This window comes from Actinosynnema sp. NPDC059797 (genome assembly GCF_042732085.1).
Lineage (GTDB): Bacteria > Actinomycetota > Actinomycetes > Mycobacteriales > Pseudonocardiaceae > Actinosynnema.
Genome location: NZ_JBHWIE010000036.1, coordinates 1 through 45547, shown reverse-complemented (window position 1 = coordinate 45547; position 45547 = coordinate 1). Strand labels below are relative to the sequence as shown.

At 72.9% G+C, this 45547-nt stretch carries 50 protein-coding genes; 18 read left to right on the top strand and 32 right to left on the bottom strand.

What is annotated here, in order from left to right; all coding sequences use genetic code 11:
- From ACFV4N_RS12910 to ACFV4N_RS12900, 3 genes are all read right to left on the bottom strand, one after another.
- Nucleotides 1-268 (bottom strand): sigma factor (locus tag ACFV4N_RS12910; protein WP_499672688.1); only part of this gene is annotated, 268 nt, incomplete at its 3' end.
- Nucleotides 269-516: 248 nt separating this feature from the next.
- The gene (locus ACFV4N_RS12905) at nucleotides 517-1101 is read right to left on the bottom strand and encodes a sigma-70 family RNA polymerase sigma factor (RefSeq protein WP_499672685.1); all 585 of its coding nucleotides are present in this window, start codon (nucleotides 1099-1101) and stop codon (nucleotides 517-519) included.
- 81 nt (nucleotides 1102-1182) lie between these two features.
- Nucleotides 1183-1905 (bottom strand): class I SAM-dependent methyltransferase, encoded by a 723-nt coding sequence (locus tag ACFV4N_RS12900; RefSeq protein WP_499672684.1) that lies wholly within the window; start codon nucleotides 1903-1905, stop codon nucleotides 1183-1185.
- A gap of 34 nt (nucleotides 1906-1939) precedes the next feature.
- Between ACFV4N_RS12900 and ACFV4N_RS12895 the strand changes: the two genes are divergently transcribed.
- From ACFV4N_RS12895 to ACFV4N_RS12885, 3 genes are read left to right on the top strand one after another with little or no spacing between them, the layout of a single operon-like run.
- The gene (locus ACFV4N_RS12895; RefSeq protein ID WP_499672683.1) at nucleotides 1940-2776 is read left to right on the top strand and encodes a ParA family protein; all 837 of its coding nucleotides are present in this window, start codon (nucleotides 1940-1942) and stop codon (nucleotides 2774-2776) included.
- A gap of 21 nt (nucleotides 2777-2797) precedes the next feature.
- The gene (locus tag ACFV4N_RS12890; RefSeq protein WP_499672682.1) at nucleotides 2798-3595 is read left to right on the top strand and encodes a DNA-formamidopyrimidine glycosylase family protein; all 798 of its coding nucleotides are present in this window, start codon (nucleotides 2798-2800) and stop codon (nucleotides 3593-3595) included.
- A gap of 10 nt (nucleotides 3596-3605) precedes the next feature.
- Nucleotides 3606-4631 (top strand): quinone-dependent dihydroorotate dehydrogenase, encoded by a 1026-nt coding sequence (locus ACFV4N_RS12885; RefSeq protein WP_499672681.1) that lies wholly within the window; start codon nucleotides 3606-3608, stop codon nucleotides 4629-4631.
- 144 nt (nucleotides 4632-4775) lie between these two features.
- Here ACFV4N_RS12885 and ACFV4N_RS12880 read toward each other — a convergent pair whose 3' ends face one another.
- From ACFV4N_RS12880 to rimO, 7 genes are all read right to left on the bottom strand, one after another.
- Nucleotides 4776-6020 (bottom strand): uracil-xanthine permease family protein, encoded by a 1245-nt coding sequence (locus tag ACFV4N_RS12880; RefSeq protein WP_499672680.1) that lies wholly within the window; start codon nucleotides 6018-6020, stop codon nucleotides 4776-4778.
- Nucleotides 6021-6952: 932 nt separating this feature from the next.
- On the bottom strand, nucleotides 6953-7759 hold the full coding sequence (gene pspM / locus ACFV4N_RS12875; RefSeq protein WP_499672679.1) for a phage shock envelope stress response protein PspM: 807 nt from the start codon (nucleotides 7757-7759) through the stop codon (nucleotides 6953-6955).
- A 16-nt stretch (nucleotides 7760-7775) separates the two neighbouring features.
- Nucleotides 7776-8645, bottom strand: a complete 870-nt coding sequence (locus ACFV4N_RS12870; RefSeq protein ID WP_499672678.1) for a PspA/IM30 family protein — start codon at nucleotides 8643-8645, stop codon at nucleotides 7776-7778.
- Nucleotides 8646-8944: 299 nt separating this feature from the next.
- Complete coding sequence (locus ACFV4N_RS12865) at nucleotides 8945-9367, bottom strand: helix-turn-helix domain-containing protein (protein WP_499672677.1); 423 nt, start codon at nucleotides 9365-9367, stop codon at nucleotides 8945-8947.
- 156 nt (nucleotides 9368-9523) lie between these two features.
- On the bottom strand, nucleotides 9524-9997 hold the full coding sequence (locus ACFV4N_RS12860) for a CinA family protein (protein ID WP_499672676.1): 474 nt from the start codon (nucleotides 9995-9997) through the stop codon (nucleotides 9524-9526).
- A 71-nt stretch (nucleotides 9998-10068) separates the two neighbouring features.
- On the bottom strand, nucleotides 10069-10653 hold the full coding sequence (gene pgsA / locus ACFV4N_RS12855) for a CDP-diacylglycerol--glycerol-3-phosphate 3-phosphatidyltransferase (protein WP_499672675.1): 585 nt from the start codon (nucleotides 10651-10653) through the stop codon (nucleotides 10069-10071).
- The gene (rimO, locus tag ACFV4N_RS12850) at nucleotides 10650-12026 is read right to left on the bottom strand and encodes a 30S ribosomal protein S12 methylthiotransferase RimO (protein WP_499672687.1); all 1377 of its coding nucleotides are present in this window, start codon (nucleotides 12024-12026) and stop codon (nucleotides 10650-10652) included. Before rimO ends, pgsA begins: the two co-directional genes overlap by 4 nt.
- 331 nt (nucleotides 12027-12357) lie before the next feature.
- Between rimO and ACFV4N_RS12845 the strand changes: the two genes are divergently transcribed.
- The 7 genes from ACFV4N_RS12845 to ACFV4N_RS12815 all read left to right on the top strand — a co-directional run bounded on the left by ACFV4N_RS12845 (nucleotide 12358) and on the right by ACFV4N_RS12815 (nucleotide 17454).
- Nucleotides 12358-12858 (top strand): amino-acid N-acetyltransferase, encoded by a 501-nt coding sequence (locus tag ACFV4N_RS12845; RefSeq protein ID WP_499672674.1) that lies wholly within the window; start codon nucleotides 12358-12360, stop codon nucleotides 12856-12858.
- Nucleotides 12859-12919: 61 nt separating this feature from the next.
- The gene (locus ACFV4N_RS12840) at nucleotides 12920-13768 is read left to right on the top strand and encodes a MerR family transcriptional regulator (protein ID WP_499672673.1); all 849 of its coding nucleotides are present in this window, start codon (nucleotides 12920-12922) and stop codon (nucleotides 13766-13768) included.
- Nucleotides 13765-14529: a hypothetical protein gene (locus tag ACFV4N_RS12835; RefSeq protein WP_499672672.1), complete on the top strand. Its 765-nt coding sequence runs from the start codon at nucleotides 13765-13767 to the stop codon at nucleotides 14527-14529. The genes ACFV4N_RS12840 and ACFV4N_RS12835 overlap by 4 nt, the downstream gene beginning before the upstream one ends.
- A complete protein-coding gene (locus tag ACFV4N_RS12830) occupies nucleotides 14522-15037 on the top strand; it encodes a hypothetical protein (RefSeq protein WP_499672671.1) in 516 nt (171 codons plus the stop codon). The genes ACFV4N_RS12835 and ACFV4N_RS12830 overlap by 8 nt, the downstream gene beginning before the upstream one ends.
- On the top strand, nucleotides 15034-16200 hold the full coding sequence (locus ACFV4N_RS12825; RefSeq protein WP_499672670.1) for a YcaO-like family protein: 1167 nt from the start codon (nucleotides 15034-15036) through the stop codon (nucleotides 16198-16200). The genes ACFV4N_RS12830 and ACFV4N_RS12825 overlap by 4 nt, the downstream gene beginning before the upstream one ends.
- 65 nt (nucleotides 16201-16265) lie before the next feature.
- Nucleotides 16266-16910 (top strand): nitroreductase family protein, encoded by a 645-nt coding sequence (locus ACFV4N_RS12820; protein WP_499672669.1) that lies wholly within the window; start codon nucleotides 16266-16268, stop codon nucleotides 16908-16910.
- Nucleotides 16911-16992: 82 nt separating this feature from the next.
- Nucleotides 16993-17454, top strand: coding sequence for a phospholipase (locus ACFV4N_RS12815; RefSeq protein WP_499672668.1), 462 nt, complete (start codon nucleotides 16993-16995; stop codon nucleotides 17452-17454).
- A 66-nt stretch (nucleotides 17455-17520) separates the two neighbouring features.
- Here the strand turns inward: ACFV4N_RS12815 and ACFV4N_RS12810 are convergent, their stop codons facing one another.
- On the bottom strand, nucleotides 17521-20067 hold the full coding sequence (locus tag ACFV4N_RS12810) for a DNA translocase FtsK (RefSeq protein WP_499672667.1): 2547 nt from the start codon (nucleotides 20065-20067) through the stop codon (nucleotides 17521-17523).
- A 131-nt stretch (nucleotides 20068-20198) separates the two neighbouring features.
- Here ACFV4N_RS12810 and ACFV4N_RS12805 point away from each other — a divergent pair, with 131 nt between their 5' ends.
- Complete coding sequence (locus ACFV4N_RS12805) at nucleotides 20199-20969, top strand: lysophospholipid acyltransferase family protein (protein ID WP_499672666.1); 771 nt, start codon at nucleotides 20199-20201, stop codon at nucleotides 20967-20969.
- Nucleotides 20966-21979, top strand: coding sequence for an EamA family transporter (locus tag ACFV4N_RS12800; RefSeq protein WP_499672665.1), 1014 nt, complete (start codon nucleotides 20966-20968; stop codon nucleotides 21977-21979). Before ACFV4N_RS12805 ends, ACFV4N_RS12800 begins: the two co-directional genes overlap by 4 nt.
- 82 nt (nucleotides 21980-22061) lie before the next feature.
- Here ACFV4N_RS12800 and ACFV4N_RS12795 read toward each other — a convergent pair whose 3' ends face one another.
- From ACFV4N_RS12795 to ACFV4N_RS12775, 5 genes are all read right to left on the bottom strand, one after another.
- Nucleotides 22062-23288: an MFS transporter gene (locus ACFV4N_RS12795; protein ID WP_499672664.1), complete on the bottom strand. Its 1227-nt coding sequence runs from the start codon at nucleotides 23286-23288 to the stop codon at nucleotides 22062-22064.
- 42 nt (nucleotides 23289-23330) lie between these two features.
- Complete coding sequence (locus ACFV4N_RS12790; RefSeq protein ID WP_499672663.1) at nucleotides 23331-24560, bottom strand: MFS transporter; 1230 nt, start codon at nucleotides 24558-24560, stop codon at nucleotides 23331-23333.
- A gap of 182 nt (nucleotides 24561-24742) precedes the next feature.
- A complete protein-coding gene (locus ACFV4N_RS12785) occupies nucleotides 24743-24901 on the bottom strand; it encodes a DUF397 domain-containing protein (protein WP_499672686.1) in 159 nt (52 codons plus the stop codon).
- Nucleotides 24888-25745 carry a helix-turn-helix domain-containing protein gene (locus ACFV4N_RS12780; RefSeq protein ID WP_499672662.1) on the bottom strand — a complete coding sequence of 286 codons (858 nt, stop codon included), beginning with the start codon at nucleotides 25743-25745 and terminating at the stop codon, nucleotides 24888-24890. Before ACFV4N_RS12780 ends, ACFV4N_RS12785 begins: the two co-directional genes overlap by 14 nt.
- Before the next feature lie 65 nt (nucleotides 25746-25810).
- Complete coding sequence (locus tag ACFV4N_RS12775) at nucleotides 25811-26695, bottom strand: bile acid:sodium symporter family protein (RefSeq protein ID WP_499672661.1); 885 nt, start codon at nucleotides 26693-26695, stop codon at nucleotides 25811-25813.
- A gap of 151 nt (nucleotides 26696-26846) precedes the next feature.
- Here ACFV4N_RS12775 and ACFV4N_RS12770 point away from each other — a divergent pair, with 151 nt between their 5' ends.
- Nucleotides 26847-27059 carry a hypothetical protein gene (locus ACFV4N_RS12770; RefSeq protein WP_499672660.1) on the top strand — a complete coding sequence of 71 codons (213 nt, stop codon included), beginning with the start codon at nucleotides 26847-26849 and terminating at the stop codon, nucleotides 27057-27059.
- A gap of 48 nt (nucleotides 27060-27107) precedes the next feature.
- Here ACFV4N_RS12770 and ACFV4N_RS12765 read toward each other — a convergent pair whose 3' ends face one another.
- From ACFV4N_RS12765 to thyX, 7 genes are all read right to left on the bottom strand, one after another.
- On the bottom strand, nucleotides 27108-27641 hold the full coding sequence (locus ACFV4N_RS12765; protein WP_499672659.1) for a hypothetical protein: 534 nt from the start codon (nucleotides 27639-27641) through the stop codon (nucleotides 27108-27110).
- Nucleotides 27642-28059: 418 nt separating this feature from the next.
- Nucleotides 28060-29742 carry a ribonuclease J gene (locus ACFV4N_RS12760; protein ID WP_499672658.1) on the bottom strand — a complete coding sequence of 561 codons (1683 nt, stop codon included), beginning with the start codon at nucleotides 29740-29742 and terminating at the stop codon, nucleotides 28060-28062.
- Entirely contained in the window at nucleotides 29739-30635 is an 897-nt protein-coding gene (dapA, locus tag ACFV4N_RS12755) for a 4-hydroxy-tetrahydrodipicolinate synthase (RefSeq protein ID WP_499672657.1), read from the bottom strand. The genes ACFV4N_RS12760 and dapA overlap by 4 nt, the downstream gene beginning before the upstream one ends.
- 38 nt (nucleotides 30636-30673) lie before the next feature.
- Nucleotides 30674-31291, bottom strand: coding sequence for a TIGR03085 family metal-binding protein (locus ACFV4N_RS12750; protein ID WP_499672656.1), 618 nt, complete (start codon nucleotides 31289-31291; stop codon nucleotides 30674-30676).
- A 14-nt stretch (nucleotides 31292-31305) separates the two neighbouring features.
- On the bottom strand, nucleotides 31306-32742 hold the full coding sequence (locus ACFV4N_RS12745; protein ID WP_499672655.1) for a serine/threonine-protein kinase: 1437 nt from the start codon (nucleotides 32740-32742) through the stop codon (nucleotides 31306-31308).
- A gap of 70 nt (nucleotides 32743-32812) precedes the next feature.
- The gene (locus ACFV4N_RS12740) at nucleotides 32813-33202 is read right to left on the bottom strand and encodes an ACT domain-containing protein (protein ID WP_499672654.1); all 390 of its coding nucleotides are present in this window, start codon (nucleotides 33200-33202) and stop codon (nucleotides 32813-32815) included.
- Nucleotides 33199-33951, bottom strand: coding sequence for an FAD-dependent thymidylate synthase (thyX, locus tag ACFV4N_RS12735; RefSeq protein ID WP_499672653.1), 753 nt, complete (start codon nucleotides 33949-33951; stop codon nucleotides 33199-33201). The genes ACFV4N_RS12740 and thyX overlap by 4 nt, the downstream gene beginning before the upstream one ends.
- Before the next feature lie 139 nt (nucleotides 33952-34090).
- Between thyX and ACFV4N_RS12730 the strand changes: the two genes are divergently transcribed.
- A complete protein-coding gene (locus tag ACFV4N_RS12730; RefSeq protein WP_499672652.1) occupies nucleotides 34091-34633 on the top strand; it encodes a toxin-antitoxin system HicB family antitoxin in 543 nt (180 codons plus the stop codon).
- 9 nt (nucleotides 34634-34642) lie between these two features.
- The gene (locus ACFV4N_RS12725) at nucleotides 34643-35536 is read left to right on the top strand and encodes a DUF4097 family beta strand repeat-containing protein (RefSeq protein WP_499672651.1); all 894 of its coding nucleotides are present in this window, start codon (nucleotides 34643-34645) and stop codon (nucleotides 35534-35536) included.
- A 132-nt stretch (nucleotides 35537-35668) separates the two neighbouring features.
- Here the strand turns inward: ACFV4N_RS12725 and ACFV4N_RS12720 are convergent, their stop codons facing one another.
- From ACFV4N_RS12720 to ACFV4N_RS12700, 5 genes are all read right to left on the bottom strand, one after another.
- Nucleotides 35669-36223, bottom strand: coding sequence for a hypothetical protein (locus ACFV4N_RS12720; RefSeq protein WP_499672650.1), 555 nt, complete (start codon nucleotides 36221-36223; stop codon nucleotides 35669-35671).
- A 68-nt stretch (nucleotides 36224-36291) separates the two neighbouring features.
- A complete protein-coding gene (locus ACFV4N_RS12715; RefSeq protein ID WP_499672649.1) occupies nucleotides 36292-36876 on the bottom strand; it encodes a TetR/AcrR family transcriptional regulator in 585 nt (194 codons plus the stop codon).
- A 46-nt stretch (nucleotides 36877-36922) separates the two neighbouring features.
- Nucleotides 36923-37921: an aldo/keto reductase gene (locus ACFV4N_RS12710; protein ID WP_499672648.1), complete on the bottom strand. Its 999-nt coding sequence runs from the start codon at nucleotides 37919-37921 to the stop codon at nucleotides 36923-36925.
- Between the two features lie 55 nt (nucleotides 37922-37976).
- Entirely contained in the window at nucleotides 37977-39182 is a 1206-nt protein-coding gene (locus ACFV4N_RS12705) for a winged helix-turn-helix domain-containing protein (RefSeq protein ID WP_499672647.1), read from the bottom strand.
- A 141-nt stretch (nucleotides 39183-39323) separates the two neighbouring features.
- Nucleotides 39324-40250 (bottom strand): EamA family transporter, encoded by a 927-nt coding sequence (locus ACFV4N_RS12700; protein WP_499672646.1) that lies wholly within the window; start codon nucleotides 40248-40250, stop codon nucleotides 39324-39326.
- A gap of 152 nt (nucleotides 40251-40402) precedes the next feature.
- Here ACFV4N_RS12700 and ACFV4N_RS12695 point away from each other — a divergent pair, with 152 nt between their 5' ends.
- From ACFV4N_RS12695 to ACFV4N_RS12685, 3 genes are read left to right on the top strand one after another with little or no spacing between them, the layout of a single operon-like run.
- Nucleotides 40403-41212 (top strand): hypothetical protein, encoded by an 810-nt coding sequence (locus tag ACFV4N_RS12695; protein ID WP_499672645.1) that lies wholly within the window; start codon nucleotides 40403-40405, stop codon nucleotides 41210-41212.
- A gap of 9 nt (nucleotides 41213-41221) precedes the next feature.
- The gene (locus tag ACFV4N_RS12690) at nucleotides 41222-41773 is read left to right on the top strand and encodes a GNAT family N-acetyltransferase (RefSeq protein WP_499672644.1); all 552 of its coding nucleotides are present in this window, start codon (nucleotides 41222-41224) and stop codon (nucleotides 41771-41773) included.
- Between the two features lie 21 nt (nucleotides 41774-41794).
- Entirely contained in the window at nucleotides 41795-42295 is a 501-nt protein-coding gene (locus ACFV4N_RS12685) for a VTT domain-containing protein (protein WP_499672643.1), read from the top strand.
- Here the strand turns inward: ACFV4N_RS12685 and ACFV4N_RS12680 are convergent.
- The 4 genes from ACFV4N_RS12680 to ACFV4N_RS12665 form a co-directional block, all read right to left on the bottom strand.
- Nucleotides 42243-42674 (bottom strand): PRC-barrel domain-containing protein, encoded by a 432-nt coding sequence (locus ACFV4N_RS12680; protein WP_499672642.1) that lies wholly within the window; start codon nucleotides 42672-42674, stop codon nucleotides 42243-42245. The two genes, ACFV4N_RS12685 and ACFV4N_RS12680, sit on opposite strands and share 53 nt — an antisense overlap.
- 241 nt (nucleotides 42675-42915) lie before the next feature.
- Nucleotides 42916-43371: a tetratricopeptide repeat protein gene (locus ACFV4N_RS12675; RefSeq protein ID WP_499672641.1), complete on the bottom strand. Its 456-nt coding sequence runs from the start codon at nucleotides 43369-43371 to the stop codon at nucleotides 42916-42918.
- Nucleotides 43372-43378: 7 nt separating this feature from the next.
- Nucleotides 43379-44170: a 4-hydroxy-tetrahydrodipicolinate reductase gene (gene dapB / locus ACFV4N_RS12670; protein ID WP_499672640.1), complete on the bottom strand. Its 792-nt coding sequence runs from the start codon at nucleotides 44168-44170 to the stop codon at nucleotides 43379-43381.
- Nucleotides 44167-45474 (bottom strand): M16 family metallopeptidase, encoded by a 1308-nt coding sequence (locus tag ACFV4N_RS12665; protein WP_499672639.1) that lies wholly within the window; start codon nucleotides 45472-45474, stop codon nucleotides 44167-44169. Before ACFV4N_RS12665 ends, dapB begins: the two co-directional genes overlap by 4 nt.
- Nucleotides 45475-45547 lie beyond the last annotated feature (73 nt).

Sequence of the window (45547 nt, the reverse complement as noted above, 5' to 3'; positions counted from 1 at the left end):
ACGCCAGGAACGGCCGCCCCTGGTCCTTGTAGGTCGGCAGCGCCTTGAGCACCGCCAGGCACACCTCCTGCGCCACGTCGTCCGCCGACGACCGCGACCGCTCCCCGCGCCCCACGCGGACCCGGCAGTACCGCACGATCGGCGGCCGGATCAGCGCGAGCAGCGCCTCCACCGCCCGCCGGTCACCCCGCACGGCCGGCTCGACGAGCGAGTCCGGTCCCTCCGCGCGCGCCACGGCGACCGGGACGTCCTCGCAGTCCACGGTCATCACCGCCTCCCCGGCTCGGGCGCGCGGCACCCCGCCGCCTCCCGGCTCGACCACGAAATCGACCACCACTGCCATCGCGAGTTCCTCCGCCTCCGCGCGCTGGACCACCCCTTTGGCCACATGCGAACGCGACGCGGCTCCCTCACGTGGATGACGCAGGTATTCGGAAGTTGCTCCGAACGGACGCGTTTAGGATGCGAACAGAGCAGTGGGTTACCACCATTGGATGCGCAGCGTAACCAGACACGCTAGGTGACCGCCATCCACGGCGACCGCTCGACCTCCTTGCGGAGGCGCGTCAGCGCCCGGTGCTGCGCCACCCGGACCGCGCCGGGCGTCGCGCCCACCACGGCGGCGGTCTGCTCCGCCGACAGGCCGACCACCACCCGCAGCAGCAGGATCTCCTGCTGCTTGTCGGGCAGCACGCGCAGCAGCTCGCCGAGCTTGCGCGACAGCTCCTCCCGCAGCGCCCACCGCTCGGGGTCGGCCGAGTCGTCCGGCGCGTCGGGCACCTCGGGCACGGGTTCGGCCCGGTTGCGCAGCGCCGCGCGGTGCGCGTCGGCGACCTTGTGCGCGGCGATGCCGTAGACGAACGCCAGGAACGGCCGGCCGTGGTCGCGGTACGTCGGCAGCGAGGTCAGCACGGCCAGGCACACCTCCTGCGCGACGTCGTCGGCGGAGGTGAACGAGCGCTCCTGGCGGCCCACGCGGGCCCGGCAGTAGCGCACGACCAGCGGTCGGACGATCTCCAGCAGGCGCGCGGCGGCGACCCGGTCGCCCGCGACGGCCTCGCGCACCCGGGCCTCCAGCTCGCCGGGCGGCGGAGCGGTCATCACCGGGCTCCGGGTAAAAGCGGGTCTCCCACGTCAGCGTTCCTCTGCGGTAGGCGGCGGATGCCTACCGTTCTACCGCACTCAGCCGGGCTTGCGGCCCAGGAGGTGCAACCGCGCCGCGACGTCGCGCAGCGGCGGCCTGGTCGCCGCGGCCAGCTCCAGCTCGGCCAGCGCGTCGGCCGCGCCCGGGTTGGCGTCCAGCACCGAGCCCGGCACCAGGTCGGACACCACGCCGTGGCCCTGCACCAGCTCCACCTCCAGGCCCGCGGCCGACACCAGCGCCTCCAGCCCCACCGCGTCGAACCGGCGCAGCAGCGGGTCGCGGGTGCCGGGGAGCTGCCCGGCCTCGTCGTCCAGCAGCTGCCGGGCCTCGACCAGCCGGCCCGCGATGGCCCGGTGCAGCACGGCCGCGAACCTGTTCGCCACCAGCACCGACACCGCGCCGCCCGGAACCGCGGCGGCGGCCAGCGCGCCCAGCGCGGCGGCGGCGTCGTCCACGACCTCCAGCAGCCCGTGCCCCAGCACCAGGTCGGCCGAGGCGTCCTGGTCCAGCACGTCCGTGTCGCCCTGCACGGCGGTGACCCGGTCCAGCACGCCCGCCTCGACGGCCCGGCGGTGCAGCGTCGCCAGCGCGTCGGGGCTCGGGTCGACCACGGTCACCGAGCACCCGGCCACGGCCAGCGGCACGGCCCACACCCCGCTGCCGCCGCCCACGTCGAGCACCCTCGGCGGCTCACCGCCACGGCGGTCCCGCGCGGCGGCCAGCTCGGTGTCGAGCACCCTGTGTACGGCGTCCGGTCGCATGGCACCAGAGCGTAAGGGTCGTAGGCTGCACGTTGTGCATACGGTGGCGGTGCTCAGCCTCAAGGGTGGCGTAGGCAAGACGACGGTCGCGTTGGGTCTCGCGTCGGCCGCGCTGCGGCGCGGGGTCCGGACGCTGGTCATCGACCTGGACCCGCAGTGCAACGCCACCTCCACCCTGGAACCCGACGAGACCCGGGCCAGCGTTTACGACGTGCTCAAGGAGCCGACCGCGGAGGTGCTGCGGACGGCCATCTCGCCCAGCGGGTGGGGCGACGGCGTGGACGTGATGGTGGGCTCCGAAGAAGCCGAGTCGCTGAACCACCCCGACCCGAACGAGGCCCGCCTGGGCCGGCTGCGCGAGGCGTTGCGCCTGCTCAAGGAGGCCGAGGAGCCCTACCAGCTCGTGCTGCTGGACTGCCCGCCGTCGCTGGGCCAGCTCACCAGGTCGGCGCTGGTCGCGGCCGACCGGGCGCTGCTGGTGACGGAACCCACGATGTTCGCGGTGGCGGGCGTGCAGCGGGCGTTCGAGGCGGTGCAGGCCGAGCGCGAGCACAACCCGCAGCTCCAGCCGCTGGGCGTGGTGGTCAACCGGGTCCGGCCGCGGTCGCACGAGCACCAGTTCCGCATCGACGAGCTGCGCGACATCTTCGGCCCCCTCGTGATGCCGGTCGCGATGCCCGACCGGCTGGCCGTGCAGCAGGCGCAGGGCGCGTGCATGCCGATCCACGAGTGGGGTACTCCCGGCGCGCGCGAGGTGGCGCTGGCGTTCAACCTGCTGCTGGCCCGGATCCTGCGGATGAGCCGCAGCCGCCGTCGTCCCTCGCACGAGGACTTCGACGACGACGAGATCCAGGAGGCCGTGGACGCGTGACCAGGGGAAGCGCGGGCGCCGGTGCCCGAGGGTGACACGGTCTTCCTGGCCGGGCGTCGCCTGGACGAGGCGCTGGCCGGGCGGACGCTGCTGCGCGGTGAGCTGCGCCACCCCCGGTGGGCCACCGCGGACCTGGGCGGCCGGGACGTGCTGGGCGTGCGGTCGGTCGGCAAGCACCTGTTCACCCGGTTCTCCGGCGACCTGAGCCTGCACAGCCACTTCCGGATGGACGGCGCCTGGCACCTCTACCGTCCCGGCGACCGCTGGCGGCGGCCCGGCCACCAGGTGCGGGCGGTGCTGGAGGTGCCCGACCGGGTCGCCGTGGGGTTCTCGCTGCACGACCTGGAGCTGCTGCCCACCGACCAGGAGCCCCGCCTCGTCGGCCACCTGGGACCGGACCTGCTGGGCGAGGGCTGGGACGCGGGGCAGGAGGCGGAAGCCGCGCGCAGGCTCGCCGCCGAGCCGGACCGCGAGCTGGGCCAGGCGCTGCTCGACCAGCGCGTGCTGGCCGGCGTGGGCAACCTCTACAAGGCCGAGGTGTGCTTCCTGCTGGGCGTGTCACCGTGGAGCCCGGTGTCCGCCGTGGACGCGGCGGAAGCGGTGCGGCTGTCCCGCAGGCTGCTGCTGGCCAACGCGTGGCGGCCCGAGCAGAGCACGACCGGCGACCTGCGCCGGGGCAGGCAGCACTGGGTGTTCGAGCGGACCGGCAGGCCGTGCTTCCGGTGCGGCACGCGGGTGCGCGGGGGGAGGCAGGGCGAGGGCGTGCTGGAGCGCCCCGCGTACTGGTGCCCGCGCTGCCAGCCGGGACCGATCGCTTAGGGTTGCCGCCGTGGTCTACAAGAGCGTGGTGCGCAAGGCGTTGTTCCAGATGCACGGCGGGGACGCGGAGCGGGTCCACGAGACCACCCTCGGCTTGCTGGAGAAGCTGAGCCCGGCCGCGCGGCTCGTCCCGCGGCGGCCCGCGCTGGAGCGCACCGTGTTCGGCGTGCGGTTCCCCAACCCGGTGGGCCTCGCGGCGGGCCTGGACAAGAACGGCCGGGCGCTGCCCGCGTGGGGCGCGCTGGGGTTCGGGTTCGTCGAGGTGGGCACGGTGACGAGGCACCCGCAGCCGGGCAACCCGAAGCCGCGGCTGTTCCGGCTGCGCGCCAGCGAGGCGATCATCAACCGGATGGGCTTCAACAACGACGGCGCCCAGGCCCTGGCCGACCGGCTGGCGCGGCTGGGTCCGCTGTCCGTGCCGCTGGGCATCAGCCTCGGCAAGTCCAAGGTCACGCCGGTCGAGGAGGCCGTCGGCGACTACCAGGCCTCGCTGCGCGCCCTCTACCGGTTCGGCGACTACTTCGCGGTGAACATCAGCTCGCCGAACACGCCGGGGCTGCGCGGCCTCCAGGACCGGGGCGCGCTGACCGAGCTGCTGTCCGGGCTGAACGGCACCGCGCGCGAGCTGGCCGGCGGCGCCACGCCCAAGCCGATCCTGGTCAAGATCGCCCCGGACCTGACCGACGAGGCGATCGGCGAGCTGCTGGAGGTGTGCGCGGACCACGGCGTGAGCGGGTTGATCGCGACCAACACCACGTTGTCGCGCGACGGGCTCGCGCCGGCCGACCAGGCGCTGGCGGGCGAGGCCGGCGGGTTGAGCGGGAAGCCGCTGGGGGCGCGGGCGCGCGAGGTGGTGCGGTTCGTCAGCAGGCGGACCGACGGGAAGTTGCCGATCATCGGGGTGGGCGGCATCGCGAGCGCCGACGACGCCAAGCGCATGTTGGACGCGGGGGCGAGCCTGGTGCAGGTCTACACCGGGTTCATCTACGAGGGGCCCGGTCTGGTGCGGAGGATCAACCGGTCGCTGGTCCGCTGAGGCGGCTGGTTCGCCGAGGCCGACTGGTCCGCCGAGGCGGCTGGTCCGCCGAGTCGGCCGGCCGGCTGGTTCGGTGAGGCGGCCGGCGGGTTCGCCGAGGTGGCGGCCGACCGCGCGGCCGAGGTGGTGGCCGGGCTTGGTCCGCTAGGCCTCGCGGGCGGCCCGCAGCCAGCGCAGCAGCGGGTGCAGGATCACCACCACCAGCGGACCCCAGACCAGGCCGTTCAGCTCCATGTCGCCCACTTCGAGGGTGAGGTCGCCGACGCCCGCGACCAGGGCCGCACCGCCGACCAGCGCGTTGCCGGGGTTGGTCAGGTCCACCCGGTTCTCCATCCACACCCGCACGCCGACCAGGCTGATCAGGCCGAACAGGACCAGCGTCGCGCCGCCGACCACGCCGGGCGGGACGGTGTCGAGCGCCGCCGCGACCTTGGGCGAGAACGACAGCAGCACGGCGGCCACGCCGGTCACCGCGAACGCGGCCGTGGAGTAGACCTTGGTCACGCCCATCACGCCGATGTTCTCGGAGTAGGTGGTGGTGCCGGAGCCGCCGCCGAAGCCCGCGAACGTGGTGGACAGGCCGTTGGCGATGATCGAGTCGCCCGCGCTGCCGTCGAGGTTGCGGCCGGTCAGCGCGGCGACCGCCTTGACGTGGCCGACGGTCTCCGCGACCAGCACGAGCACCACCGGCAGCACCAGGAGCGTGACGGACGGGCGCAGCTCGGGCTCGTGGAACTCGGGCAGGCCGAACCAGGCCGCCCGCGCGACCCCGGAGGTGTCGACGAGGCCCGAGAACAGGCCGAGCAGCCACCCGGTGAGCACGCCCCCGAGCACGGCGAAGCGGAAGAACGAACCGCGGCCCAGCACCCCGCAGAGCAGGATGATGCCCGCGGTCACGACGGCGAGCAGCGGCTGGACGGCGAACGACTCGGTGGCCCGGCCGGACAGGTCCAACCCGATGATCACCACCACGGCCCCGGTCACGACCGGCGGCATCACCGATTCCAGGAGCCGCACGCCCAGGGCCTTCACGGCGATCCCGATGATGATCACCAGCAGGCCGGCCGCGAGGACGCCGCCGAGCTGCGCGGCGATGCCCTCGTCGCGCGCGGCGGACAGCGGGGCGATGAACGAGAAGGACGGTCCGAGGTAGCTGGGCACCCGGTTGCGGGTGATCACCAGGAACAGCAGGGTGCCGACGCCGGAGAACAGCAGGGTGGTGCTGACCGGGAGGCCGGTGGTGGCGGGGACGTAGATGGTGGCGCCGGCCATGGCGACGAGGTGCTGGGCTCCGAAGCCGATGGTGAGGGGCCAGCTCAGCCGCTCCTGGGGGGCGATGGCGTCACCGTCTGTGGTGCGGCCATCGCCGTGCACGGTCCACAACGCCACGCAATGACCTCCCCGGGCGACCAGGCCGAACCACGCTGTTCGACAAGGGATCCTGCCACGCCATGTAGTGGCTCAGCCTATGTAACGGTCTGATAATCACACGATCGCAGCAGCGTACGCCACCGGCCCGTGCACGTCAGCGGGACTCTGCTACGCAACGTGAGGTAGCCGACGTTCGTGCAGATGGACGTGCAGGTGTGGAGGCATGACTTCGGTTGACCGCAGTGCGGCAGCCCAATCGGACACACCGACCAAGCGACCCGAATCGCACCGAGGAGCCCCTGCCCGACACCGGGACTCACTACTCGGCGCCACCCCAAGCCCCGCCGACCGCCCCACTAACCTCAACGCCCCACAGCACTTGAACTTAGTACTTGAACTAAGTACAGACCTGAGCACCCACACTCAGCACCCAAATCGATCGAGCGAGGCCCAGGCCGGCACTCCAAACCCAGGCTTACACCCCGACGTGCCGCCCCGCCCCACCCGACCCAGCCCACCCGACCCAGCCCACCCGACCCCGCCCGGTCTGACCCGGCCCAGCCCGGTCTGACCCGGCCCCGCTCGGTCTGACCCGGCCCCGCTCGGTCTGACCCGGCCCCGCTCGGTCTAATCCGGTCCCGCTTGGCCTGACTCGGCTTGCCTGACCTCGCTCGGCTTGACCCTGGCCCGGCATGAGCTGACCCGCCCTCCGGCCTGATCCGGCCCGACATGGGCTGACCCGCCCTCCGGCCTGATCCGGCCCGGCATGGGTTGGGATTGGGGTTGGGGCTGGGGCTGGGGCTGGGCTTGGCTTGGAACTCGTGCTTGCGCTTGGAACTCGTGCTTGGGCTTTAACGGAGGCTGAGGCTGGGCTTGAACTTTGTGCAGGTGGCGTGGTTCGGCGCGGGGTTGAACGGGGTTGAACTTGGTGGCTCGAGGTGGACTTGAACTTAGTTCTCGGGGTTGGTGGCCCTCGTCCAGCTCGACAGCTCACGCAGGCCCGCCGCCAGGCCGGCCAGGTGGTCCGTTGCGTCGCCCAGTACCTGGCGCGGGTTGGCGGCGGTGCTCTCGGCCAGCACTCGGCCGGCCGCGGCGACCAAGCCGCAGTAGCCCTCCACGCCCTCGTCCAACTGCTCGCGCAACCTCCGCACACCCTCCACCAGCGGCCCGCGGTCCAGCGGCGGAGCGGTGTCACGCGCCCGTTCCACGGCCTGCAGCTGGTGCGACACCGCGCGGATCGCGGCAGAAGCCTCGGCACCGGTCGCCCGCGCCTGCTCGACCGAGTCGGACGGCACGGACGTCAACGCCGCCGAGTCGAGCTGGTGCAGCAGCTCGCGCAGCGTGTCCTCCGCCTCCTCCAACCGCTCCATCGGCTGCCGGGCGGCGGACGCCCGCGCGGGCAGCGGGGAACGCACCGGCGCGACCGCGAGCTGCTGCCGCGCCCGGTCGATCTCCCGCCTGCGCAGGCCGGTCCGCACGGCCAGCACCGACGTGCCCGCGAAACCGAGGGCCACGCCGATCCCGATCTCCGGGGCCACCGCGCCGACCAGTGCCAGCGTGCCGAGCGCCGCGAGCAGCGCCAGCACGATCAGCCAGAACGTCAGCACGCGGCCCGACCGGCGGTACCGCCGGTCGAGCTTCGCCCGCGGGTCGTTCCACGCGGCGACCCTCCGCCGCACCTGGTCCGCGACTTGCCCCTGCAACTGGCCGCCGACGAACTGGACGATCTCTCCGGCCGCCTTCCGCCGGGGATCCATCGCGGACACCATCCTCTCAGCCCTGGTTGGTCTGGGGGTTCTGCGGGATCTGCTGGGTCTGCTGCACCGGCTGCGCCTGCGACTGCTGCACCCGCTGCTGGATCTCCTGCTGGATGCTCGCGCTCGCCGGCCGGCTGCCGCCGGTCACCTCGCCCGCGACCTTGCCACCCGACAGCGACGCGCGGATCTGGTCCAGCCTCGCCGAGCCCGCCATCTGCGTGGTCGACTGCTGGACCTCCAGCATCCGGCCCTGGACCGAGTTCTGCGCCAGCTCCGCGGACCCGAGCGCGGTGGTGTACCGCTTCTCGATCTTGTCGCGGACCTCCTCCAGCGACGGCGTGTTGCCGGGCGCGGCCAGCTCGGTCATCTGGCGCAGCGAGTGCGAGACCTGCTCCTGCATCTTCGCCTGCTCCAGCTGGCTGAGCAGCTTGGTGCGCTCGGCGAGCTTGCCCTGCAGCACCATCGCGTTGCGCTCGACGGCCTGCTTGGCCTGCGAGGCGGCCTGGAGCGCCTGGTCGTGCAGCGTCTTCAGGTCCTCGATGCTCTGCTCCGCCGTGACGAGCTGGGTCGCGAACGACTGGGCGGCGTTCTCGAACTCGGTCGCCCGCTGCTCGTCGCCCTTGGCGCGGGCCTCGTCGGCGAGCACCAGCGCCTGACGCGCGGACGCCTGGAGCTTCTCCACCTCACCGAGCTGCCGGTTGAGCTTCATCTCCAGCTGCCGCTGGTTGCCGATCACCGCGGCGGCCTGCTGCGACAGGGCCTGGTGCTGCCGCTGCGCCTCCTCGATGGCCTGCTGGATCTGCACCTTCGGGTCGGCGTGCTCGTCGATCTTCGACGAAAAAGCCGCCATGAAGTACTTCCACGCCTTCGCGAAAGGGTTGGCCATCTCCTACGCCTGCCTTCTCCGCACGTCCTTGGCTCGCGCTCGTGATTGGCAACGACCCGGTGCTGTTGTTGGTTCCATCGTTCCAGTTGTGCCGCGCTGGTTCCACCGACCTGGGGAGATCTCCGGGTTCCCCCTGAGTCCTCCCCGAACTTTCGTCGGACGGGTTGATGCTTCCCCGGCACGCCCGTCCTGACGCGCGGGCGCGGCGGGTGGTTGCCAACCCGTGACACGATCACCCGTGACATGACCGAGAGCCGAGCCGGGTGCACCCGGCTCGGCTCGTCGCAGGTCTGGTTGGGTTACGCCGCCACCACCGCGCCGCGCGGCTCGCTGAGCGAGGTGGACAGCCGGTGCGTGAGCACGGGCTGGAGTCGCAGGTCGGACAGGTCGTTGCCGATCATCGCGGGCACGATGGTGCCGCCCTCCAGGCCGGACGGGGCGGGCGCGGCCCGCTCGGTCAGCTCGGCGGGGCTGGTCACGGACTTCTGGACGGCGCCGATGTCCGAGGCGACCAGGTGCAGCAGTTCCGACAGCGGCAGGTCCAGCGCCTCGCAGATCGCGGCCAGCAGCTCGCTGGACGCCTCTTTGCGGCCGCGTTCCACCTCGGAGAGGTAACCCAGGCTCACGCGCGCGGTCCTGGAGACCTCGCGCAGCGTGCGGCGTTGGGTGGTGCGGGCATGGCGGAGCCGATCACCGATCGCCTCGCGCAGCAGCACGGTCATCGCGCGCCTCCTTCCGGCCGGCCGTGCCACCACGTTACCGACCCGTCCCGTCGACGGGCAGTGAGTTCTCGACACGTCCGCCAAGGGCGAACGAGTGAACCGGCCGGTAAGTTCCCGTGTTGTCGGCGTTGTGTGACGGAAAACTCGCTGGTCAGATCACCTGATCGGGATCTTGAGGTGTTCGCGCAACATGGTGAGCGCGGCTTCGGCGGCACTTCCGCGCACTTCCCGACGATCACCACTCAGAGTGAACGTTCTGGTCACCGAACCGAGTGGACCGGCCAAACCGACGTGGACGGTGCCCGGCGCCACGCCGTCCTGCGGAGCAGGTCCGGCCACCCCGGTCAGGCCGAGGCCCCAGGTCGCGCCACAGCGCGTGCGAGCACCCTCCGCGAGCTGTCGTGCCACTTCCGGGTGAACTGCGCCGTGCTCGGCCAGCAGGGCCGCGTCCACGCCGGCGAGCTCGTGCTTCAGGTCCGTGGCGTACACCACGAGCCCGCCGCGCAGCACGGCGCTGGCGCCCGGCACCTCGGTCAGGACGACCGCGACCAGGCCCGCGGTCAGCGACTCGGCGGTGGCGACCGTCTCACCTCGCTCGCGCAGCGCCAGCACCACGTCGGCCGCGTCCACGCCCGACGCAGCCCCGTCCGACGCAGCCCCGTCCGACGCAGCCCCGCCCGCCGCAGCCCCGTCCGCCGCGCTCACGCCCCCGCCACCGCCCGCTTGCCGCGCGCCCGCAGCCGGAAGGCGCGGATCACGTAGTCGACACCGGTGACCACCGTCAGCAGCACGGCCGCACCCATGCTGACCAGCGCCAACGGCTCCAGGTAGGCCGGCAGCGGCAGCAGGTACAGGCCGATCGCCAGGATCTGCACCAACGTCTTGGCCTTGCCACCGCGGCTGGCCGGGATCACGCCGTGGCGGATGACCCAGAAGCGCAGCAGCGTCACGCCCAGCTCGCGCACCACGATGACCACCGTCACCCACCACGGCAGCTCGCCGAGCAGGCTCAGGCCGACCAGGGCGGCGCCGGTCAGCGCCTTGTCCGCGATCGGGTCGGCGATCTTGCCGAAGTCCGTGATCAGGCCGAGCTTGCGGGCCAGGTTGCCGTCCACGTGGTCGGTCACCGACGCGACCGCGAACACCCCGAACGCGGCCAGCCGCCACCAGAACTGACGCCCGTCCTCGGCGAAGAGGAAGTACAGGAACACCGGCACGAGCACCAGCCGGGACATCGTCAGCACGTTGGCGATGTTCAGCACCGGCACGCGCGCGGGTTCGGTCACCTCGGGAGCACCTCGACGGCGGAGACCACCAGGTCGACGCCCTCGGCCGCGTCGACCCGGCAGCGGACCAGGTCGCCGACCTTCAGGCCGTCGGCGTTGGTGATCACGCACTCGCCGTCGACCTCGGGCGCCTGGTGCGCGGCGCGGCCGACGCAGTCGCTCTCGTCGTCCTCCTCGGTCTCCACCAGGACGACGACCTCCTCGCCCACGCGGTCCTCGGCGCGCTGCGCGGTCAGCTCCTCGACCAGGTTCGAGATCCGGGTGACGCGCTCGGCGATCGTGTCGGCGTCCAGCTTGTCCGGCAGGCCCTCGGCCTCGGTGCCGTCCTCGTCGGAGTAGCCGAACACGCCCACCGCGTCCAGGCGGGCCTCGGTGAGGAAGCGCTCCAGCTCGGCCACGTCGGCCTCGGTCTCGCCGGGGAAGCCGACGATGACGTTGCTGCGGATGCCCGCGCGCGGCGCGAGCGACCGGATCTGCTCGACCAGGGCCAGGAAGGACTCGGTCGAGCCGAACCGGCGCATCCGCCGCAGCACCGGCTCGCTGGAGTGCTGGAACGACATGTCGAAGTAGTCGGCCACGCCGTCGGTGGTCGCGATGGCCCGCACCAGGGTCGGCTTGGTCTCGGCGGGCTGGAGGTAGGAGACGCGGACGCGGTCGATGCCGGGCACCGCGGCCAGCCTGGCCAGCAGCCGCTCCAGGCCGCCCAGCTCGCGGGGCAGGTCCTTGGCGTAGGAGGTGGAGTTCTCGGAGACCAGGAACACCTCGCGGACGCCCTGCTCGGCCAGCCACATCGCCTCGGCGACCACCTCGTCGGGGTGGCGGGAGACGAACGCGCCCCGGAAGGAGGGGATCGCGCAGAACGAGCAGCGGCGGTCGCAGCCGGAGGCGATCTTCAGCGGGGCGACGGGCGTGTCCTCCAGGCGGGTGCGCAGCACGCGCGGGCCCCACCCGTGGCCGGGCACCTGGACGTCCGTCGCGGCCTGCGGGCGCTGCACGGGCGTGAGCGGGAGCAGCGTGCGGCGGTCCACGGGCTTGTGCGACTCGACGGTCTTGCCGGCCAGCACGTCGTCCAGGCGTTCGGAGAGGTCGCCGTAGTGGTCGAAGCCGAGGACGGCGTTCGCCTCGGGCAGGCTGTCGGCCAGCTCGGAGCCGTAGCGCTCGGCCATGCACCCGACCGCGACCACCTTGGCGCCGCTGTCGGCGGCGGCGAGGAGGGTGTCCACGGAGTCCTTCTTGGCCGACTCCACGAAGCCGCAGGTGTTGACCACCACCACGTCGGCCTCGTCGTCGACCAGCTCCCAGCCGCCCGCGGTGAGGCGGCCGGCGAGTTCCTCGGAGTCGACTTCGTTTCGGGCGCAGCCGAGGGTCAGCATGGCGACGCGCTTGGACGTGGTGGGGGAAGACACGGTGCTCAGGGTAACCGGCGTCGTCCCGTGGGCCTGCCGGCCCGTTCCGCGGTCAGGTCCGGCGGGGTGCGGCGGGCAGGGGTCCCGGCGATTTCACGGAGGCCTCGGCCAGGAGTTCGCTCTCCGGCACGTGGACGAGGTGACCTGCCGGTTCGGGTCGAGGGGACGGCGGACCGGTCCCCGCGCGCCACCCGGACCGGGCAGGGCGGCCCCCTGTTGGCGCAGGGGCCGCCCACCCGCCCATGACTCGCCTCACCTCGGTGTCGACCCGCCCGCGCGGGGGCCTACTTTTGTCGCCGTGACCGACCCGATCAACGTGCGTCGCGCCCGCACCGGTGACGTGCGCGCGATGAAGGCCCTCATCGACCAGTACGCCGGCAAGGTGCTGCTGTCCAAGCCGCTGGTGACGCTGTTCGAGGACATCCAGGAGTTCTGGGTGGCGGAGGAGGGCGGCACGGTCCTCGGCTGCGGCGCGCTGCACGTCCTGTGGGAGGACCTGGCCGAGATCCGGACGGTCGCCGTCGACCCGGCGCAGAGCGGGCGCGGGATCGGGCACCGCATCGTCCGCAAGCTGATCGAGACCGCCCGCGAGCTCCAGCTCCAGCGGATCTTCGTGCTGACCTTCGAGACGACCTTCTTCGGCCGGCACGGGTTCGTCGAGATCGACGGCACGCCCGTGTCCCCCGAGGTCTACGAGGAGATCATGCGGTCGGCCGACGAGGGGGTGGCGGAGTTCCTCGACCTCTCTTACGTCAAGCCGAACACGCTCGGGAACACCCGGATGCTCATGCACCTCTGACTGTTCTAGTAAAAACTCGAACAGTCTTGACTCGATGAACCCAGAGCGCCAAGCTGGGGTCGTGGAGCAGTTGACGGTCGACGAGCTGGCGGTCCGGGTGGGCCTGCCCGGCAGCACCATCCGCATGTACCAGACCAAGGGCGTGCTGCACCCGCCGCGCCGGCAGGGGCGGGTCGCCTACTACGACGCCTCCCACCTCGAACGGCTCGTGCTGGTGCAGCGCCTCCAGGCGCGCGGCTTCTCGCTGCCCGCCATCGCCGAGCTGGTCAAGGCCCGCGAGAAGGGCGCCAGCGTCGCGGCCGTGCTGGGCGTCGGCGACGCGGAGGGCCCCGACGACTGGGTCCGCATCCGGGTCCGCGACATCCGGCGCCTGGTACCGCTCGGCGACGTCCGCCCGAGCATCATCACCAAGGCCACCCAGCTCGGCCTGATCCGCTGGCGGCGGGGCTGGCCGCACGCCCGCCGGTGGGCGCTGGAGGCGGGCAACCGGCTCGCCGCGCTGCTCGTGCCCAGCGACGACGTGCTCGACAGCTTCACCGACCTGCGCCGGTCGACCGACGCCATCGCGGCCAACTTCGTCGAGGTCTTCGAGCGCCACCTGTGGCCCAAGCTGGCCGAGAACGCCGACCAGGAGGACCAGCTCGACCGGATGCGCGCCCTGCTGGTCGAGCTGACCTACACCGCCGAGACGGCCGTGATCGGGACGCTGCGCGAGTCGATCCGCGACGCCGCCGAGGAGTTCGCCCGCCGCCACCAGCTCGTGCCCGGCGACGACTTCCGGCCCGCCTGGCTCGACGAGCCGGTCCCGATCGCCGAGCGCCTCGTCGAGGTGCCCGAGGACGACGAGACCCCCGACGAGCCCGCGATCCAGCGCTTCCTCGAACGCGGCGACCAGGACGAACCCCGGTGAGCGCGATGGCGCCCGACCCGGCGTGGCGGGCCCTGCGCCAACCGGGCGGCCTGGTCCTGCACGCCGGCGCGGACCTGTCCTACCTCCTGCCCGACGTGCCCGACGCCGAGGCGCGGACCATCGTCGACGTGCTCGCCGGGCGGGCGGACCCGGACCGGCTCGGCCCGGCGATGCGGCTCCAGCTCAGGTCCCTGGGCGCGCTGCGGCCGGCGGACCTGCCGACCAGTCGGCCACCGGCGGTCGGCGTCCGCGTCGTCGGCGCCGAACCCGCCCGCCTGCGCGGGCACTTCCCCGGCCACCCCGAACCGGACCTGGTCCTGGTCGTGCGCACCACCGGCACGCTGGCCGACCTGGCCGACCTGCGCGAGCACCGCCCGCACCTCCTGCTCGACCTCGCCCACCACCACACCGCCGCGCTGGGCCCCCTCGTCGTGCCGGGCGCAAGCGCTTGCCTGGGCTGCCTGACCGTGCGCGCCCGCCGCCGCTGGAGCGACCCGGAACCACCGCCGACCCCCGCCGCGACGACCGCCGACTTCCCGTTCCACTGGGCCCGGCACGCGATCGACCGCCTGGTCGGGGGCTCCCTGGCCCTGCTGGACCGGGTCGTGACGCTGAACCTGGACGAGTTCACCACCACCGCCGAGGACGTCCTGCCCTCGGCGGACTGCGAGACGTGCCCCCGGTTCCACACGGGCCGGGTGGACCTGCCATGGGATGACACCCGGGGGATTTCAGATGACAACCGCCCTCCGCTTGCCTGACGCCTTCACACCCGACACCACCAACACCGCCGCCGCCACGCCCACGTGCTGCTGCTGTTGCTGCTGCGCCGTGTCCTCGGTCGGGGCGGCCGTCTCCCTGCCGACGGGGTTGGCGGGCGACCTGGAGGCCGCCGGGCACCCGGCCGGCAAGGCGGTGTGGGCCAAGGCGCTCTGGGTGCTGCCCGCCGCGCTCTACCTGCCGGGGTTGCTGCTCCTGCCGTTCGTCGAGGAGGTGGGGTTCGCGCTCTGGTACGGCGTGGGCGGCGGCGCGGTCGCGCTCCTCTGGACCTTCCTGGCCGCCAGGTTCACCGGCGCGCGAGCCCCGTGGCGCGGACCGGTGCGGCTGGTGTTCTGGTGCGCCGCGTTCGTCGGGGAGCTGTTCCTGTCGCTGCCGCTGCTCGGGGTGCTGGTGCCCCTGGGCCCGGTGTTCGGCACCACGGTCTACTCGCTGCTGGCGGTCGGCGTGGGCGTCCTGACCTACCGCGTCCACCGCCTGCCCGAGCCGTGACCACCCCGTCCGCCGCGCTCCTGCGCCGGGCGGTCGGCTGGCGGCAGGGCGTGGTCTCCCGCCTGGCGCCGGTGCCGCGCACGCTGTCCGATGTGGACGTGCCGGGTTACGCCGCCGTGCCCGAGCCCTTCGCCACCGGCGGCACCTCCGGCGGCGCCGCCTTCGACGCGGAGCAGGCGGAGCTCGCCGCCGTCGCCGAGGCCCTGGAGCGCCACGCCGCCGCGCGCACCCGCCTGCGGACCACCACCACCCCGCCGCCGAACCACTGGCCCCTGGACGACTTCAGCCTCCACACCCCGGCGCAACGGGCCCACCCCGACTTCCGCCACCGCTACGACGACCCCGAGTACGCCGAGGCGTGGACGCTCCCCGGCAACGAGCCCGTCTGGGTGCCCGCCGGCCTGGTGGCCCTGCGCGAGGACTTCGGCCTGCCCGCCACGTCCTCCGGCCTGGCCGCCGGCCCGTCCCCGACCAACGCCCTGCTGCGCGCGCTCCAGGAACTGGTCGAGCGGGACGCGTTCACCACCACCTGGCTGCACGGCCTCGCCCCGCCGCGCCTCGACCTCCCGGCGGACCTGCGCCGCGCGGGCGACGTCCACGCCTTCGACCTCACCCCCGCCCGCAGCCCGCACCCCGTGGTGGCCGTCGCGGGCACGCTGCCCCTCGCCGGCCGCCCGCGCCCGACCCTCGGCCTGGCCTGCCGCGCGACCCTGGACGAGGCGGTCCGCAAGGCGTGGCTCGAGTGGACCCAGGGCACCGTCTTCATCGCCACCCGGCCGACCCCGGTCCTCCGCCCGGACGAGGTGACCGACTTCGACCGCCACGCCCTCTACTACGCGGCCCACCCGGACGAGTGGCACGACCTGCCCTGGTGGCGCGGCGGCCCCGGCGACCCGCCGCCGGACTCCACCGCCCGCACCACCGCCGACCAACTGCGGGAACTCGTCGACGCCCTGGGCGTCCGCCTCGCCTACCGCGACCTGACCACGCCGGAACTCGCCGCCGTGGGGCTCACCTGCGTGCGCGTCCTCTCCCCCGACCTGACCCCGCTCCACGCCGACCACCGGTGGCCGCACCTCGGCGGCCGCACGCCGGACGCGTCCTGGCGCTACCCGGGCCGCTCGGGCCGCTTCCCCAATCCCGCACCACACCCCCTGGGCTGACCATGACGACGCCTTTCGACGATTTCTGGACCGCCAGTGCCCATTCCAGGCTCCACCAACGGCGATTGGCCGAGCGGCTGCGCGACTACCGCCCCCCGGAACCGGCGCCGAACCCGTTCGAACTCCCCTCGAAGCCCCACCGCCTCCCCCTCCCGACCGACCGCCTGCAACGCCTCTTCCGCGCCCGGAGGAGCACCCGCGAATTCAGCGGGAAACCGCTGTCCCGAAAGCAGTTCGGCGCCGTGCTCGCCGCCCTGGCCGACCAGGACGGCCGTTCCTACCCCTCCGCCGGCGGCCTGAACCCGCTGCACTGCTACGCCTTCCTGCGCAACGTGGACCACGAGCTGAACGGCCGGACGGTCCGCTACGACGCCGCCGCGCACGCCGTGCAGGACGTAGGCCAGTCGCCACCGTGGTCCCGCCTGGGCGAAGTGCTCGGCGTGGACACCGAACCCGCGCTGGTCCTGGCACTGGTCCTGGCGGACCAGCCGACGCTGGCCAAGTACGGCCAACGCGGGGGGCGGTTCGGCCTGCTGGAAGCGGGCGCGGCGGCCCAGTCCGTCGGCCTCCGAACGGCCCAGCTGAAGCTGGGCGGCCACCTCCTGGGCGGCGCGGCGGACGCGGAACTGCTGGCCGTCCTGGGTTTGCGGAACCAACCGGTCCGCCTCGCCGCGGTCATCGCCTGCGGCCGGACGTTCACCCGTCGTTGACACCACGTGAGCCGATCGGGGCTGTCGCGAGCGCTTCCCCTCCGGGTAGGAAAAACCCAAGCCCGTGCAACGAGGGGAACACATGAAAACCCTGCGCAACGCTCTCGCCGGCGCGCTCGCCTCGGCCGCCCTGCTGCTCGGCTCCGGCCTCGGCCAGGCGGCGATCGACGCCCCGGCGGTCACCGACGACTACCTGTTCACGAAATCCCTCGCGCAATTCAGCTCGATCAGGTCCCAGGCGCCTTACAGCGACCAACTGGACTGGTCCTCGGACGGCTGCTCCTGGTCGCCGGACAACCCGTTCGGCTTCAAGTTCCTCCCGGCCTGCCACCGCCACGACTTCGGTTACCGGAACTACAAGAGGCAGGGCCGGTTCACCGAGAGCACCCGGCTGACGATCGACAACAAGTTCCGGTCGGACCTGTACGACCAGTGCGCGGGCAACTGGGCGTGCAACCGGACCGCCGACCTGTACTACGCCGCCGTCCGCGAGTTCGGCGCCAGCGCCACCGCGGCGCAGGTCCGGCAACTGGTGAACCGGTGACCTCGCGGCGGGGGGGGCCCCCCCCCCGGCCCCCCCGCGCCGCCCCGATCCTCAGGTCCTCGGGCCTCAGTCCTCGACGTCCGCCGCGCCGCCGCCGCGGATCAGCTCGACCACCGACGCCAGCTCCTCCGGCTTGATCAGGACCTCCCGCGCCTTCGACCCCTCCGACGGCCCGACGACCCCGCGCGTCTCCAGCAGGTCCATCAGCCGCCCGGCCTTGGCGAAGCCCACGCGCAGCTTGCGCTGCAACATCGACGTGGACCCGAACTGCGACGTCACGATCAGCTCGGCCGCCTGGAGCAGCAGTTCGAGGTCGTCGCCGATGTCGGCGTCGATCTCCTTCTTCTCGCCGGCCTTCGCCGCCGTCACGCCGTCGGTGTACTCGGGCTGCGCCTGCTGCTTGGTGAAGTTGACGATCTCGGCGATCTCCTCGTCGCCGACGAACGCGCCCTGGATGCGCACCGGCTTGCCCGCGCCCATCGGCAGGTAGAGCCCGTCGCCCATGCCGATCAGCTTCTCCGCGCCCGGCTGGTCCAGGATCACCCGCGAGTCGGTCAGCGACGACGTGGCGAACGCGAGCCGCGACGGCACGTTGGTCTTGATCAGACCGGTCACCACGTCGACCGAGGGCCGCTGCGTCGCCAGCACCAGGTGGATGCCCGCCGCGCGCGCCTTCTGCGTGATCCGGACGATCGCGTCCTCCACGTCGCGGGGCGCGGTCATCATCAGGTCGGCCAGCTCGTCGACGATCGCCATGATGTACGGGTACGGCCGGTACACCCGCTCGCTGCCCGGCGGCGCGGCGATCTCGCCCGACCGCACCTTCCGGTTGAAGTCGTCGATGTGCCGCACCCGGTTGACCTGCATGTCCTGGTAGCGCTGCTCCATCTCCTCCACCAGCCAGGCCAGCGCCGCCGCGGCCTTCTTCGGCTGGGTGATGATGGGCGTGATCAGGTGCGGGATGCCCTCGTACGGCGTCAGCTCGACCATCTTCGGGTCGATCAGGATCATCCGGACCTCGTCCGGCGTGGCCCGCGCCAGCAGCGACACCAGCATCGAGTTCACGAAGCTCGACTTGCCGGAACCCGTGGAACCGGCCACCAGCAGGTGCGGCATCTTGGTCAGGTTCGCGGTGACGAAGTGGCCCTCGATGTCCTTGCCCAGCCCGATGACCATCGGGTGGTTGTCCTTCACCGTGGACGGCGACCGCAGCACGTCGCCCAGCCGCACCATCTCGCGGTCGCTGTTGGGCACCTCGATGCCGACCGCCGACTTGCCGGGGATCGGCGCGAGCAGCCGCACGTTGTCCGTCGCCACCGCGTAGGCGATGTTCTTGGTCAGCGCGGTGATCTTCTCGACCTTCACGCCGGGACCCAGCTCGACCTCGTACCGGGTGACCGTCGGACCCCGGGTGAACCCGGTGACCTGGGCGTCGATGGAGAACTGCTCCAGCACGCCGGTGATGGCCTCGATCATCTGGTCGTTGGCCTTGCTGCGGGCCTTCGGCGCGTCGCCGTCCTTGAGGATGGTCGGCGGCGGCAGCTTGTAGTCGCCCTCCACCGCGCGGACCATGATCGTCGTGTCCCGCGCGGGGGCCTCGGGCTCGGCCTTCGCCTTGACCTTCGGCACGGCCTTGGGCACGACCGGCGCCGGCGGCGGCTCCTCGTCCAGCGGCAGCTCGGGCTGGTCGTCCGGCTCCGCCACGGCGATGCGCCGGGTCGCCCGGGACCGGCGCGGCTTGGCGGGCTTCTCCTCCTCGACGAACTCCTCGTCCGGCTCCTCGTCGTCGGTGAAGCCCTCGAACGCGGGCTTGTCGGCCCTGCGGTGGTGCAGCAGCCCGGACAGCCGGGCGGGCACCTGCCGGACCGGCACGTGCAGCAGCAGCAGCAACCCGTAGCCGAAGATCAGCACCAGCACCGGCCCCGCCACCCACGGCGTCAGGCCCTGCGCCAGGAAACCGCCCGAGAGGTAGCCGAGCGCGCCGCCCGCGTCACGCCGCGCCACCGGGTCCGCGGGCAGCCCGCCCACGAGGTGGAACATGCCGAGGAACCCGACGCCGACCAGGACGCCGCCGAACACCAGGCGGGGCCGCGACTCCGGGTTGGGGTCGGTGCGCATCAGCGTGATGCCGACGCCCAGCAGCACCACGGGCACGATCACCGCGGGCCCGCCGACCGAGCTGCGCACGGCCACGTCGACCCACTGCCCCACCGGGCCGCCCGCCTGCCACCACACGCCCGCGGCGGTGATCACGGACAGGACGATCAGCAGCAGCCCCAGCCCGTCGCGGCGGTGTTCCTGGTCGATCTCCTTGCTCCGGACCACGGTCCTCACCACCGTCCCGGTGCCGCGGCTGAGCCAGCCCCACAACATGCCGAACGCGCCACCGGGCGGACCGGACCGGCGGACCGGCCGCTTGGCCGCCCTCGAACCGCCCCGGGCGGAACCGGACCTCGACCCCGCCCGTGAACCCGACTTCGCGCCGCCGGACCGCGAACCGGACCGGGAACCCGCCCGCGAACCGCCCGACCCGGACGCCCCCGCACCGGGCTTCGCCCCGGAAGATCTGCTGCGGGTCGTGCCCTTGCGCGAGGTTCCCGATCGGCCGGCCATGGTGTATACGGTAGTCCCTCAGGCCCCATCCGCCCCACCAGTCACGTGAGGCGTGACGTGCGCTGCCCGACTCCCATCGTTGCCCGGAACCCGGTGCGCCGGGGCCCCGACACGCCGTAGCCTTGCCCGCTGTGCCCACACCACAGCTGTGGCGCGTGCTGACCGCCATCGACGAAGCGCTCGTCGGGCTCAGCGGACGACTCGAAGTCACCGGCGACGTCCCGGCGGACCTGAGGGGCCGTCCCCTGCTGCTCGCGTCCAACCACATCGGCAACCTCGACCCGTTCGTGCTCATCGCCGCGTGCCGCCGGATCGGCGTCTCACCGCGCTTCCTGCTCGCGGGCGGGTTGCTCGACGCCCCCGTCCTCGGGCCCCTGCTGAGAGCTTCGGGGCACGTGCGGGTGGACCGCGCCTCGGCGAACGTCGGCGAGGCGTACCACCGCGCGGTCGAGGCGCTCAGGAGCGGCGGCGACCCGATCGCCATGTACCCGGAGGGCAGGATCAGCCTCGACCCGGGGCTGTGGCCGGAACGGGGCAAGACCGGCGCGGCGCGGCTGGCGCTCAGCGGCGGCGTCCCGGTCGTCCCGGTGAGCCAGTGGGGCGCGCACGAGGCCGTCTACTGGGGCAACACGCACGTCAAGAGTTGGGATGACGTCAAGCCATACCTGACCTCCTACGTGCGCGGGCTGCGCCGCCGACCCACCTTCAAGGTCCACTTCGGCAAGCCCGTGGAGCTGTCGGACCTGGCGGACGGCCAACCCGGGCACGCGCGCCGCGCGCACGAGCGGATCATGCGCGCGATCACCGAGGGCTTGGCGCCGCTGCGGATCGACGAGCCGGACCTGCCGAAGTTCCACGACCCGACGCGCCCCACCACCGGCTCCAGCCCCTGGCGCCCGTGAGCGGACCCGGTGGGCTCGGTCGCAGCGGGCTCGGTCGCGGCACGTTCCTCGCCGTCCTGTCCTCGATCGCGTTCGGCACCTCGGGCGTGCTGGCGAAGCCGGTGATGGAGGCCGGTGCCGCGCCCGCCCAGGTCACCAGCGCCCGCATCGCCCTCGCGGCCGTGGTGCTGCTCGTCGGCACCGCCGTGCTGCGCCCCCGCGCCCTGTGGCCGGGTTCAGGGCTGCGCGGGTGGACGCTGCCGCTGGGCTACGGCCTGTTCGCGGTCGTCGGCGCACCGCTGTTGTTCTTCGTGTCCGCGTCGCGCATCCCGGTCGGCATCGCGATGCTCCTCCAGTTCACCGCGCCGGTCCTGGTGGCGCTGTGGGTGCGACTGGTGCGCCGCACGGTGTTGCCGACCGCGGCGTGGTGGGGCACGGCCATCGCGGTCGCCGGGCTGGCCGTGGTCGGCGAGGTGTGGCGGACGCCCCGGTTGGACACCGTCGGCGTGGTGGCCGCGCTCTGCTCGGCCGTGTGCCTGGCGGCGTACTACCTGCTGGGCGAACGCGCGGCGGGCCGGGCCGACCCGTTCGGCGTGACGGCGGTCGGGATGCTCTTCGGCGCGGTGGTCCTGGCCGTGCTCAGCCCGCCGTGGCTGATCCCGGTGACCGCGCCCACGGCCCTGGGTCCGTCGTGGCTCCTGCTGGTGGTGATGGCCCTGTTCTCCACCGTGGTCGCCTACCTGACCGGGATCCTGTCGCTGCGCCACGTGCCGCCGGCGGTGGCGAGCGTGATCGGGCTGTTGGAGGTCGTGGTGTCGGCGGCCCTGGCGTGGTGGCTGCTGGGCGAGGAGCTGACCGCCGTGCAGGTGGCCGGCGCGGTGGTGCTGCTGACCGGCGCGGCCGTGGTGCAGGTGGCGAGCGCGCCGCGCCCTGGCCGCAACCGGCCGGCCCCCGCCCCGGGACCCGACCTCGCACCATGCTCGGTGCCGGTGGGCGGCCCGGCCCACCCCGGCGCCGGGGAGGAGGGATGACCATGCGCAACAGGGGTTGGCTCGCGCGCAACAAGACGTGGCGCAACAAGAGTTGGCGCGACGAGAACCGGTGAGTTGAGGTTCAGCCACTCGTCGGCGCGACGCCGGCGAGTGGCCGGTTCGCCCGCCGCCACGCCACCGCGCACCCCAGGCACAGCACCGCGCCCACCCCGCCGGCCACCGCGACCGCCGTCGCCGGGTCCCACAGCCGCGCCCACAGGCCGCCGACGAGCACGGCCACGCCCTGCGCCGCGACGATCCCCGACGCCGCCACCCCGATCGCCCGCCCCCGCTCGGCCTCGGGCGTCGCCCGCACGAACCCCGCCTGCGCCTGCAGCAGGTACGCCGTCGACGCCGCCCCCGACAGGCCCCACAGCGCGAACACCACCGCCACCCCGGGCCGGAACGCGCACAGCACCAGCGGCAGCCCCGCGCCGACCGCCAGCACCCCCACCAGCCGGGTTCGCCACCCGGCCGGCACGAACCGCACGAACAGCCACGCCCCGAGCACGCTGCCCAGCGGGTCGGCCGCCATCAGCACGCCGACCACCGCCGTGCCCGCGCCCAACTGGTCCGCGTACGGGGCGGCCAGCGCCTCCGGCACGACGTACCAGCCGACCAGCCACGCCAGCAGCACCAGCGCCCGCCGCCGGGGGTCGCGCGCCACCGAGGCGACGACCCGCCACACCGAGCCGCGCTCCTCCCGCCCGCCGCCGACCGCCGGCCGGTCCGCCACCCCGAACCGGATCAGCGCCGCCGACAGCAGGAACGTCACCGCGTCGCCGGCCAGCGCCGGCCCCGGACCCAGCGCGGCGACCAGCACCCCGCCGCCCGCGAACCCGACCAGTTGCGCGGCCTGGCCGGTCACCTGCCTGACCGCCAGGCCCCGTTCGTACAACTCACCGGGCAGCACCTCGGGCAGCACCGCGTTCTGCGCCGCCCCGAACGGCGGCCCCAACAACACGACCAAGATCAACAAAGCGCACAGCGCCCACAGCGGCACCCCCGGCAGCGCCATCACCGCCACCAGACCCGCCCGCGCCAGGTCCAGCCACACCATCACGGACCGCCGCCGGTACCGGTCCGCCAACCACGACAGCAGCACACCGCCTGACAGAGCGGGCAAGAATGTCATCGCGTAAACGACAGCCGACCACACCGCCGACTGCGTCCGCCCGTACACGAGCACCGCCAGCGCGACCCGGGCCAACTGGTCGCCGAGGACCGAGCACAGCTCCGCCAGCCACAGGAACCGGAACTCCCGGACGCGCAACACCCCGACCAGGCCGTTCCGGTTCCCGTGGCTCATCAGCGCAGCATGGCGCTGTCAACTGACAGACGACAGGTTCTGTCAGCTAGCTGCCGGCGTTCGTTCGACCGAACCGAGTCGCCGCCACGCCAGGGCGGTCACCAGCGCGACCGCCGCCCCGGCCACCCAGAACGGCGCGAGCAGCCCGACCCACCGCGCCAGCACACCGCCCAGCAGCGCGCCCAGCGCCGCACCGCCGACCGACGCCAACTGGTAGACGCTGCCGACCCGCCCCAGCAGGTGGTCCGGCGTGATCGTCTGCCGCACGGTCGCCGCGACCGAGCCCCAGACCACGGCGTGCACCCCGAACAGCGCCATCACCGCACCCGCGAGCCACGGGTCGCGGGTGAGGGCCAGCGCCGGGTAGGTCAGGGCCTCGACCACCAGCCCGACGCGCAGCAGCGCCGCGTGCCCGAACCGGCGTTCCAGCCGGCCGTACACCCCCGACCCGGCGATCCCGCCGACCGCGCCCGCCGCGATGAACAGGCCGAACCCGAACCCGGTCAGCCCCAGCCGCTGCTCGGCGTAGAGCACCCAGATCGCGAACGCGCCCACCCCGGTCAGGTTCATCACCAGGATGCACAGCGCCAGCACCCGCAGGGCCGGGTTGCCCAGCAGCCACCGCACGCCCTCGCGCACGTCGGCGACCAACGTCGCGGGTTCCCGCTGCGCGAGGGGCTTGGCCGCGACCCGGGCCACCAGCAGCGCGCCGACCGCGTACACGGCCGCGTGGAACCCGAACGGCAACGCCGCGCCCACCGCGAACACCGCCGCGCCGATCGGCGGCCCGACGAGCTGGTTGCCCACCGTGGCGGTCAGCTGCAGGCGGGCGTTGGCGCGGCCCAGGAGTTCCTTGGGCACGGTGCCGACCAGCAACGCGCCGTAGGCGACGTCGACCAGGGTCTCCCCCGCGCCGAGCAGGAACGACACCGCGTAGATCAGCCACAGGTGCGCGAGGTCGAACAGCACGGCCGCCGCGAGCCCGCCGAGGACGACGGCGCGGATCGAGTTCACCACCACGATCAGCAGGCGGCGGGGCAGGCGGTCCACCAGCGCACCGCTGGTCAGGGCGAACAGCAACCACGGGAGCTGCTGGGCGAACACGGCCCCCGCCACGGCGGCCGGGTCCTTGGACATCGACGCGACCAGCAGTGGACCGGCGGCCAACAGCGCGCCGTCGCCGAGGTTCGTGATCGCGGAGAGCAGCCAGAGGCGGCGGAAGTCATGATGATCTTGAAAGACGGAACGATCTTGAAAAGGACGTGCGGGCATGCGAAAGCTCCTGATGAGTACGGACGCTCGTCGAGACGGTCTGACAGCGCCTCACCAGGAGCCGGAAGGTCTTGGTGTCAGAGAGAAGACCCCTGGGAGGCGAACGCACCAGCCAGGTCTGCGGACATCAGAAGCATCGCCCGTCCTTTCACGTCAGTCAGGTCATGGTCGGGGAGATGGGGTCAGAGCTTGGCGAGGAAGGCCCTCCAGGCAGCGGGGGTGAAGGCCAACTGCGACGTGGTGTTCTTGGAGTCCCTCACGCCCACGGCTTCGGACGCGAACGCCACTTGAACGCAGTCTGAGCCCACATCTCCGCTGCGGCGGCTCTTACGCCACCGCATCGCCTCCTGGCGCACCCTCAGCCTCCCGCAGTCGGTCGTACCGGTCCGCCCACTTGGCGAACACCGACCGCGATTCTTCCTCACTCAACGCCACTCGCGCGAGGTCATTGCAGTTGCCCTGCGAATCCCTGGTGGTTTCGAAGGTGTCCAGGAACAACGACGCCGACCCGGACTCGACGTAGGTGAGCGGGAGGTGGTCGGTGAAGGTCATGAAGGTGAACCCCGTGTTGAGCCCACCCGGGATCATCGCCTTGAAGGGAACGACCCGAACACCGCCCCGGAACAGCAACTGCAACATCTGCTCGTACATCACCTGCGGACCACCGACCACTCGGCGCAACGCGGCTTCGTGGATGAAGAACCGCCCCCTTGGGCTGAACGGCTTGTCGAAGATCTTCTGCCTCGCCATGCGGTCGGCCACCGCCTGCTCGGCGTTGGGCGCGGTCATCAACCCTCGGGCGTAGTCAGGGGTTTGCAGCAGACCCGGTATGTGCAGGATGTGGTAGCACCAGATCGTCCTGGCCATCTGCTCGTGCAGGATGAGCATCCGCAGGCTGTCCGGCATGGCAACGCCGTGCGGCCTGACGTAGTAGCCGCTGCTCGGCTCGTGGGCCAAGGCCATGATGTGGTCGTAGATCTCCGGATCAGCTCGGATGTGGCCGACCAGGCGGGCGATGTCGTCCGTGCTGGTCCCCCTGGTCCCGGTCTCCAATTTGGACAGTTTGCCGGCCGACCATCCCAGTTCCTCCAACAAGGTTGCGGTCTTGAGCTGCGCACCGCGTCGGGCTTGGCGGAGCGCGTCACCGAGTTCGCGGCTGAGCGCGTTGGAAGTCCTCTGTTCCATGCGGGCAAGCTAGGGCGCGTTGACCAGCGGGTTCCACTCAACCCGGCCGATTCCACCCCAAGGGATCACCCCTGTACCAGCGGTACAGATCGGGCGCTGCGCCTGGCGATCAAGGCACCGAACAGGGCGGCCGTGAAGAACATGACGAAGCCGTACGTCACCGAGGGCATGGCCATCTCGGTGTTGCCGAGCAGGGTCGGGCTCATGCCGATGGCGATCGACAGGGTGGCGTTGTGGAGGCCGATCTCGAAGGCCGACGAGACCGACTCCCGCTGCCCGACCCCCAGCAGCCGCGGGGCGGAGTAGCCGATGACCATGCCGAGCAGGTTGAACAGCACCACCACGACGATGATCTCGCCGAGGATGGCGAACACGTCCTCGCCGAGGCCGCTGATGACGCTGACGATCATCATGACCAGCACCACCACCGACAGGACCTTCACCGGGCGCTCCAGGCGCAGCGCGGCGGCGGTGAACCGCGCGCGGAGGAGCATGCCCACGGTGATCGGCACCAGGACCGTGGCGAACAGCTGGACGACCTTGTCGAACTGGAGGCCGATCGAGCTGTCCGAGCCGATGAACCCGGCCACCGACAGGTTGACGATGACGGGGAGGGTGAACATGGCCAACACGGAATTGACAGCTGTCAGCGAGATGTTGAGCGCCAGGTCGCCCTTGAACAGGTGGCTGTAGAGGCTGGCCGTGCTGCCGCCCGGTGACGCGGCGAGCAGCATCATGCCGACCGCCAACTCCGGTCGCAGGCCGAACACGAGCACCAGGGCCAGGCAGATCGCCGGCAGGACGAGCATCTGGCAGACGAGGCAGACCACCATCGCCCGCGGGTACCGCACCACGCGGCGGAAGTCGCCCGGGGTCAGGGTGAGCCCCAGCCCGAGCATGATCACCGCCACGGTGATGGGGAACAGCAGGAGCACCGCACCGTCACTCATGGCCTGCCCGCCTTCCGGATCGGCTCGACGTCCCTACCGACGCCCTCTCGGATGGTCACACCGCGATCGACCCGAACCTTCTCCCCCGTTGCCCGGCACAAGCGCACCCCGCACCGGCAGGCTGGAGCGCACACGCGGAGAAGGGGGCGCCATGGCCGACGAGAAGGAACCGCAGGAGGACCTGACGCTCATCGAGTACATGGAACGGCTCATGCCGCACCACCCGGACCTGCTCGACATCCGGGACCTCATGGCGGCCGGTTACTCGCACGCCCAGATCCACTCGCTCAAGGGCCTGGACGGCGACCGGGCGCTCGCCGACATCCTGGCCGAGGGCCCCGAGGACGAGCCGATGCGCTGGTGACCGTGCCGGTCCACCACCCCCTGGGCGGTGGACCGGCGGGCCCGCACGTCAGATCGTGAAAACCGGGCTCTGCACCTCGGGGAACTCGCTGATCGTGCCGTCCGGCCACTGGACGAACCCGATCGCGGCCGTGAGGTAGCTCGCGCGCACGTAAGGGGAAACGGAAGCGACGGAGTTGACGGTGGTGGTGTTGGTGTCGTAGCGCGTCGTCATGTCCACCAGCGCGTTGTTGCGGGCGAGGCCGACGAAAATCTCCAACTGGGGCATGACGACACCGCCGGTGCAGGTCAGCCAGCCGACGCCCTGCACCCCACCGCCCGTGCCGCCGAACCAGCGGCTCGGGTTGCCCGCCCGCAGGCGGCACGACCAGGGCCCGTTGGTGATGGTGTGCTCGCTGACCAAGGCGGATACCTCGGGGCGCGAGGCCGACAGCGTCACGCCCGACGAGGTGACGACCGACCTCGGCCCGGCGGTCCCGGCCCGCGCGGCCGGGGCGAGCGCCACCACCGCCAGGACCGCCAGCGCGGAGGCGGCCACCTTCGCCAGGAGGGCAGCCGGTCCCCGCTCAAGAATTCTTCCCATGAATTCCCTCAACAATCCGGTCGCAGATCCGGGAAACCGAACGTCTCCCGCCGACAACGGTAGGGAGGGGGTCATTTCCGGGTAAATGCGGCGATCGAGTGCCGCCCGTTCGGCGCGCGACCGGAAGGAAAAGCGCGGATCGCCCGTACGTCACGTCCCGGGCGGCCGTTGCGCGCACGACGCCGCACCACTTCGGACTGGCCGAAATTTTCCAACCGGAGACCAGGAGATCACCGCAGTGGTGAAGCCGCTGGCAGGCATGTGCCCGCGAGAGGGGCGCGGACCACCGGGGCACGTGCGCGCCTGTCCGCAGATCGGGTGCCACCGCGCCCGGCCCGGATCTGCGCACCCCCGAACCGGCCACGGGTCGTGCCGGCCCCCCGCCGGCCGAACAGTTGGCGGGAGGCCGGCACCGCGCTCAGTTCACCGGGATGATCGTCGGCACGATCATGGGCCGCCGCCGGTAGGTCTCGGCCACCCAGCGGCCCACCACCCGCCGCACGGCCTGCGCGATCCGGTGCGGGTCGGTGATCCCCTCCGCCTCGGTCCGCGACAGCTCCATCTCCACCAGCGAGATCGCCTGGTCCAACGCCTTCGGGTCGTCGGAGAACCCGCGCCCGGACAGCGTCGGCGGCGCCACCGCGCGCCCGTTGCTCGTGTCCACCGCCACCGTGATCGCGATGAACCCGCCCTCGCCCAGCACCAGCCGGTCGGACAGGGTCGACTCGCCCACGTCGCCGACCGACAGCCCGTCGACGTACACGTGGCCCACCTCGACCCGGCCGGAGACCGCGGCCTTGCCGTCCACCAGGTCCACCACCACGCCGTCCTCGGCGATGACGACCTGGTCCTCCGCCACGCCCGTGGCCACGGCCAGCGCCGCGTTCGCGCGCAGGTGCCGCCACTCGCCGTGCACCGGCATCACGTTCGACGGGCGCACCGCGTTGTAGAGGAACAGCAGCTCGCCGGCCGGCGAGTGGCCGGACACGTGCACCTTGGCGTTGCCCTGGTGCACGACCGTGGCCCCGAGCCGCGACAGGCCGTTGACCACGCCGAACACCGCGTTCTCGTTGCCCGGGATGAGCGACGAGGCCAGCACGATCGTGTCGCCGGCCTTGATCGAGATCTGCCGGTGCTCGCCGCGCGCCATCCGCGACAGCGCCGACAGCGGCTCGCCCTGCGAGCCCGTGGACACGAACAGCACCTGGTCCTCGGGCAGGTCCATGGCCTCGTTGAGGTCCACGAACAGCCCGTCCGGCACGTGCAGGAAGCCCAGCTCGGCCGCGATGCCCATGTTGCGGACCATGGACCGGCCCACCAGCGCCACCCGCCGCCCGTACTGGCCGGCCACGTCCAGCACCTGCTGCACGCGGTGCACGTGGGAGGCGAAGCACGCCACGATCACCCGCTGGTTGGCCTTGCGGATGACGTTCTCCAGCACCGGGCCGATCTCGCGCTCCGGCGCCACGAACCCGGGCACCTCGGCGTTGGTCGAGTCCACCAGGAACAGGTCCACGCCCTCGTCGCCCAGCCGCGAGAAGCCGGCCAGGTCGGTGAGCCTGCCGTCCAGGGGGAGCTGGTCGAGCTTGATGTCGCCGGTGTGCAGCACCAGCCCGGCGGACGTGCGGATCGCGACCGCCACGGCGTCCGGGATGGAGTGGTTGACCGCGAAGAACTCCAGCTCGTAGGGCCCGAACGCGCGCCGCTCGCCGTCGCTGATCTCGACCAGGCGGGGCGTCTGCCGGTGCTCCTTGCACTTGGCCGCGAGCAGCGCCAGCGTGAAGCGGGAGCCCACCACGGGCACGTCCGGGCGCAGCTTGAGCAGGAACGGGACCGCGCCGATGTGGTCCTCGTGCCCGTGGGTCAGGACCAGCGCGTCGATGTCCTCCAGCCGGTCCTCGATCGCCCGGAAGTCCGGCAGGATCAGGTCCACGCCGGGCTGGTCGTCCTCGGGGAAGAGGACACCGCAGTCCACGACGAGCAGCCGCCCGGAGTGCTCGAACACGGTCATGTTGCGGCCGACCTCGCCGATGCCGCCCAGTGCGACGACGCGCAGACCTCCGTCGGGCAGTGCGGGCGGGGGTGAGCTCGGGTTGATCACGCGTCGACTCCCAATTCGGCCTGGACGGCCTCGATGTCCTCGTCTGAAGCGGGCAACAGGGGCAGCCTGGGGCTACCCACGTCGATACCGCGCAACCGCAGCGCGGCCTTCGCGTAGGTGACGCCGGGCATGCGGTTGAACGGGCGCAGCAGCGCCAGCAGGTCGTGGTGGATCGCGGTGGCGCGCTTGACGTCGCCCGCCTCGAAGGCGTCGAGCAGGTCGCGCAGCCGGTCGGCCGCGAAGTGGCCGATGACGCTGACGAAGCCGACCGCGCCCACCGACAGCCACGGCAGGTTGAGCGGGTCGTCGCCGGAGTAGTAGGCCAGGTCGGTGGCCGCCATGACCTTGCTGCCGGCGAGCAGGTCGCCCTTGGCGTCCTTGACCGCGAGGACGCGCGGGTGCTCGGCGAGCCGGAGCAGGGTGTCCACCTCGATGGGGACGACCGAGCGCGGCGGGATGTCGTAGAGCATCACGGGCAGCTCGACCGCGTCGGCCACGGTGGTGAAGTGCGCGAGCAGGCCGGCCTGCGTCGGCCGCGAGTAGTACGGGGTGACCAGCAGCAGGCCGTGCGCGCCCGCCTCCTGCGCCTGCCGGGACAGGTGGACGCTGTGCGCGGTGTCGTAGGTGCCGGTGCCGGCGACCACGGTGGCGCGGTCGCCGACCGCCTCCACCACCGCGCGGACCAGGTCCGCCTTCTCCGCGTCGCTGGTGGTCGGGCTCTCGCCGGTGGTGCCGTTGACCACGAGGCCGTCGGCGCCCGAGTCGACCAGGTGCTCGGCCAGCTCCCGGGCCTTGTCGAGGTCCACCGCCCCCTGGGCGTCGAACGGGGTGACCATGGCGATGAGCACGCGGCCGAACGGGCGGCCGGGCGAGGCGGTAGGACTTGCGGTCATATGTGGAAATCTACCGCGTTACCTTCGGCAACCTGCGACTACACACCCCGGTCGAGGTCGCGCAGCAGGCGGACGTCCGCCTCCGACCCGTCGTACTCCACGCGCGCGGCGTCGCGGCCGAAGGCGTGCATCAGCAGTTCGGTGACCTGTCCGGTCAGCACCACGGGGTTCGCACCCGGTTTCGCCGTGGTCGACCGCCCGTCCGGGCGACGCAGCACCACACCGACGGGTGACTTCCGGTAGGCGAGCCGGGCCATCCCGGCCAGCCGCCGCCACAGCACGTCGTCACGCACGGGATCGGGTGAACGCGGTTCCCAGTCCGGCCGCGCCCGGCGCACGTCCTCGTGGTGCACGAAGTACTCCACGGCGTTGGCCAGGTCGCCCGCCAGCGACACCGGGGACAGGCGGGACGGGTTGCGGACCAGGTCCACCAGCTCGGGCCACGGCTTGGCCGCGTAGGCGTCCTGGACGCGCTGCGTGTGGCCGGCCAGCGGCTTGAACAGCACGCCGACCGCCGCGTCCGGGCGGCGCTCCCGCAGCACCAGGTGCGCGGCCAGGTCGCGGGTGCGCCACCCCTCGCACAGCGTCGGCGCGTCGGGACCCACGTCCTCGAACAGGTCGGCCAGCAGTCTGCGTTCGTCGTCCGCGACACCCATGCCGCCAAACCTACCTACTCGGCGGTCACCTGACCGGTCAACTCGCTCTTGTCCTTGCTCCACAGCACGCAGCCGATCTCGCGGGTGCCCTCGTCGGAGTCGGCCGGGTCCTCGCGCCACTCCGCCTCGGTGGGCACCACGGCGGCGTAGACGAGCTTGTCCTCCTTGTCCGCCAACGGCACCGCGTCGGACATGAAGTGGAGCGTGCAGAAGCCCTCGGCGTAGTCGCGCATCCAGTCCTGACCGGGGTAGGCGCGCTTGTCCGAGGAGCCGAACGGGCTGCCGGTGGCGAAGAACTCCACCCGGTGGGCCTTCTCGCAGTCCGCGTAGTTGACCGTGGTGCTGGGCTCCAGGAAGTTGTCGCCGCACCGGCCGCTGCTGAGCTTCAACTGGTTCGCCGACATCGAGCCGCCCGGGCCGAAGAAGATCGCCTCGGCCATCGCGGCGGGCGGCTGGTCGGTGAACAGCCAGCGGCCCAGGAACGCGCCCGCGACCAGCAGGGCGACCGACGCCAGCACGCCGCCGGTGATCAGCACCGGCTTGAGCCAGGTCTTCTTCGGCCGGGTGACCTGCGTGTAGTGGGCGGTGGGCGGCGGCGCGCCGAACCCGGTGGGCGGCGTGGGCTGGGCGGCGGCCCGTTCGAGCATGGCGCGGGCCTGGGGGCCGGTGAGCCGGGCGTTCGGGTCGGGCATCAGCAGGCCGGTGATCACCGCGCCGAGCGCGCCGTGCGCCCTGGTCAGGCGCGGCGGCTCGTTCATGATCGCGTGGAGGGTGGAGGCGGTGGACGACCGCTCGTAGGGGCTCACGCCCTCCACCGCGTAGGCCAGGGTGGCGCCCAGCGCCCACAGGTCGGAGGCCGGTGACGCCTCGTGACCGTGGATGCGCTCCGGCGACATGTAGGCGGGCGAGCCGATCAGGCTGCCGCTGGTGGTCAGACGGGGATCGTCAACTGATTGTGCGATTCCGAAATCTGTCAGCTTGACGCGGCCGTTGGCGGTGACCATGAGGTTGCCGGGCTTGACGTCGCGGTGCACGACGCCCGCCTGGTGGGCGGACTCCAGGGCGGACAGCGCCTGCACGGCGATGGACGTCACCCGGTCCGGCGGCATCGGGCCGTGCCTGCCGATGAGCGCGGACAGCGTGGCCGCCTCGACCAGCTCCATCACGATGTAGGTCATGCCGCCCTCGACGACCACGTCGAACACGGTGACCACGGCGGGGTCGTTGAGCCGGCCCGCGGTGCGCGCCTCGCGGAGCACCCGCTCCTCCAGCACCCGGCGCTCCTCGTGCGCGATGCCGTCGGGGAGGTGCAGCTCCTTGATCGCGACCTGGCGGCCGATCACGTTGTCCTGGGCGCGCCACACCACGCCCATGCCGCCGCGCCCCAGCTCGGCGAGCAGGCTGTAGCGGCCCGCGATGACGCGTGGCTGGACGCCCTGTGGACTGTTCACCGCAACTCCTCGCCACCGACCCCGGATCGGGCGGAACGGTAACTCAGACCGCGGGCCGCCCCCGCCGGTTTCACGGTTTCGTGACTTCGTGCCCCGAGTTGCGCAGCGCCTGCACGGCCCGGCCCAGGTCGGCGGCCTTCACCAGCAGGTGGTCGGTGTCGTAGGTGGACAGTGCGAACAAGCTCACACCCGCCGCGGCCAGCTCGCCGGACAGCGCGGCCATGATGCCGGTGAGGGTGAACTCCAGCGGGCCCCGGACGGTGAGCAGGCGCCAGCCGGGCTGGGAGGCGTCGGTCCGCGGCGCGTGCTCGCTCGGGCAGACGACCGACAGCTCGTCGGGCGTGCGGGTGACGCAGACCAGGCCCGGCAGGTCGAGCAGGCCGGCGGGCACGGGCGCGTCGGCCGGCAGCCGGGCGATCGTGTACTCGCCCGGCCGCACGTCGACGACGAGCCGCTTCATCCTTCGGTGACCAGCGGGCTGGAGGCCACCTCGGTGCCGTCGGGCAGGGACGAGATGACGAAGTCCGCGAACGCGTTGGGCGCGGCCTTCTGGAGCTGGCGCAGGCACTCCACGGCGAGGGCGCGGATCTCCACGTCGGCGTGCTCGGTGGCGCGCATGGCGATGAAGTGCCGCCACGCGCGGTAGTTGCCGGTGACCACGATGCGGGTCTCGGTGGCGTTCGGCAGCACGGCGCGGGCGGCCTGGCGGGCCTGCTTGCGGCGCAGCGTGGCGCTCGGGGCGTCCTGGAACTTGGTCTCGAGACCCTTGAGCAGCTCGTTGTAGGCGTCGACGCTCGCCTGCGCGGCCTTCAGGAACAGCTCGTGCAGCTCGGGGTCGTTCGCGATGACGTCCGGCTCGACCATGGCGGCGTCGCGCTCGGGGACGTAGCGCTGGGAGAGCTGGCTGTAGGAGAAGTGGCGGTGCCGGATCAGCTCGTGGGTGAGCGAGCGGGAGATGCCGGTCAGGTAGAAGCTGACCGAGCCGTGCTCCAGGACGGACAGGTGGCCGACCTCGATGATGTGCTTGATGTAGCCCGCGTTGGTGGCCGTGGCCGGGTTGGGCTTGCCCCAGGACTGGTAGCACGCGCGGCCCGCGAACTCGGCGAGCGCCTCGCCGCCCTCGGCGTCGGTGGACCACGGGACGTCCTCCGGGGGGAAGAACTCCGTCTTCGCGATCAACTGCACCTTCGGGGACACGGTCTGAGCCATGCCCGAACCCTAACCGACCTCGGGTTGGACCATCAGGAGCACCCGGGGGCCGGTCCAGGGGCCGGGATGATGTCTCGGTGGCGTCATTCATGACACCACTTTCCTTGACAGGCGTCACTGGTGACGTCATGGTGGTGTCATGGATCTGTCACCGTACATCGCGGCGCTGCGGGAGGACCTCGCGACGGCCGCCTCCGCCGGGGACGACAACACCCGGCGCACGGCGGCCCTGCTGTCCGCCGCGCTGGAGCCGGCCGCCCGGCTGGCCCTCATGAACGCCCTGTCCGACCTGGCCGCCGAGGTCACCGCCGCCCTGGACGGCGCGGTGGTGGACGTGCGGCTCGACGGTCGCGACGTGCAGGTGGTCGTCACCGGGACGCCCGGCGCGCACCACGAGCCGGAACCGGAGCCGCAGGAGGTCCCCCGGCCCACCGCCGGCGAGGCCACGCGCATCACCCTGCGCCTGCTGGACGAGCTGAAGTCCAAGGCGGAGCAGGCGGCGGCGGCGCAGGGCATGTCGTTGAACACGTTCGTGGCCCAGGCCGTGCAGGGGGCGGTCGGCGGTCGGCGCGGGCACCACAAGGGGTGGTCGGGCTCGACGGGCCCTTCGGGCTCGTCCGGTTCTTCGAGGGACAGGCAGAGCGGTTCGGGGTCGCGCGTGCGCGGCTGGGTGCAGGGCTGAGGAGGGGTCGTGGAGGCCGACGTGGTGCGACAGCAGGGCTTCGACGCCGAGGGCGCCGTGGAGATCGACGTGGCGCTGCTCGCCGGCCGGGTGCGGGTGCACCTGGTGGACGAGCCGGGCGTGCACGTGGAGGTGAGGCAGGACGAGTCGCCGGGCGAGCCCTGGGCGGCGGGGCTGTCGAACCTCCTGAGCTGGGTGAACGACCAGTTCGGCGACCGGGCCCAGCCGGTCGGGCCGGGTGAGGCGGTGCGCGACGCGCGCGTGGAGTTCGAGAACGGGCGGCTCACGGTGCGCTCGTCCAAGGCGCTGCCGCTGCGCGCCGTGCCGCTCGGGGTGGTCGTGCGCGCGCCGCACGGGTCGCACGTGACGACCAAGCTGGGTTCGGCGGACGTGACCGTCGTCGGGCCCGCGGGCAGGCTGGAGCTGCGGACCGACAGCGGCGACGTGACCGCGGACCGCGCCGACGCGTCGGTGCGGGTGGACTCGCGGGCGGGCAAGGTGCGGCTGGGCCCGGTGCTGGGCCAACTGCGGGCGAAGACCGGCAGCGGCGACGTCGAGGTGTCGGCGGTCGGCGGCAACACGGTGCTCACCACCGGGACCGGCCACGTGTGGCTGGGCGTGGTGCAGGGGGACGTGCAGGTGCGCACGGGCAGCGGTGACGTGACGGTCGCCGACGCGGCGTCGGGGCGCATCCAGATGGGCACGGGGTCGGGCGACGTGCGCGTGGGCGTCCGGCCGGGGGTGGCGGCGGAGGTCGACCTGGCGTCCACCTCGGGGTCGGCGCGGTCGGAGCTGGAGGTGTCGGACACGCCGCCGGAGCAGGGGCTGGAGCTGTTCATCACGGGGCGGACCGGCACGGGCGCCGCCCTGGTGACCACGGCCACGACGACGGCGGCGGCTTAGGCGCGGGATCGGGCGAGGATCGGGCGCGGATCGGGCTCGGGCGGGAGCCCGCGACGACGGCGGGTGGCTCGCGGGGTCAGGCCGCAGGGGTCAGGCCGCAGGGGTCAGGCCGCAGGGGTCAGGCCGCAGGGGTCAGGCGAGGAACCCGCCGTGGAAGGCCACCACGGGCGCGAAGAGCAGGACCGGGGTGGCGACGGCCATCACCGCGGACCGGCGGCGCCCCCGCCGGACCGCGGTGGCGATCCCCGCCACGAGGACGGCGCCACACCCGACCAGGCCCGTCAGGAACGCCTGCTCCAGGACGGTCCTCCCGGCGATGGTCAGGTCGCCGTCCAGGCTCCAGGACTCCAGCGGCGACCTGCGCCGCGCCGGGACGACGGCCATCGCGAAGAGCACCTGGACCGCGAGCAGACCACCCGTGACCGCCGCCGACCCCCGCCCACGTCGACCGGCGGGCCGCGACGCTAGGTCCCCGCCCAGCGCGAAGGCGTGCCGGAAGCCCAGGACCAGCGTCGGCAGCACGAACACCACCGCGGCGACCAGGTAGAGCGCGGTCATCCGCGGCCGGTCCTCCGGCAGCAGCGTCGGGTGGACGCCCGGCGGGGTCAACCACCCGGCGAGCGCCGTCCAGAGGTGCTCCTGGGCGAGGAGCAGCACCACCGGGGCGGCGATCAGGAGCAGCACCACCGGGATCGCGATCGCGGGGGACGCCCCCGGTCGCGGCGCTCGGGACCGTCGTGGCCGGGGTCGGGCGGTCACGTGGCGGCCCGCAGGCCCGCCACCAGCAGGTCGACCACGGCCTCGAACACCGCGTCCACGCCCGGGTCGGACCAGCTCGCCGCGTGCGCCGGGTCGTGGAAGCGGGCCGTGGCCTCGAAGACCGCCTTGGCCGCCACCTCCGGGTCGCGCGCGGTGAAGGCGCCGGACGCCACGCCGTCCCCGATGATGATGGCCAGGTCGTCGACCATCGAGGCGATGTGGGCGTCGACCACGGCGCTGCTCTCCCCCACCAGCACGGTGAAGGTCGCGAACAGCTCCGGGTCGCCCAGCGCCTTCTTGCGCTTCGCCTCGAACAGCGCCGCCAGCCAGTCGCGCAGGCGGTCGACCGGCGGCGCGTCCGAGGCCGCGATGCCCGACAGGCCCGAGTGCGCGCGGTCGAGCCACCGCTGGGTCACCGCCTCGCGCAGCGCGGCCTTGGTCGGGAAGTGCCGGTAGACGGAGCCGTGGCTCACGCCCAGGGCACGGGCCACGTCCACGACCGTCGCCTTGGCCGGTCCGTAGCGGCGCAGGACGTCCTCCGTGGTGCTGAGGATGGTCTCTGCGGTCAGTGCGTCCGCCACGGTGGTGCTCCTTGCCGATCGCGGGTGGTGTGTTGATTGTCCTTGATCACCTCTCGCTGTCGAGGTGGGCCATCTGGACGGCCGCGTAACGATCGCCCGCGGCGGCGTCGACGGGGACGGCCGACTCGATGGCCGCGAGGTCGTCGTCGGTCAGCGTGACGTCCAGCGCGCCCAGGGCCTCGGTCAGGCGGTCGCGGCGGCGGGCGCCGACCAGCGGCACGATGTCCTCCCCCTGGGCCAAGACCCAGGCGATGGCCAGCTGCGCGACCGTGACGCCCTTGTCGGCGGCGAGCGCGCGCAGGGCCTCGACCAGGGACAGGTTGTGGTCCAGGTTCTCGCCCTGGAAGCGCGGCGAGACCGAGCGGAAGTCGTCGACCTGCCGCGCCGCCGTCCAGTGGCCCGAGATCAGGCCGCGCGACAGCACGCCGTAGGCGGTGATGCCGATGCCCAGCTCGCGGGCGGTGGGCAGGATCTCCCGCTCGATGCCCCGCGTGATCAGGGCGTACTCGATCTGGAGGTCCGAGATCGGGTGCACGGCGTGGGCGCGGCGCAGGGTCTCCGCGCCCACCTCGGACAGGCCGATGTGGCGGACGCGGCCCTTCTCGACCTCCTCGGCGATGGCCCCGACGGTCTCCTCGATCGGGACCGCCGGGTCGAGGCGGGCCGGGCGGTAGACGTCGACGTGGTCGGTGCCGAGGCGGCGCAGCGTGTACGCCAGGTAGTTGCGCACCGCCTCGGGCCGGGCGTCGTTGCCGTGCCAGCCGCCGTCCGCGTCGCGGAGTGCGCCGAACTTGACGCTGATCAGCACGTCGTCCCGGTTGCGGTCGCGCAGGGCCTCCCGGATCAGCAGCTCGTTGTGCCCCATGCCGTAGAAGTCGCCGGTGTCGAGCAGGTTCACGCCGGCGTCGATCGCGGCGTGGATGGTGGCGACGCTCTCGGCCTCGTCCGCCGGGCCGTACAGGTCGGACATGCCCATGCACCCCAGGCCCAGCGCGGAGACGGCGGGACCGGACGTGCCCAGGCGGCGTTGGGTGATAGCAGTCATGGAACTACTATCACCCGTCAGATGACAGATTTCAATATCTGTCACTCGATCGGTGTCAGCGCGCCACCGCCGCCAGCGTCGGGGCCAGGTCGCCGCGCGGCGCGACGTCCACCCGGTCCAGCTCCAACCAGTCCGCCATCGCCCGCAGCTCACCGGCCAGCTCCACGGCCACGCGGGCGACGTCCACCGCCGGCTCCGCGTACGCGGCCTGCACCCGCAGCACCCCCGCCGCCCGGTCGGCCTTCAGGTCAACCCGCGCCACCAGCCGACCGTCCAGCAGGAACGGGAACACGTAATAGCCGTGCACCCGCTTGGCCGCCGGCACGTAGATCTCGATCCGGTAGAAGAAGTCGAAGATCCGCTCGGTGCGGGCGCGCTCCCAGATCAGCGGGTCGAACGGGCACAGCAGCGCCCGCCCCACGACCTGCCTCGGCACTCGCGCCGCCACGTGCCGGTACGCGGGCGCCTGCCACCCCCGCACCGCCACCGGCTCCAGCACGCCCGCCTCCACCAGCTCCAGCACGGCCTGCCTGCTGCGCTCGGGCGCGAGCCGGTAGTAGTCGCGCAGGTCCGGCTCGGTCGCCACGCCCAGCGCCGTCGCCGCGCGGGCCACCAGCTCGCGCGCGCCCTCCTCCGGCGACACCCGCCGCGCCAGCACCTCGGGCGGCAGCACGCGCTCGGTCAGGTCGTACAGCCGCTCGAAGCCGCGCCGCGTCCCCGTGGTCAGCACGCCCTCGCCGAACAGGTACTCGCAGACCTTCTTGACCTCCGACCAGTTCCAGCCCCACTGGTCCTTGCGCCGGGGCCCGCCGCCCGCCAGCGCCTTCTCGATCGCACCCGCCCCGACCGGCCCCAGCTCCTTGACCACGGCGAGGATGTCCTCGACCAGCCGGGGCGACGCCGCGGCGAGGGCGGTGTTCGCCTTCCACCACCCCTGGCGCTTGGCCCCGGACCGGAACAGCGGCCAGTCCTCCACCGGCACCAGGCTCGCCTCGTGCGCCCAGTACTCCACCAGCATCCGCGGCCGGCGGGCGCTGTGCGACCAGGCGGCCTCGTCCACCAGCGCGGGCGAGTACGAGCCGAGCCTGCTGAACAGCGGCATGTAGTGCGCGCGCACGGCCACGTTGACCGAGTCGAGCTGCAACAACCGCACGCGTGACAGCACCTTCGCCAGGTGCCGCCGGGCGGGCTCACCGGCCGGTCGTGGATCGGCGAAACCCTGCGCGCCCAAAGCGATCCGGCGGGCGACGTCTGCGCTCATCGTCTGCACGACTGGATGTTCCCACCCGGGTACGACATCCTGATCACGCCCGCCGCGCCCCGGGCCACGGCCGCCACGCACGCCACGCTCGGGTCACGCCCGTCACACCCGTCACACCCGCCGCGCTCGGGTCACACCCGGTCACGCCCGCCGGGATCGCTCGCGCAGGAGTCCCCGCCGGGTGGGCCCCCCGTTCTCAGGATGCCGGCGGGGTACGACAACCCGTTCCGCCCGCACCACCAGCACCACCGCCAGCACCACCAGCGCCCCGCCGACCACCTGGAGCACCCCGACCCGCTCTCCGGCCAGCCACACGCCCAGCACCACCGCGATCACCGGGTTCACGTACGCGTAAGTCGCCACCGTCGACACCGGCAACTGCCCCAGCACGTACACGTACGAGCTGAACGCCATCAGCGACCCGAACACCACCAGGTACCCCCACGCCGCCCACGACGACGCCGTCACCTCCGCGACCGACACCCGCTCCCCCGCCAGCAGCCCGGCCACCGACAGCGCCGCGCCACCCGCCAGCATCTCCACCGCCGACAGCGCGAACGGGTTCGCCGGCACCGCCAGCCGACCGCTCAGGAACGACCCCAGCGCCCACCCGAACGCCGCCAGCAGCACCACCCACGGCCCCCACCACGACGACTCGCCCACGTCGTCCAGCAGCAGCACCGCCAACCCCGCCAGCCCGACCAGCACGCCCGCGTACGTCACCGCCGGCGGCCGCTCCCCCGCGAACCTCCGCATCAGCACCACGTACAGCGGCACGGACGCCACCAGCAGCGCCGCCAGGCCCGACGCCACCGACTGCTCGGCCAGCACCACCAGCCCGTTGCCCCACGCGGGCAGCAGCAGCCCCAGCAGCACGCCCGAGCCGAACTGCCGCCGCGTCATCCGCAGGCCGCCGCGCCAGGCCACCAGCAGCGCCAGCACCCCTCCCGCGAGGAGGAACCTCAGCCCGGCCGACAACAGCGGCGGCATCGACTCGATGGTGAACTTGATGGCCACGTAGGTGGAACCCCACACCACGTACACGACGCCCAACGCTGCCCAACGCACGACCGCGACGTTGTCACGTGAGGCCACCCCGGGGCACGCGGGTTTCGGCCGGCGCGCTGCGGCATCCGGGCGACATCCGGGTGATGTCCCCGGTCCCCGGAAACCCGCCGGCCGCGCCCCGCGTCCACAGTCCCGACACGAGGGGGTTCGTGATGTCGGTGCGGGACGGCGCGGCAGCCGCCGGGAAGAGCGCGAAGTGGACCAGGCAGGTGGGGCTCGGGTTCGTGGCGTTCCCCTACCTGGTGGCGTTCGCGCTGCTGGTAGGGGCCTGGGTGCACCCGGTGGCGTCGGGGGGCATCACGACGGTGGGGATCATGGCGCTGCCCGTGGTCGCCGTCGCCTGGTACGTCGTGGTGGTGAAGCACCCCGACCAGCCGGGGCGCTGGGCCACGCCCCTGGTGTGCTGCGCCGTGGCGGGCCTGCTCCCCCTGGGGGCCCTGATCGCCTGGTGGGGCCACCTGCTGGACGTGGAGGTGACCGCGAGGGGCTGGGTGGCGATCTGCGGCGCGGTGGTCGTCGGGGCGTTCGTGGTCCCGGTGCTCGCGCTGAGGGTCCTCGGGCGGCTGGTGGAGGCCGGCCAGGCGGGGCTGACCGCGTCGGACCTGGTGGGGTCGGACCTGGAGGCGGTGTTCCCCTTCCGGGGGTCCGCCACGACGTCCCTGCTCGTCGGCGAGCAGGGGATCACCGTGTACCGGGCGTTCCAGGAGAGGACGCAGGTCCTGCGGGAGTGGCCCCTGCACTGCCTGGACGGCGCCCGGCGGGTCGACGTGCCGTCGCGGGTCAGGAGCGGCGGGCGCGACGGCGGGGCCTGGTCCGTCAAGCCGGGGCCCGCGGTCCGGGTCCTGGTCGCGGGCGAGGAGTGGCTGGTGCCCACCAGGCGCGCCGACTTCGCCGCGGAGCTGCTGGACGCCCTCGTCCGCCGGCGGCGGGAGGCCGGTGAGCACCCCGGGTGGACCCCCTAGGGTGACCGCATGGCCGATGCCTCCGTGCGCACCGCGACCCCCGACGACGTCGCGGAGATCGCCCGCCTCCACCGCGACACCTGGCGGACCGCCTACCGGGACCTGCTGCCGGAGGACGTCCTGACCGGCCTCGACGTCGCCGAGACCGCGCCCGCGTGGGCAGAGGCGGTGTCGAACGGGCAGGTGCTCGTGGCCGAGGAGGGCCGCTGGCTCGTCGGGTTCTGCGTGGCCGGCCCGGCGCCCGCCGGGGAGGTGGCCCGCGCGGACGGCTCGCTGCCCGACGACGCGGCGGCAACGGCCCTGCTCAGCGTGCTCGTGGAACCCCGCTGGGGACGGCGCGGGCACGGCGGCAGGCTGCTCGCCACGGCGGCCGGGAGGTTGCGGGAGGCGGGCGCGACCAGGGGCATCGCCTGGGTGCCCGAGGCGGACCGCAGCTCGACCGGCTTCTACGACAAGGCGGGGTGGTCGCCGGACGGCACGGTGCGCACGCTGGACGCCGGTGGGCGACCATTGCGCGAAATCAGGGTTTCCGGGGGGTTGACCCTACTCCTGGAGCCCTGATCCGTTGGTAGCCTCGGGTGGGTGCTGGGGTGGTTGTGCCTGACGTTCTGCGTGGCGTTCGGCTCCTCGGTGCTGCCACTGGTCAGCATCGAGTTATTCGTGATCGGGCTGGTGACGCAGCAGCCGCACCTCTCGTGGTGGTGGATCGCGCTCGCCGTGGCCGTGGGCCAGGTGCTGGGGAAGCTGCTCTACTTCTTCGCCGCCCGGGGCTCGCTGCGCCTGCCCGCGTTCCTCAAGCGCGCGGACCGGCCCCGACGGCCGCTGTCGCCGTGGCGGCAGCGGTGGCGGGTGCGGATGGAGTGGGTGCGGGAGCGCTGCCACCGGCACCCGCACTGGATGTTCGGCACGCACGCGGTCAGCTCGGTGGTCGGCGTGCCGCCGTTCATGTTCACCACCGTGCTGGCGGGGCTCGCCGGCATGTCGTCCTGGCTGTTCGTCTCCACCGGCATGGTCGGCCGGTTCGCCCGGTTCAGCGTGCTGGCCGCGTCGCCCGCCGCGGTCGCGGGGTGGTGGGTGCACTGACCCCCGCGGGCGCGCCGACCCCGCCGACCTCACCGGGCGCGCCGGCCCCGTCGGGCTCGCGCCGGTGGCGCACCAGGCGCTGCTGGGGCACGGTCAGGCCGTAGTGGCCGTACAGCTCGGCCTGCTCGTCCAGTGAGAGTTCGGGTCCGTCGACCCTGGGCGCGTCGTCCACCTCGCGCCGCTCGACCGGCACCACCAGCCGGTGCTCCCGGACCTGGGCGCCGCGGATGGGCACGAGGGTCGTGCCGCCCGCGCCGCGCACGGCGGCCCACTGCGGCCGACCGTCCGCCAGCCACAGCTCGGCGACGGGACCGATGGGTCGCCCGTGCCGGTCCAGGACGTCGCAGTCGTAAAGGCGGTTCACAGCTGATCGATCCATGACCTCGCACTTACCCGGTTCGTGGCGCATCTCACGCAGAACCACACGTTCGTGTAACGGGTGGAGCGGGACTCAGGCGAAGGTCAGGGCCGCGCTCAGCGCGGTGAGGACCACCAGGAGGGCAACGGTCAGCCTCAGGTTCAGACAGGTCTTGGCCACGCCTCTACGATACGGAGAGTCACCATCGAATCAAAGGCAAGATGACGTTAAATCCGAATGAATCGCATCTCACCCGGGTGGCTCACACCGGATTCTTCGGCACCTGGAATAGCTCGATGGCCTTCCGCATGGTCTCCCTGGCCCGACCGCGGTCCCCGGCCAGGTCGTAGGCCTGCGCCAGCAGGAACCACGCCCGCCAGTCCTCCGGCCGCTCCTCCACCTCGACCCGCCGCCGCTCGAACCACTCGTCCGCGGCCCCCCGCTCGACCCGCCCGGACGGGCGGCGCGGCAGCCCGGAGGTGTCGGGCAGGCCGCCCTCCTCCGCGAGCTGCCGCGCCATCCGCTCCGTGGTGAAGCCGAACCGCAGGTTCGACCACAGGATCCACGCCCCGATCAGCGGCAGCACCAGCACGCCGACGCCGAGCCCGATCCCGACCGGGTCGCCGGTGCCCAGCAGCAGCACCGCCCGGCCGCCGAGCAGCACGAAGTACACCGCCAGCGCGGCGGCGATCAGGAACGCGGCGGTCCTGGGCCTCACCGGGGGCTCACAGGTCCATGTACTTGTCGAGCCCGACCGACAGGCCCGGGTGGTTCGCGACCGACCGCACGCCCAGCAGCACGCCCGGCATGAACGACGTGCGGTCCAGCGAGTCGTGCCGCAGCGTCAGCGTCTCGCCCTCCGTGCCGAACACGACCTCCTGGTGCGCGATCAGCCCGGCCAGCCGCAGCGAGTGCACCCGCACGTCGCCCACCACCGCGCCGCGCGCGCCGGGCGCCTCCTGCTCCGTCGCGTCCGGCATCGGGCCGAGCCCCGCACCCCGGCGGGCCTCCGTGATCAGCCTGGCCGTGTGCGCGGCCGTGCCCGACGGCGCGTCCAGCTTGCGCGGGTGGTGCAGCTCGATGACCTCGACCGAGTCGTAGTACCGCGCGGCCAGCTCGGCGAACCGCATGGACAGCACCGCGCCGATGGCGAAGTTCGGCGCGACCAGCACGCCCAGCCCCGGCTTGCCCGCCAGCCACCCGGCGACCTCGTCCAGCCGCCCCGCGTCGAACCCGGAGGTGCCCACGACCGCGTGGACGTCGTGGTCCACGCAGAACCGGAGGTTGCCCATCACCACGTCGGGGTTGGTGAAGTCGACCACGACCCGGGCGCCCGCGTCGGTCAGGCCCGACAGCGGGTCGCCGGCGTCGATCGCCGCGACGACCTCCAGGTCCGGCGCGGCCTCGACCGCCCGGACCACCTCCGCGCCCATCCGGCCGCGCGCGCCGATGACGCCGACGCGCAGGGGCTCCCCCGGGGACGTGCTCGCGCGGTCGGGCGAAGGCTGAGTAGTCAAGAGATCACCTCGTGCACCTGGGGCGGAAGATCGTCGGCGTGAGCGTAAGGGCCGACCACGGCGGCGGCGACGGGGCGTCGCAGCAACTCCCGCGCCAGCGCCGCCACGTCCGCCGCGGTGACCGCGTCGATGCGGGCCAGGGTCTGCTCCACCGACAGGTGGTCGCCGTAGTTCAGCTCGCCCTTGCCGATGCGCGACATGCGCGAGCTGGTGTCCTCCAGGCCAAGCACGAGCCCGCCGCGCAACTGGCCCTTGCCCCGGGCCACCTCCGCGTCCGACAGCCCGTCGCGGGCCACCCCGGTCAGCACCTCGCGCACCACGCCCGCCACGTCGCCCAGCCGGTCCGGCTGGCAGCCCGCGTACACCGACAGCGTCCCCGCGTCCGCGTACAGGCCCACCGACGAGTACACCTGGTAGGCCAGGCCCCGCCGCTCCCTGACCTCCTGGAACAGCCGCGAGCTCATCCCGCCGCCCAGCGCCGCGTTGAGCACGTTCAGCGCGAACCGGCGCTCGTCGTGCCGGTCCAGCGCCCGCACGCCCAGCATCAGGTGCGCCTGCTCGGTGTCGTCGCCGTGCAGCACCAGCCGGCGCGACGACGGGATGCGGGCCCGGCCGGCGCGCGGCGCGACGGGCGTGCCCACCCGGTCCAGCCGGTCGCCGAGCCGCTTGCGCACCAGCCGCAGCACCTGCGCGTGGTCGACGTTGCCCGCCACCGCGAGCACCATCCGCGGCAGCGCGTAGCGCCGCTTGTAGAAGTTGAACAGCGCGTCGCGCTCCATCGCCCCGATCGACTGCTCGGTGCCCAGCACCGGGCGGCCCAGCGCGTGCTCGCCCAGCAGGGCGTCGAGGAACGCGTCGTGCAGCAGGTCCTCGGGGTCGTCGTCGCGCATGGCGATCTCCTCGAGCACCACGCCGCGCTCGGTCTCGAAGTCGCGCGGCTCGCACAGCGCCTCGAACACCACGTCGCACACCAGGTCCACGGCCAGCGGCAGGTCCTCGTCGAGGACGTGCGCGTAGTAGCAGGTGTGCTCCTTGGCGGTGAACGCGTTCAGCTCGCCGCCCACCGCGTCGATCTCCTCCGCGATGGCCGCCGCCGTGCGGTTCGCGGTGCCCTTGAACAGCAGGTGCTCCAGGTAGTGGGCGGCGCCCGCGACCTCGGCGCGCTCGTCGCGCGACCCGACCTGCACCCACAGGCCCACCGACGCCGACCGCACGCCCGGCACGCGCTCGGTGATCACCCGCAGCCCGGACGGCAGCAGGGTGCGGCGCACCGCCACACCGCCGTCGCCGCGCTCCAGGCTCACCGTCGTGCCCGGCTTCTGGAGGTGCCCGGGACGCCTCCCAAGCGGACGGCCGCCCGGGGGGGCGGCCCCCGCC

Excerpts from the sequence above, each read along its gene's own strand:
- ACFV4N_RS12905 (WP_499672685.1), bottom strand. The coding sequence starts at position 1,101 with ATGACCGCTCCGCCGCCCGGCGAGCTGGAGGCCCGGGTGCGCGAGGCC.
- ACFV4N_RS12900 (WP_499672684.1), bottom strand. The coding sequence starts at position 1,905 with ATGCGACCGGACGCCGTACACAGGGTGCTCGACACCGAGCTGGCCGCC.
- pspM (WP_499672679.1), bottom strand. The coding sequence starts at position 7,759 with ATGGATCCCCGGCGGAAGGCGGCCGGAGAGATCGTCCAGTTCGTCGGC.
- ACFV4N_RS12870 (WP_499672678.1), bottom strand. The coding sequence starts at position 8,645 with ATGGCCAACCCTTTCGCGAAGGCGTGGAAGTACTTCATGGCGGCTTTT.
- ACFV4N_RS12865 (WP_499672677.1), bottom strand. The coding sequence starts at position 9,367 with ATGACCGTGCTGCTGCGCGAGGCGATCGGTGATCGGCTCCGCCATGCC.
- rimO (WP_499672687.1), bottom strand. The coding sequence starts at position 12,026 with ATGCTGACCCTCGGCTGCGCCCGAAACGAAGTCGACTCCGAGGAACTC.
- ACFV4N_RS12815 (WP_499672668.1), top strand. The coding sequence starts at position 16,993 with ATGAAAACCCTGCGCAACGCTCTCGCCGGCGCGCTCGCCTCGGCCGCC.
- ACFV4N_RS12810 (WP_499672667.1), bottom strand. The coding sequence starts at position 20,067 with ATGGCCGGCCGATCGGGAACCTCGCGCAAGGGCACGACCCGCAGCAGA.
- ACFV4N_RS12795 (WP_499672664.1), bottom strand. The coding sequence starts at position 23,288 with ATGAGCCACGGGAACCGGAACGGCCTGGTCGGGGTGTTGCGCGTCCGG.
- ACFV4N_RS12790 (WP_499672663.1), bottom strand. The coding sequence starts at position 24,560 with ATGCCCGCACGTCCTTTTCAAGATCGTTCCGTCTTTCAAGATCATCAT.
- ACFV4N_RS12785 (WP_499672686.1), bottom strand. The coding sequence starts at position 24,901 with ATGCGGTGGCGTAAGAGCCGCCGCAGCGGAGATGTGGGCTCAGACTGC.
- ACFV4N_RS12780 (WP_499672662.1), bottom strand. The coding sequence starts at position 25,745 with ATGGAACAGAGGACTTCCAACGCGCTCAGCCGCGAACTCGGTGACGCG.
- ACFV4N_RS12775 (WP_499672661.1), bottom strand. The coding sequence starts at position 26,695 with ATGAGTGACGGTGCGGTGCTCCTGCTGTTCCCCATCACCGTGGCGGTG.
- ACFV4N_RS12770 (WP_499672660.1), top strand. The coding sequence starts at position 26,847 with ATGGCCGACGAGAAGGAACCGCAGGAGGACCTGACGCTCATCGAGTAC.
- ACFV4N_RS12765 (WP_499672659.1), bottom strand. The coding sequence starts at position 27,641 with ATGGGAAGAATTCTTGAGCGGGGACCGGCTGCCCTCCTGGCGAAGGTG.
- dapA (WP_499672657.1), bottom strand. The coding sequence starts at position 30,635 with ATGACCGCAAGTCCTACCGCCTCGCCCGGCCGCCCGTTCGGCCGCGTG.
- ACFV4N_RS12750 (WP_499672656.1), bottom strand. The coding sequence starts at position 31,291 with ATGGGTGTCGCGGACGACGAACGCAGACTGCTGGCCGACCTGTTCGAG.
- ACFV4N_RS12740 (WP_499672654.1), bottom strand. The coding sequence starts at position 33,202 with ATGAAGCGGCTCGTCGTCGACGTGCGGCCGGGCGAGTACACGATCGCC.
- thyX (WP_499672653.1), bottom strand. The coding sequence starts at position 33,951 with ATGGCTCAGACCGTGTCCCCGAAGGTGCAGTTGATCGCGAAGACGGAG.
- ACFV4N_RS12730 (WP_499672652.1), top strand. The coding sequence starts at position 34,091 with ATGGATCTGTCACCGTACATCGCGGCGCTGCGGGAGGACCTCGCGACG.
- ACFV4N_RS12710 (WP_499672648.1), bottom strand. The coding sequence starts at position 37,921 with ATGACTGCTATCACCCAACGCCGCCTGGGCACGTCCGGTCCCGCCGTC.
- ACFV4N_RS12705 (WP_499672647.1), bottom strand. The coding sequence starts at position 39,182 with ATGAGCGCAGACGTCGCCCGCCGGATCGCTTTGGGCGCGCAGGGTTTC.
- ACFV4N_RS12695 (WP_499672645.1), top strand. The coding sequence starts at position 40,403 with ATGTCGGTGCGGGACGGCGCGGCAGCCGCCGGGAAGAGCGCGAAGTGG.
- ACFV4N_RS12690 (WP_499672644.1), top strand. The coding sequence starts at position 41,222 with ATGGCCGATGCCTCCGTGCGCACCGCGACCCCCGACGACGTCGCGGAG.
- ACFV4N_RS12680 (WP_499672642.1), bottom strand. The coding sequence starts at position 42,674 with ATGGATCGATCAGCTGTGAACCGCCTTTACGACTGCGACGTCCTGGAC.